We start from the raw sequence: 57,671 nt of genomic DNA, 5'->3' as shown, positions 1-57,671 counted from the left end.
AAAAACAATAAATAAATGTTGCGAAATTTAGTTACTATTTGTACTCTTCTTTTTTTAGTTTTTGTGCTTTTAGCAGGCACACCTGGTGGAGATATTCAAAACAAAGTTCGATTTTATTCTTTTTCTTATCAGGGAAAAGATTCCTTTTATACGGATAATCCATTGGATTCAAATGAATTTTACAATCCTATTTTGCCTGGTTTTTATCCCGATCCATCCATCTGTAAAAAGGGAGATGATTTCTATTTGGTGAATTCCAGTTTTTCCTTTTTTCCAGGCATTCCGGTTTTTCACAGCACCGATTTAAGCAATTGGGAACAGTTGGGCCATGTGTTGGATCGACCAAGTCAGCTGAATTTGGATGGTTTGGCGATTTCGGAGGGTGTTTTTGCTCCTGCGATTACCTACAACAAGTTTAACGACACCTTTTATGTAATTGGAACAATTGTGCAGGGAAGTTGGAATTTTATTGTAAAAGCAAAAGATCCTGCTGGACCTTGGAGTGAACCAATTTTTTTGCCTCAAATTGAGCAAATTGATCCTTCCTTGTTTATTGATGAGGATGGAAAGGCTTATATCGTTCATAACTCCGAACCCGATGGGGAGGCGCTTTACGATGGACACAGAACCATTCGAATGTGGCAGTACGATTTGGCTACCGATAAGGTAATTGGGGAAGGTAAAGTGATTGTAAATGGCGGTACTGATATCAGTAAAAAACCGATTTGGATTGAAGGGCCACACCTTTATAAAATAAAAGGATATTACTATTTGATGTGTGCCCAAGGAGGAACCGCTGAAGATCATTCCGAAGTAATTTTCCGAAGCGAAAACGTGAATGGTCCTTATATTTCCTACGAATACAATCCCATTTTATCGCAGCGTCAGTTGAGTTCCGATAGAGAATATCCGGTGACTTGTACTGGTCATGCCGATATTATTCAGGATAATAATAACAATTGGAGGGGCGTGTTTTTAGGCTGTAGGCCTTACGGCGATAATTATTTTAATACCGGACGAGAGACTTTTTTATTGCCTGTTAGTTGGAAAGATGGATGGCCGGTGTTTTTAGAATCAGATAAAGCTGTTGGTTTGATTCAAGAAAAAACTGGATTAGTTTCGACAATCGAAGAAGCTAATATTGTATCAAATGGGAATTTTACAAAAACAGATCATTTCGATTCGGACACTCTTGGTTTGGAGTGGAATTTTATTCGCACACCTCACACGAAATGGTATCGAATCAATCCCCAAGAAAAATTTTTAGAAATCGATTTGATCGAAACCAACATTTATGGAAAAGGCAATCCTGCTTTCATCGGTCGCAGACAGCAACATGCTAATTTCGAGGTGCAGGTTGAAATGGAATTTCATCCTGTTAAAGATAAAGAAGCTGCTGGTTTGGTTTGTTTTCAGAACGAATCACATCATTTTTTCTTTGGAAAGGTACAGGAAAAGGGCAAAACCTATCTTCATTTAGAAAAGGCCATTTCTGGAGGCAAAACCCCAGGCGAGCTGTTGATTAATCAATTGGAGTTGATTGATAATTCGAAAGTATCGCTAAAAATTGAGGGGAAAGGCAAATACTACAATTTTTACTATTCGTTTGATGCTGAAACCTGGATTTTATTTTCAGGAAATATTGACGCAAGTCTGTTGAGCACAAAAAACGCAGGCGGTTTTGTAGGTACTTATATCGGAATGTATGCTTCCTCAAATCATTAAGTAAGAGCTTAGGCCGTCAGCGGTTTTTTTACCCTGACGGTGCTTTTTTAATATTTATTCCGATGATTCGACATGGAGTCCAGAGATCGGGATCTGTGCGGATAAGGATGCGTAATTCGAATAAATAATCACCTTATTTTTCTACTTCATTTAATAACTAATTATAAAAAAATGAAAAACCACTTATTACTATTCTCTTTGGCTTTTTTACTTTTTGTCTCGTGTAAAAAACAGGGAGATAAAACGACTGTTAGTATTGTGAACGCTGAGTTTTACATGAATGGGAAACCCACTTTCGAAGGGAAGGTATGGCGAAATAATTCATTGCAGGGTTTGTTGCCCAATGTGAGAATGGTGCAAGGAATTTACGATGATTTAAACCCGGAAACAGTAAATCGTTGGGCCTATCCGGACACTAAAACTTGGGATGCTGACAGAAACACAAAAGAGTTTATTGAAGCAATGCCTTTGTGGAAGGAGAATGGTTTGTTGGCTTTCACCATTAATTTGCAAGGTGGGAGTCCCGAAGGATATTCGGAAACGCAGCCTTGGCACAACTCGGCAATTACCGAAAAAGGAGAATTACGCCCCGATTATATGAAACGCCTGAAGCTGATTTTAAACGAAGCCGATCATTTGGGAATGGTTGCTATTGTTGGGGTGTATTATTTTGGGCAGGAGAGAAGAATGGAAAGTGAAGAAGCCATAAAAACGGGTTTGATTAATGCTGTTGACTGGATTTTAGAAAACGATTTTCGAAATGTCTTGCTTGAAGTCTGCAACGAGAGTTCATTTCTATATTCTCATCCCATTCTTCAAGAAGAGCGGGTGCATGAGTTGATTCATTTGGCCAAATCGCGTCAAGTAAATGAAAGAAGATTATTGGTGGGAACCAGTTTTCTGGGAAATTATATTCCCACAGATAAAGTTGCTGCTGTTTCTGATTTTATTTTAATTCATGGCAATGCAGTAGAGAAATGGGAAGGTATTGTGGAGCAAATTGATAAAACCAAAGCTTTAAAAGGCTATAAAGGGCAACCAATTGTCTATAACGAAGATGATCATGAAGATTTTGATCAGCCAATGAATAATTTTGTAGCAGCTACAAGTCAGAAAGCATCCTGGGGCTATTTCGATTATCGCCGAAAAGGGGAATCATTTGAATGTGGATATCAGAATCCACCTGTTGATTGGGGAATCAATTCAGAACGTAAAAAGGCGTTTTTTAAAATATTAAGTGAGTGGAAATAAAAATTGAGCCCGTCAGTGGTTTTTTTATCCCTGACGGTGCTTCTTAAATTCCTAATCTAATGTTTCGGGTGAAAATATTACGGAGCTCTGCACCTCTGCTTTATTGTGATTTTGTGTTCTACAAATATCGTGGTGCTCTGCACCATTCCTCCATGGCGTGCTGTAAATTAAAGCAGCAGACTTGCGAAGCATTTGTAGTTTAGATAGATACAGAATAAACAAAAGGTGCAGCGCACCGAGGTAATGATTGATGAAAAGTTCATTCCTTAATTTAGGAAGAAAGAGGTGCAGAGCACCAATATATTTGTAGAATAGATAGTACGATCACGAATAAAAGGTGCGGCGCACCGTAATATGTATTGCACTATTTATCACTGATTACTGTTCCCTGTTCACTGTTTATCGAAATACTTACTCGGAGTCTTCCCATACAACTTCTTAAAGCAAGTACTAAAATACTTCGGATCATCAAATCCCGATAAGGTAGCCACTTCGTTGATGTTGTATTTGCCTTGCTGCAGCAATTCTACAGCACGCTTTAAACGAATCACCTTCACAAAGTCATTTGGTGTTTGTCCAATTAGAGCTTTCAATTTTTCGTAGAGCAAACTCTTGCTCACACCCATTTCCTGAGCAAAATCGGTAACGGCAAATTTGGGATTGTCCATTTGATTTCCGACCAATTGCATTGCTTTTTCGATGAACAATTTATCTTGTTCGTTGGCGTAAGTCGTATCTATTGCAATTGATTCGCTGGCATTCAGAAAGCGCTCTTTTGCGCGCATCCGGTTACGAATCAGATTATCGATTTTGGTTCGCAGAATCAGGATGTCAAAAGGTTTGGTGATGTAATCATCAACCCCGGTTTGCAGACCTTTCATGATATCTTCCTTCTCGTTCAATGCCGATAGTAAAATCACGGGTATGTGCGAAGTCTCAAAATTGGTTCTCACCTTATTACTCAATGTAATACCATCCATTTCAGGCATTTTTACATCCGAAATAAGTATGTCTGGTTTTACTTTTGTGATTTCGTCTAAAGCCACTTTCCCATTCTCGGCTACAAAAACTTTGTAGTGTTCGCTCAAACTGGTATACAGATAATTGCGTAACTCATCATTGTCTTCGACGATTAGAATTTTGGACATCGTTTTATGTTCTGAGTCGGGTTTCTGAACCGGATCAGTATCAATATCCATGTGCTCAACTTTAATCTCCTTAAGAGCTTTTGTTTCGATATAGCTAACCCCTTTCCCAAAATGAGTTTTGCCATGTTTCAAGACTATTTTGAATTCAGAGCCTTTGTCTTCTTCACTCTCGAATTGAATTTTTCCTTTGTGCAGAGCCACATAGTTTTTTACCAAAAGCAATCCTATTCCCGTTCCTGGTACCTTTGAATTAATTGCATTTTCGCCACGATAATATTCTTGAAATAAATTCCGTTGTGCCTTTTTCGAAATCCCAATACCCGAGTCTTTTACTGCAATCGACCATGTTTTTTTATCCGCGAGAAGCGAAACCTGTATTGTTCCGTTGTTGGGTGTATATTTTATTGCGTTGGAAAGAAGGTTTTCAATTACCTTATCCATTTTTGAGCTATCGATCCATTCTTCCAGTTTTTTTGTGTCAGAATAAAAACTTAGAGCAATATTTTTTCGTTCGGCAAGGGTTTTAAAGTTCAATACCTTTCGGTTCAGTAAATCAACCATTTCCACTTTGCTCAAAACCAACTGACTTTTATCCAAGTCTGATTTTTGAAAGTCGAGTAACTGACATACCAGAGCGTTTAGCTTGTCGAGGTTGTTTACCGATAAATTAAGGTAATATTTTCCTTTTTCCGACAAACCTTTTTCCATTTTTAGCTCATTAAGCGGTGCACTAACAAGCGTTAGCGGAGTTCTGATATCGTGTGCCGTATTGGTGAAGAAATTGATTTTATCTTCGGAATTTTTCTTTTTAATTCGAATTTGCAAATAAATAAAGATCCAGCGAGCAAGTAAGATCACTAAAAGGACATACAGTAATTTTGCCCAAATTGTATTATAGAAAGGAGGTTGTACAGTAATCTCAATAATTTTCTCATCCAAAACATCGTCGGTAGAGTAATTCAAAGCTTTTAAGTGAAGCGTATAATCTCCTGGTGATAGGTTCGTGTAGTTTATTGATTTTCCGAAAGAGGGGGAACTCCAGTTTTCATCCAGTCCGTTCAGCTTCCAGGTGTATTTTATTTCATCAGAATTAAAAAAACTGATGGATGTGTAGGCAATAAAAAAGGAGTGTTGGTAATGTTTTAACTCCATTTTTTTTGTGTTGTTTATCGATTTTATTAGAGGAGAACCTTCCTCGTTTGGAAAAACTACTTTGTTGAACAAGCCAAATTCTTCGAGATAGATACTGGCTTTTTTCTCGTGTGTTCTGATATCTGAAGGATAAAATCGGGTCACCCCATGATAGGATCCAAAAAGAATTTCGCCTGATTTACTTTTGAATCCTGCAGATTGATTAAAGGTTTTATCTGAAAGACCGTCTTCCGTCGAAAAATTTTTGAAACTTTCATTCTTGGTGTCAAAACGGGAGATTCCATTCTCGGTACTGAGCCACAAGTACTTCCCATCAGGAATGATAGAATAAATTTGATTTGAAGGCAATCCATTGTCGACCGTAAAACCTTTCGATTCTTTGGTATTTCTGCTGTATCGGAAAAACCCAGAACCTCGTGTTCCGTAGTATATATATTCCGTTTTGTCCGGATAAACACTGTAGATTTTATACCGTCGGGAAATTAGATTGAGCAGGTTCGTGTTTTTGTCGAATACGTAAAGTCCCTGAGTGCCACCAATGCATAATTCTTGCTTGTTGATTTCTTCAATCGAATTAATATTCAGTTTGTTGTATTGTATAAAAGATTTTGTTTCGTAATTGAACTGACAAAGTTTTCCATCCCGTCCGCCAATCCAAATATTCTTATCGGAGTCTAAAGTAATCTCGAAAATATAATTTGTACCAAGAGATTGATTATCGTCGGTATCGTGAGTGTAATGCTTACTGATTTTGAAATCGGGACTAATGACATAAGCCCCTATTGAATAGGAACCAGCCCAAATGTTACCATCTGCATCTTCGCAAAGGTCCAAAAACACGTTGGTTTGATTACTCGAACTCTTAAAAAAGTGTTGCCACTTCTTATTTCTTTTTTCCAACAAGCTTACTCCGTTGTTGGTTCCAAACCATAGATTTCCCTTTCGGTCTTCAATCACACTGTTCACAATGCTGTTGCCAAGCGATTGTTCATTGTTAATTTGATGACTGATAATTTTAAAATTTAAAGCCGAAGGATCAAGAATGTTTATACCTCCGGTATAGGTGCAAATCCATATTCGATTCTCTTTGTCTTTGTAAATATCGTATACACCATTGCCGTTCAGTGTGAACTGAGTATCTTCATCTTCCTGATAAACTTCCTTTATCTTGTGGCTTTTCTGATCGACCAGATAAACACCCATTCCATCGGAACCAATCAATATTTCGTCTGCATTTAGCAATTCAAATTTTCGAATGGGAACTTTAGGAAAGTTGGGGTTGATCTTTTTCAGATCCACAATCTCTTTGCTATCCATATGGTAGCAGTAAACACCATCGGAAAAAGTTCCGATCCATATTGTTTTCGTTTGATTGTTGAAGTATAAGCTGTTTATTCTTTGGTTGTCACCCAAATTGATGTCCAGATCCTGCATTACATTTTGCTCCGTATTGTACAGGAAAATTTTGTCGAAAGTAGAGCATAGTAAACTATCCTTACTAATGCTGTAAAGCGAAGTAATAAAGGCCTGTTTTAAAGGATATTTTGAGAATTGCTCGAGCTTTTTATTTTTTAAAAAGAAAAGACCATTATCTGTTCCTACCCAAAAAGTATTTTGAGAATCGAAGCAGGAAGCGTTGATCCACAACTCGGAATGATACTTGTTGCGGTGAAAATTATAAAATACTTCGAATTGGTCGTTCTGATAATTGAATCGATAAATCTGTCCGATGTCGCTATAGGCCCAAATTAATGAGTCTTTATCCAGCTTTAAATAGAAATTTTCAGGCGCATTATCACGTGGGGTAATTGGAAGCGTATAGTTTTTTATGGTTTTTCCATCGAAGCGGTCGACACCTGTCCTTGTCGAGATCCAAATAAATTCTTTTTTGTCCTGCAATACATTTACCGTTTGCCTACTGCTTAAACCTTGTTCCACATTAATGTGTCGAAACTGTTGAGCATTCAGAAAGTTGATTCCTGCAAAAAGGAAGATAAATAGTAGTGAGGTATGTAAAGTTTTGATTATCATTCCGCTAATTAAAGTGTTGCAAACAGAAATTCAGTATACGAATTTCCATTCTACAGAGTTTGGCAAAATGTTGGGGGTATCACAATTTTAGCTAAAAAATACGGGAATCACAAGGATAATAAGGAAGTGTGAGAGGCGAATTAATATTTTTATCAATTCTATTTATTAGGTTTTATTTTATTTATTCCCTTAATAACTACATTGCCGGTTCCGTATTTGTTACAAGGGTATTGAAATGCTCTTTTGCTCTTTTTTTTATCAGAAATGATATCGTAAAATTCATCTAAATATTTTAGCGTGCTTTTTATGTAGTCTTCTTCTAGCAGATGGCTGTTCTTGTATAAGTTGTAAATGTCTTCTTTAGCATCCTTGAAAACGGCAAAAGTAGATTCAAAATCCTCCATGTTTCGAAGACAATAGCCACGATATCTTCTTTGTCGAACCGAACGCATTTGCAACTCCTCGGCAGGTAAAGCATAAGGTGTATCTACAATACCCGAATGATCGAAATCGTAGGGAACAGGAATAAGTGCGGCGTTCTGCACACCACTAATTAACTTGATGTTGTGCAGATATTGGATGGACCAATCGGTATTTCCGATTAAAAATTGAAAGACTGCCATTTTTAAAAACATTTCGCGATCTGTTTTCTTAGGATTGAGATTAAGTCGTTTAACCAATCGGGATTGATTGCGTTCAGCCATGCAATTCTGATCTTCCAACAGAATTCCATACTTGGGATCGGTTGTTTTTCCTTTTTCGCTATCCTCAAAACAAATTGTAACCAATCTTACGCAGAAACTTTTCTCGCTAACTAGCTGGTAGATTTTATAAGCCAGGTATTCACGCAATACATATTTTTCATTTTGGCAGGCGGTTACCAGTTTTAGTTTATTTTGTTGGTAGAATAGTTTTCCCCCTGAATTGGGGAGGCTATCAAAATTGAGAAGAAGAGGAGGAATTCTGCAATTTTCCCTTAATTTACGAAAGTTCCCACGGGTTTTTACTCTGATATCTACCGATTGTGAAATCCCTTCGATGCCAAATGTAAATTGAAAAGGATGATACACCGCATTATCACCTCTGTCTTTAAATAATTTGCGAATATCGCCTTTCAGGCAAATTTCAAGAAGCTCATCACTTTCGAACAATGTATATTCATTGCAGGAGAGAGATGGAATAGAATCTTTTATTTGCCCTGCGCTTATCGTGCCAATAAAAATTGCAAGGAAGCATAAAATAGAGAATCGCATTTTATTAGTATTCTGCGGTTAAAAAGACATTGTGCAATGGGATTTATTCCCGAAGAGTGTATTCATCAATCAGCTCAAGAGTATCCGGATTTTTCACACGAACATGAATTTTAGCTCCATCAACATCAAATAAAACCAAAGCATTTTGAGTCGAAAAATTTCTTACATTGGCCGACCAAGGTGTTTTTTCCTGGGCGTAGTAAGGTGCACCTGCCGCTCCATTGTTTATTTGATAAAAGGTTCTTGATAGTTCCAATTTTTGGTGAGGGTAGTTGTCAGGATAACGCTTCATTTCATTATTGATGGTAAGCAGGTTGTAATTGTGCTCATCGCCGCTTAAAATGGCCACTGTTTTTTTGCTTTTGTTCACAATCAAATCCAATAATTCGTCTCTTCTTTCAATAATTCCCTTTTGGTAGGTAGTACCATTAACGACCGCCCGCCATCTGTTATCTCCATTGTACCACATATCATCTGCAACGTGGCCGCCATTGGGAAAAAACGGGGTGTGAATGGTCAGAAAAACATGATCGATATTCTTATTTTTTTCCAGTTGTTTTACTATTTTCTGCAGCCATTTCAGTTGATTATCCATAATGAAGGCATGCAGGTTGCCGCTGGTAATATTTAATCCGCTTGGCGAATAGAAATAATCAGAATTCAATGCCACCACAGCAACATTGCCGTAGGAATACCAATAAACAGATTCTTTGTAGGATGGAAAATCAATTTGGTCTGGATTTGGATCGTAGGCAGACTTATCCTCGCTTCGCGGACCGTTTTCAGGCAAAACAAAGTTATCCTGAAAAAGAGATTCTCCCGAGCTGTCCTCAAAAGGAAAGTGATCGATGAGGTACGAATTTCCAGTTACGGAATCGTTAAAAACATAGTTGTAGGCCTCATGATTTCCAAAACCAACAACAAAAGGAATGTGATGCCAGAAAGGTTCAACAGCGTGTTTCCAGTTGGCATATTGTAAATTCATTCGCTCACGGCTGGTATCGTATCCATTAATTAAATCGCCTGTAAACTGTACAAATTTTGCCTTTTCGGATTTTGCCAGAGCGGCAATTTTCTTCATGATATAAGCATTGGTGCCGAAAACATCGCGTTCGCCTCCGCCATTTCCGGCCCTGGAATCACTTCCATAGGCAAATGTAAAAGCTTTGCGACTACCTGGTTCAGGTGCCGTTTCGAAACCAAACTCATATTCAAAATCATTTACCAGTAAGGTGTATCGGTATTGAGTATTGGCTTTTAAATCATCAATTTTAATTTCATGATTTTCTACTGGTTTATTGTCTTTATAGATATTGTTCTGAATACGAATACTTGCCGCTACCGCACTAGATGTGGTGAACGAAATGGTGGCTCCTTTGGGAGTTAGTTTGTTAATAAACGGACCTTCAATTACCGTAGGCTCCGCTTTAAACAAATTATCTTTGTAGGTGAAGGCCACTTTCCCATCGTATAAAATACTTCCCTGATCACTAACAATTCTATAGCCCAAAATTCCTTTTCCGGTTTTCTCCCAAGCAATCATGTCGTATTTGCCCGATAGATAGCTTTTAATTGGGATACTGGTAATGCCAACTTTAATAGGAGAACTTTCCCGAAAATAGACCGGCTGAGGATAGCTGCCATCCTGGTAATTAATAAATCCATAGTACAAAGTTCCGGTAAGCTCAGGGAATTTAAAATTGAAACTTAAACCTACTCGAGTACCAATGGCTGCGGTATATAAATCCTTAAATAGAAACTGATCATTAGCTTCTGCTGCATAAATATTTTTGTTTTCTATTTGTAGGAACACTCCCTTTTCGTCGGAACCAATATTGCTGTAAACCGATGGAACTTCTTGAGAAAAGGCTACTGAGAGTAAGGCTGCCAGAAGAACCAGAGTAGTAAATATTTTCATGTTTTTTTTCTTTATTTAAAATCATTCTAATAAAGATACAACATGAATTGCACAGGCGCAGATATTTTTTGCTTTTTTAAAGATTTTTTCTCTGGTTTTTATTTTTAATAAAGTAGAATTCCATTGGGCTTTAAGACAAAACTATTGGTATTGACTTCTAGAACAATTTGTGACAGATTACCACACAGGCTTTGCTCCTTTGCAATGACAGATTAAATAAAGATTTGTGAAGAATTTTGAAACTCTATTTTCCAGGCTCATTAAAGGAAATACGGAAAGTCTGAAGTAATTTATTGTGATGTGCTTAAAAAATAAAATGCGCCCATATAATTATTAATGAAACAACGTTAATGGACGTATTTTAATGATTGCTACTGTAGTTTTTCAGCTCCCGAATATATTTCTTCGGCTGTTATAACTGCTGCTCCATGGCCGGGTAATTGTTTTGGATTCCATTCTTTCATATTCTCAAAAGCCTCTCCTTCTGTCATATATTCAATACTTCCTTTTATTTGATAGGCTTTAGGCTTCTCATCTTTTGTAATAAAAAGAATTGAGCCTTTGCTGCCCGATAAAATATTTTTCATTGTTTTATCAAAAAAGTTATTTGCAACGATAATTTTATTGCCATCAAAAAGGGAAGTGCAAGTTGCATAAATCGAATTGGAGATTGAATCTTCAGACACAGTAGTAAAAACTACTTCAGCTTTTTTGTTTTCCCATGCCGATTTTACGATTTCAGGTAATTTTTTATTCATTTTCATTGGTTTTAATTGAAATAGCATTTTAAGCACTTTCGAATTATCAATACATCAGTAAACTTTAGATAATAATTATCAAACCTATATGCATAATGGAGAGCAAATAATTTTTTATATATAAACAGTTTGAATTCAATGCTAATAGAAATTACTAAATCTGAAATTTTACAATGTGAGAACTGTAAGGACTTGTAAATCGATTTTGTACTTATAAAATATTTCGTAATGAGAATATTCTCAAAACAAATGTAGTGGGAATATTCTTATTATTCCATAACACTTCAATAATCTCATCTTTTTTTTACTATTCCATACATTTTGTAAGGGAAGTGAATGCGTTCAATTTACGGCATTTGCAGTTCCTTCTCATTTAGGAGAAAGCTTGGGTGGGGTTAGGCACAAAGGCACCAATGGGAACGAGGAGAATGCAGTTTTGAGTTGAGGGGGAATATTTGATGAATAGTACTTACGGACACAGCATGCTGATTTCACACGAATGGGGAAAATGAAAAGTCCCAACTCTAGGGGAGTTGGGATTGGTTCAATTGATATAGTTTAATAGTTTTCTATATCTGAATAATGAATTTTATTAAGATCAAGAATGTATTTATCATCTCCGAAATATGTTCGAGCTCCAAAGTATAATTCATTATTTTCTACGAAAGATATAAAATTAGAATGACCTCCTGTTGGAGGAAAAAGCTTTCTCCATATGTTTTCGTTTGGTGAGTACTCCCAAAATGTTCTATCATCTTGATAACCTCTTGCGAATAAATAAAATTTGTCGTTATAATATGATACTGTGGATTCTTCATATATTTTAGCAGGTATCTCTGCTAGCTGACTCCAGCTGTTGTTTAGAGAGTCATAAACCCAAAATTCATTATGCTCTGTGTAGCTAGAATTGCCTTGCATGTAGGTGTGAAAAGCCAAATAAGCTTTGCTTCCTATGGTGAAAACAATTGGGCTTTTAACATTATATTGTGTTGTTGGTAACTTAGTTTTTGATTCCCATAATTTAGTATTAAGATTATAGCACTCCATTTTTTTTGTATTCCCTACATAGAGCTTGTTGCTTATTATAAAAGAGAATTCTGGTACACCAATAGAAATCGTATCTGTTACTGATTCAGTCTTTGTTGATAGAGAGAAAGATTTCAGATGATATCCATGATTGCTATTATAGGTTGGAAAGTATAATGTGTTATTATACTGAAGCATATTATATGTCCAACTGTCTATAGTAATAGGTGCAATAACTTTCCAGTTGTTATTTCCCGAGTGTTGTTGAATGTATTTTTGACTGGTATTATCGCCTTTTGTAATGATTATTTCTCCATTGGGATGACTGGCATGAAGTCCATTATCTAGAGTTAAATCTGAACTTGGTATTATGTCCCAAGGTTCTATTAATTGTAATGGTTGATCAAATTGGACTTTTTGCCCTCCAATGCTTACTGAAACTAAAGGGTTTGGCTTAATTTTTCTTTCATAAGAAATTCTACCAGTAATAACATTCGAGGAACCTTTTGTTATACTACATCCACTATTGCCAACAGATAACGATACGATACCATTTAAATTTGCATTTTCAACAGTAACAGTAATTGCATCTCCTCTTTTAATTATTCTTGGTTGTACATCAAGTATTTTTATTTGTGGGATGGAAATGCTTGCTTCGGATTTAATTGTAGGATCAATTACTTTTGATGAGTATTTATATTTAAATGATGGATTGTACGTGCCAGAAGGAATTTCAGGGATGTAAACTTGAAGTTTGTTTTTACTTATGTAATAAGTTGTGGCCTTTGTTTCACCAAAATATACATCTAATCCATAGACAAAATGATCCCCATATAAATATACCATTTCGTTGTTTTTGGCATTGTCTACGCTGAAACTTGTACCTGAAGGTTGTTTCCAGATTATGCTATCAGCAGATTCAATTTGATTACCATTATAATATCCTCTAACTTTTCTAGAGGTAGGAACTTCATTAATTTTTAGAGTGGCTAGAGTGTCGGTTAGTGTTATTGGGTGATTGCCAGATATTAATCCAAGATAATTTATTTTTTTTAGGTGAGTACCTCTTACTGTAACTATACTATCTAGCCACAATTTCTTTGGGGTGAATGAATCTATTGTTGGTAAGATTGAAATAAAGGTATTTGGATAAGTTATAGAATCATTGAGAAATTTAAAGGAAATAGGAATCTTTCCAGCTGGTATGTATCCAGGAATTCTAAATGAGATAATAGAATCGACAGAATTTGACCTCCATGAAAATTCTTGAGCTACTCTATTCCCGACTAGAACTTCTGTTATTCCAGTAAAAAATTTACCATGGACACTGATGAAATCACCAGAAAGTATTTCTATACGGGAAATAGAATCAATTAACGGTGCTGCTATCGTTATACTATCTGAACTATATGTAGTTTTATCTCCTACAGTAATATTAATTGGACACCTTCTTTTACTGAGACCTATTGGAAAAATAACTTTCAAAATACTGTCATTATTAGAAATAATTGTCGCTTTCACTTCATTAAAATTCACATTATTGAAATGAGATTGAAAACTGAAATTATCTCCGGTTATTGTTACAGTTTCTCCATATCCAACAGTGTCAGGATAGAATGATTTAATAACAGGATGGCTTCCGCCCATGCTTTCAAATTCAATAGATTCACCGTATGTGGTGATCCCATTGCTAAAAACATAGGCTTTGGCTGTATAAGTTGTATCCTTTATCAGATTTCTAGTTAAGGTGGTTTCAAAAATTCCATCACCATTTTTACTGCCCAATGATTCTTTCTCAAAATAACTTTCAAAATGGGTATTCTCATCTGAATTTTCAGGCAGTGATGAAGATTTTATATTATATACAAAACCATGGTCTTCAATATTTAGCTTAGAAGCGTCGTAAATTTCTGCTGAAATGGCAACGCCATTTGCATTAATATTTTGAACTCCAAGTGTTCTGATTCGGGCATATGGTCTATCTGCTTCGTCTTTATCGCAGGCAAATAGGCTAATAAGAATAGAAAGGCTAATTAATATGTATTTTTTCATTTTCGGGCAGGTTAAAATTTCATAGCTAAACCAATAGTAATTGCAGAATTGTTTAACACAACCTCAGGTATTTCAGTTGAGCTGGCTCCACTTTCCATATAGTGTTCGTATTGAAGAGAAAGACTGAATTGTTGTTTGCCAAATTTCTTATCAATTAGAAAACCGGCAATAGGTGCTAAACCATCTTTTTTTGCAAGCTGCAGTTCTTGTTGTTCTGGCCGAACAATATTCTCTATTTTGTATTCTGTATTTAGAGTTCCGTTATCACCAATATTGAAATATATTTTAGCACCAGCTTTAGCATATATGTCGAAGTTGTTTAACGATGCAATTTTCATGTTAAAAGATAATGGAATAGCCACTTGAAGGAATTTCATCTCTGATTCATAATAATTATCACTATTGGCAAAACGTTTATGAATGTCTTCTTCCATACTGTATTTTAGTATACTAATGCCAATGCCAGCAAATGAGTTTTCCATAACTCGTGGTAAATAAATCCGACAGTTTGCAAATAAACGTGGTGAAATAATATTCACTCTAAATTGTTCAGTGTTTGATTTGTTAATATTTGCTTTAGAGACATTCAGGCCAATTCCAACTTCAACTTCAATTTTCATACTTGATTGACGTTTGTTGAAATAACTCCTGTACTTAATCTTTTCCTGCTTGTGGTATTCTTTTAATATCGTTTTGACTTTTTTAAATGGAAGTGATTTTGACTCTTTTAGAGCTTGTCCCCATCGTTTTTTAAGCTGATCGGGAAGTTGGAGAGATTCTAAATTTTGAGATTTACTAATATCCATTACCTGATTGTTAGTCTCTAGATAGTAATTATTATATCTCAAATACAGTTTTATTAATTCACTTTCAAAATGCAGTTGGGCCCAAACTTTTTCATTTGATTCTTCAACTTTTATTGAAGTATAAATAAGGTCATCCGAGAATACTGCTCGTCTATAATCAGAGGCGTATAGCTTGGTGGGCTGGCCATAACGATAAAATAAAATGGACTCGTAATTGCTTTTTTTGTATGGGTCGAGAAGATATACTTTTTTGCTGGCACCATCATTATCAATTAATTGACCCTTGAATTCTTGGGCTGTTAATGTAAGATAGGAAAGAGTTAGAAGAAGGATTAGGATGTGTTTAATCATACTAGGTTAAATTTATTTACGTTAAATATCAGATTTTTTTTAATCAGATAAACGATTTAACCTTTATTTATAATATGTAAAAATAACTTTCTTCTAAGAATGCTAATTGTGTTTCTACAATCCCCTCATCCACTCAAGTCTTAGCTGTGCGTTTTCCGGATCATCCAAAACACTATTAATGCGATTCAGCATTTCTTGCTTGTCTCGAGGAAAGTTACCTCGTAAAATTAAGTAATTGGAAGCATGGTCGCTTCTGAAAATAGACTGAGTCAATTCCAGGTTCTCGATAAAGACTTTCATTTCGGCGATTAATTCTATTGTATTGAGAGGAATAAACTCGCCATTGAATTTTTTAATAAAATGATCTTCACCATAAGGATAGCTAAGAACAAGCGTTGAAAGAAATTCGGGTTGTATTTTGTTGACTATTTTGGCTGAGTTAATGGCGTGTTGTTGGGAGAAGTTTTTGCCACCCAGGCCATTTAGTATCATCACCGAAAGTTTAATGCCTGCTTTTCGGGCACGTTGCAAGGCGTGGCTTGTGCTTTCAAAATTTTCTCCTTTGTCAATCGCCTTTAAAAGCTCATCATCTCCCGATTCTATGCCTACATAGAGTAGTTTCAGGCCTTTTTCAGCCAAAGTCCGTAGTTCCGTATCAGTTTTGGCTTCAATGTCTTTAGATATTGCGTAGGCCGAAACTCGAGTTAGTCGTGGAAAAGTTGCATTTAGTTGATCCAATATCCGTGAAAGCTTATCGAAAGAAAGTACCATGGCGTTTCCATCTGCCAAAAATACCTTGCGATACTGATTTGAATAGGGAGACATACTCTCGATATCAGCAAAAATATCTTCCTCTTTACGAGCTTGGAATTTTTTGCTGCTATACATTTCACAAAAAGCACACTTGTTCCATGCACAGCCTAATGTTGCCTGAATAATTAAGGAATGAGCCTCGCTAGGGGGGCGAAATAATGGTTCGTGATAATTGATCATGAGGCAAAAGTATCAAGATTCAGGGAAAAAGGAACAAGGATGCAAGGAGAAAGTAACAAGGTTCAAGGATAAAGTAAAAATCTCGAGCAAGATTTAAAACTTTTGATATGTAATTCTCCCTTTTTACTTAAGATGATAGGCAGAGATGTGTTTTAATTATTAATTTATAACTCTTAATTCATCATTTTAAAATTCTATCTTGTGAGGAAAATGCAACAATATGGACGGAAAATCGGTAAGTATACAAGTGTCGGGTAAGGTACAGAATGTAGGATATCGGTATCAAGCTAAAGAAGCAGCAGATCGTTTTGGTGTAAGAGGTTTTGTGAGGAATCAGCCGGATGGTACAGTTTATGTCGAAGCGGTTGGAACAAATTTAGCGGTTGAATTGTTTTGTGAGTGGTGCAGAAAAGGCCCGGATAGGGTTAAAGTGAAGGATATTTATATTTGTAATTTACCCGATCAGGATTTTGTTGGTTTTGTAATAAAATAAAAAAGCTTCTGATAAAATCAGAAGCTTGTGTTGTCCCACAAGGACTCGAACCTTGAATGCCTGTACCAAAAACAGGTGTGTTACCATTACACCATGGGACAATTACTTGTCTGTCATTTTTTGACTAAGACGTTGCAAATATAGTAGAAATATTTATTAGTCAAAACCAAAAAATGCAAAAAAATTGCAAGCTTTGCATTGTTGTTGTTGTAGTGTAATTGTAATTATTCTGATAGTCAATTTGAAAGGAAAAAAAAATGGAACAAAAAAAAATAGAATCATTAACAGGAAAGTGGATTTACGAGGAAGATTACGGCTATGGAAGTGCTAAAGGGGAGCTTTTATTGACTCAGAATGGAAAAAAATTGAGTGGAAAGATCATTTTTTCGGAAAATGTCGAGGATGATGAACCTTTTATGATTCAGGAAAAACTGGAAGGAGAGATAAATCTAAATAGAATTCAATTAAAGGCAATTGAGTATGATGTTATTCATTCCGATTTTGATATTCGTTACGAATTGGATTCCTGGGATGGGATGTTGATTAATGAAACTACAATAGAAGGAGATAGTTTGGATGATCAGGGAGTATCGGGCAGCTTTAAGTTTGAGAGAGTTGTCGAGAAATAAACATAAAGGATAGAATGAAAAAAAGCTTCGAAATATTTCGAAGCTTTTTTCTTGTTGTCCCATAAGGACTCGAACCTTAAATGCCTGTACCAAAAACAGGTGTGTTACCATTACACCATGGGACAATTATAATCGTTCTTTTTTCTAAGAACAGTGCAAATATAATACTTTTTTTATCTGCTCAAACAAAAAATGTAAAATTTTCAAATAGAATTCGGGGGAACTATTTAAATTGACTATTTTCGTTCCAAATATTATCCTACGTATCGAATATAATAAACAAAAATACACACAAGATGAAATCTAATTACAATGTGGTTAACAATGTGTTAGGCTGGGTAGCCTTTGCCATTGCCGCACTTACCTACTTGTTTACCATGGAACCTACAGCCAGTTTGTGGGATTGTGGCGAATTTATTACTACAGCATACGGATTAGAGGTTGGACACCCTCCAGGAGCACCTTTATTCATGATTATAGCGCGTTTTTTCTCTCTTTTTGCCCCAAGTCCGGCTCAGGTGGCTTTGATGGTAAATGCAATGTCGGCATTAGCATCTGCTTTTACGATCATGTTTTTGTTTTGGACAATTACACATCTTGCCAAAAAATTGGTTGCTGTAAAGGGGGAAATCTCAAAAGGAAATTTAATCGCGGTAATGGGCGCCGGAATGGTAGGAGCACTTGCTTATACTTTCTCAGACACTTTTTGGTTTTCGGCTGTTGAAGGAGAGGTGTATGCTTTGTCATCCTTGTTTACAGCAGTTGTTTTTTGGGCAATTCTGAAATGGGAAAATGTGGCAAATGAAAAGTATGCAAATCGTTGGATCATTCTAATTGCTTACTTAATGGGACTGTCAATTGGTGTTCACTTGCTGAATCTTTTGGCTATTCCTGCTATAATATTTGTTTACTATTTTAAAAAATACAAGCCTACCCGCAACGGAATAATAGCAGCATTTTCACTTTCGGTTCTTATTTTGGGAGTGATTATGTATGGTGTCATTCCAGGAGTAATTTCCATCGCATCATGGTTCGAGTTGTTGTTCGTAAATGAATTTGGTTTGCCTTATAACACTGGCGTGATGTTTTATGCGGCAGCACTTATCGCACTTGTAGTTTGGTTGATTAATTTCTCCATTAAGCGCGGAATGGTTGTTTTAAATACGATAGTAACCGCCTTTGTGGTGATCATGATTGGTTATTCTTCTTTTTCCATGATTGTGATTCGTTCTTCGGCAAATCCACCTATGGATGAAAATAATCCGGATAACGTATTTGCTTTACTTTCCTATCTGAATCGAGAGCAATATGGTGATCGTCCTTTGGTATATGGTGAGTATTACAATGCTCCTGCAGTTGATCTGGTGGAAACCAAGCCCGTTTATATTCAGAAAAAGGATAAAAATAATAAGGACAGGTATGTTGTTGCTTCTCACAAACAGCAATATAAATTTGATTCAAGATTTAATACCATATTTCCTCGAATGTACAGTTCCCGAGCAAATCATGTTCATGAATACGAATACTGGGGAGATGTAAAAAAGAACAATCCAATTCAGGTTGGCGATGGTGAAACGGTTTATAAACCAAGTTTTGGGTCAAACATCAAGTTCTTCCTATCCTATCAGGTGAACCATATGTACTGGCGTTATTTTATGTGGAATTTTGTGGGTCGGCAGAATGATATTCAGGGACATGGAGATATTTTGCATGGAAACTGGATTTCGGGTATTCCTTTTATCGATGAAATGAAAGTTGGAAATCAGGACAAATTGTATCCTGAAATGGCAAATAAGAAATCAAGAAATACTTACTTCTTCTTGCCTTTCTTATTGGGTCTGATCGGCTTACTCTATCATTATAAATCGAGTAAGGAAGGGAAACAAGACTTCTTTGTGGTGTTATTGCTTTTTATTTTTACAGGATTGGCAATTGTTGTTTACTTAAACCAGGCACCTTATCAACCCCGCGAACGTGATTATGCGTATGCAGGTTCGTTCTATGCATTTGCAATTTGGATTGGATTTGGGGTAATGGGCTTGTATCAATGGCTCAGTAAAAAAGGACCATCTGTTCTTACCGCAGGAGCAGTAACTGCTGTCTGTTTAGTTGCCGTTCCAGGTTTATTGGCTCAGCAAAATTCCGATGATCACGATCGATCAGGTAGATATGCTACTTTGGCTTACGCGACAAATTATTTGAATTCGTGTGACCCCGATGCTATTTTGTTTACCTATGGCGATAACGATACCTTCCCGCTTTGGTATGCGCAGGAGGTAGAAGGAATCCGAAGAGATATAAGGATCGTTAACTTGAGTTTGTTGGCTGGCGATTGGTACATCAATCAGATGAGGACCAAGGCTTACGATTCCGATCTAATTCCGATGTCGCTTACCGCGGATAAGGTAGAGCCAGGTATTCGCGATCAGGTTCCTATTGTGGAACGATTAAAAGGGCAAGAGCTTTTGAGTGAGATGATAAAATTCGTGGGAAGTGATAATGATGCTACAATGGTAGAAACCCAATCGGGTAAAAAGCTGAATTATTTCCCTGGTAGAGATGTTTATGTTCCTGTTGATTCGCTTAAAGTGCTTGCCAATGGAACGGTTCAGCCCGAAGATGCTGATTTAATTGTTGACAAGTTAGAGTGGAAGATCAAGAGAAGTTACCTGTATAAAAATGACATCATGGTTTACGATATCATTGCAAATAACAATTGGGATCGTCCTATTTACTTCTCGGTTGGAATGGGTGTTGATAGTTTCCTTGGTTTGGAGAAATATTTCCAGTTGGAAGGAGCCGCTTATCGTTTGGTACCTATTGAAACGAAACCCGAGCGAAATGAATATGGTCATATAAACACAGAGTTACTGTATGATAACTACATGAATAAATTCACTTTCGGTGGAATAAAAGATCCTGATGTGTATGTCGATCAATTTCATATTTTGACGGTGAATATCATGTCGTTTAGATCAAATTACTGTCGTTTGGCCAGTGCTTTAAACGATCAAGGAAAAAGAGAAAAAGCCATTGATATTCTGGATAGATGCATGGAAGAACTGCCAACCAATAAAATACCATTCGATAATACACTAATCGGATTTATTCAGGAATATTACCGTGCAAATGCAACTGATAAAGCAAATGCCTTGTTGTCGGATATGGCACAGCAATCTTACGATAAAATGAATTACTTCTTAAGTTTGGATGCTCAACGTGCAAACGCATTTAAATCTGAGCAGGAACGTGAAGTACGAGTTGTACAGATGCTTTTGGGCTTAGCTGATATGGGTGAACAAACTAAGCTGAGGGAAGATTTGCAATTAAAATTTGAATTGCTTTTTACGGCTGCTTCTGGGGAGTAAAAGATTTAAAATACAATTAGGATGGCTGTCTTTGTGTAAAGGCAGTCATTTTTTTTGTGCTGTTTTCCGTATTGATAAATCAAACTAATATTGGTTTCCACAAACTATTGCAATGCATTCGTCTGTAAAAAAAGAATATTGCTTCTCTTAATTAGTCGCAGGACTGATTGTTTGTTAAGTTTTTTTCACATAATACAAATCAATTCTTTTTGGCAAAAGTGGTAACTTCGCTGTCTGTACCAAAAAAAGCTAACCTTATATTTTGATAACAAATGAGTAAGTACCAAAAAACAAATATTATTGTCGGATGGATAGCCTTTGCAATAGCTGCTGTTGTCTATTTTTTAACCCTTGAACCTACTGTTAGTTTTTGGGATTGTGGAGAATTTATTACTTCCGCATATAAATTAGAAATTGGACACGCTCCGGGAGCACCGTTTTTTATGCTAATGGCCCGTTTTTTCTCCCTGTTTGCTTCAGGAACCGAAAATGTTGCTTTACTAGTAAATTCCATGTCTGGATTAGCCAGTGCTTTTACAATTCTGTTTTTATTTTGGACAATCACCCATTTGGCTAAGAAACTTGTTGTTACTGGTGAAGAAATATCTGGATCTCAGATATGGACAATTGTAGGAACCGGATTTATTGGAGCCATGGCTTACGCTTTTTCTGATACGTTTTGGTTTTCAGCCGTTGAAGGAGAAGTTTATGCTACATCTTCGCTGTTTACAGCAGTTGTTTTCTGGTGCATCTTAAAATGGGAAAACGAAGAAGGCAAGGCTTATGCAAACAGATGGTTAATTCTGATTGCTTACTTAATGGGCTTGTCAATTGGAGTTCACCTTCTAAATTTGTTGGCAATTCCGGCCATTGTAATGGTATACTATTTTAAGAAGCACGAACCAAGCAGGATTGGAGTTTTAAAGGCATTGGGCGTTGCTTTACTTCTTTTGGGTGGTGCAATGTATATTATCATTCCAGGTGTGGTAAAAGTGGCTTTTGCTTTCGATTTATTCTTCGTGAATGTAATGGGTCTGCCTTTTAATTCAGGGGCCTATATTTTTATTCTTTTACTGATTTCGGCTCTTGTTTGGGGCATTCGATATACTATTTCGCATGGCAAAGTAGTCCTGAATACTTTACTTACTGCACTAACAGTTGTCCTAATTGGATATTCGTCCTATTCATTAATAATGATTCGATCGGCAGCTAATCCTGGTTTAGATCAGAACAATCCCGAGGATCTATATTCTTTACTTTACTATCTGAACAGAGAACAGTATGGCGATAATCCTTTGGTGTATGGGGAATATTTTAATGCTCCGTATGATGAAAAAGAGAATTACGTAGACGGCAAAGATGTTTACATTAAAAAGGACGGGAAATATGTAGTTTCTTACACGCCAAGGAAACCAAACTATAGTAGTTCCCACAAAACGGTGTTCCCAAGAATGTACACCAAGGGGATGACGGGTAAAAATCCCGAAGAGTATGCCAAATGGACTGGTCTAAAGGCTGATCAGAAAACAAAACCAAGCTTTGCACAGAATCTGGATTTCTTTTTTAGCTATCAGGTCAATTACATGTACCTCCGCTATTTTATGTGGAATTTTGCGGGCCGTCAGTCCGATCGACAATCCTATAGCGGCGTTATTGAAGGCAACTGGATTTCAGGAATTCCATTCATAGATAATTATCGATTAGGTGATCAGAGCCTTAGGCCTGAGCACATGACTAAAAATAAAGGAAACAATACATACTACTTTTTACCGCTTTTGTTGGGCTTGGCCGGATTACTTTATCAGTACAAAAAAAGTACGAACGGGAAGAAGGATTTTTTCGTGGTTTTTTTGCTGTTTATATTAACAGGATTAGCCATTGTAGTGTACCTAAATCAGCCTCCCTTGCAGCCACGCGAGCGTGATTATGCTTACGCAGGATCATTTTACGCTTTTACTATTTGGATCGGCTTAGGATTCCTTGCAGTGGTTCAGATTTCTAAAAAAGTACTTCGGAAGGATACACTTGCCATTCCTGTCGCATTCACTCTTTGCTTTTTGGCAGTTCCAGCATTGTTTGCACAACAAAATTGGGACGATCATGACCGATCGGATCGATATGTAGCAAGAGATTTAGCCTACGATTATCTGAATTCCTGTGAGCCAAATGCAATCCTATTTACCATGGGCGATAATGATACTTTCCCCTTATGGTATCTGCAAGAGGTGGAAGGAGTCAGAACAGATGTTCGTGTTTGTAATCTAAGTTATCTTTCTACCGATTGGTACATTGACCAGATGAAGCGAAAGAATTACGATTCAGATCCTTTGCCGATATCTCTTGGTCAGGATAAATACCTGATGGGAAACCGCGATGTGGTTTATGTTCTTGATGATCCTCGCTTAAAGGCCTATGTTGAAAAAAATGGAGGATTGGATTTGAAAGATGCGGTTGAATATGTTGCGAGCGACAAGGAAAGTACAAAAAAAATATACGGATACGACGAGCGAATTGATCATTTCCCGGCAAATAAATTTCGCCTTCTAATTGATAAGGAGCAAGTCCTAAAGACCAATACTCTTTTAGAAAAGGATTCTGTTAAAATTGTGAATCAAATGGAATGGGAAGTGAAAACAAACTACATCGATAAAGGCGGTTTGATTCTTTACGATATGTTGGTTCAGAACAATTGGAAACGACCTGTCTATTTTTCCATAACTGTGCCTTCGAGCGGATATTACGGCTTAGAAGATTATTTTAGGTTGGAGGGTTTTGCCTATCGACTGGTACCGATCAAATATGAAAATGAAGAGATGCAGATAGGTGGTGTAAATACAGATGTAATGTATACCAATCTGATGAATAAATTCAGATGGGGAAATATGAACCATCCGGATGTGTATATCGATGAAACCACTTCCCGTTTGTGTACCAATATGAGAAATAATTTTCTGCGACTAGCAGAAAGCTTATTGGATGAGGGGAAAAGAGATTCTGCGGTGCTGGTTATAGATAAATGTGTTGAATTGGTGCCTAATGAGAAAGTGCCTTTCGATTATTTGTCCATTCTTTTGGCTCAGTCCTACTATCGTGCTGCGGAGTATGAGAAGGGCAATCAGATGATTCAAACCATATCGCAGCGATTAGTACAGGAATTGGATTATTACATGACTCTAACTCCGGTTTCTACTTCCCAATTCCCTCGGTTAAAGAGTAGGAATTTGGCTTTATTGCAGGAGTTGTATCGCATTACAGACAGATACGATCAGAAGGAATTGAATAAAAAGATTGAATTGGAATTTAAGAGATTATTAGAAAGCTATAAAGGATGATGAAGTTGAGATGGATGAGAGCTCCGGGGATATTCAAAATCTTATTTCCGGACTTTATATGGCGATACAATTCTGGAGCAAAAAAGGTATATCTGACATTTGATGATGGACCCATTCCAGAATCTACTTTGTGGACATTGAATCTGCTTAAGGAGAAGAATGTAAAAGCTACTTTCTTTTGCGTAGGCGAGAATGTGCATAAATATCCAGAATTATTTCAAAAAATTCTGGATGCTGGTCATGCCGTAGGTAACCATACTTATAATCATTTAAAAGGCTGGTCTGTTAATACACAACGTTATATCGAGAATGTAATTATGGCCTCAGATGTAATAGATTCCAAATTATTTCGGCCACCTTACGGGCAAATAAAAAGATCTCAGGCAAAACACTTACTTTCAGAGTATAAGATTATTATGTGGGATGTTTTGAGTGGCGATTACCGGAAAGATATTACTCCTGAAGAGTGTTTGAAGGATGTTCTTAAAACGGTTCGTCCCGGATCCATTATATCATTCCACAATCATCAGAAAACGGAGGTGAATATGCGTTTTGCAGTACCTCGCTTGATTGATGAATTGAAGCTTCAGGGTTATGAGTTTGACGTTTGTAAATAAGAAATCAGAAAAACATTTCTTTTCCATCAGGTAAACTGCATTTGAATACGTAAATTTGCTCTCGATCAAACTATTAATACCATTTTATAACCAAAACCATTTGAAAATTCTCGTTTTGCTTACTTCTTTACAGCAAAGTGGGATTGGTTGCTAATTAATACTATTAGATGAAAGTACTTCTTTTGGGTTCCGGAGGCCGTGAACATGCTTTTGCATGGAAATTTGTTCAAAGTGAAAAATTGGAAAAATTATATGTTGCTCCGGGAAATGCCGGAACTGCTGCAATTGCAGAAAACATAGATATTAATCCTAACGATTTTGCAAAAATAAAAGATTTTGTTCTTGAAAAAGGAATTAATATGGTCGTTGTTGGCCCGGAAGATCCGTTGGTAAATGGAATTCATGATTTTTTTCTTGCCGATGAGGCTATCAAAAGTATTCCCGTAATTGGTCCTGAAAAATTAGGTGCTCAATTAGAGGGAAGTAAAGACTTTTCGAAGGAATTTATGTTCCGACATGATATTCCTACCGCAAAATATAAAAGTATCACATCTGAAAATTTAGAGGAGGGTTTTACTTTTCTGGAAAGCCTAAAAGCTCCTTATGTGTTAAAAGCAGACGGTCTTGCAGCAGGTAAAGGTGTTCTAATCATTTCTGATTTAAACGAGGCGAAACAATCCCTTAAAGAGATGATCGAAGGAATGTTTGGCGATGCAAGCAGTACTGTTGTGATTGAAGAGTTTTTGGCAGGTATCGAGTTGTCGGTGTTTGTATTAACTGATGGTAAAAACTACAAGACGCTCGCCGAGGCAAAGGATTATAAACGAATTGGCCTAGGAGATACTGGTTTGAACACCGGTGGTATGGGAGCAATTTCACCGGTTCCTTTTGCAACTGCTGATTTCATGCAAAAAGTAGAAGATCGTGTAATCGTTCCAACAATTGAAGGTCTTCAGAAAGATAATATTCCTTACAAAGGTTTTATTTTTATTGGTTTGATGAACATTGGCGGAGATCCTTATGTGATCGAATACAATGTGCGAATGGGCGATCCGGAAACGGAGGTAATCATTCCAAGAATCAAATCAGATTTACTGGAATTGATGGAAGCTGTTTCGAAACAAGAATTGGATAAAGTACATTTCGAAATGGATGACAGAACGGTAACTACAGTGATGTTGGTTGCAGGAGGTTATCCCGAAGCATACGAAAAAGGCAAAGCCATTACCAAATTAGATGAGGTGGAAGGTAGTATTGTATTTCATGCAGGAACAAGCTTCTCGGGTGATGATATTGTAACTAATGGAGGTCGTGTTATTTCTGTAAGTTCATATGGCGATACCATGCAGTCTGCTTTGGATAAATCTTTTAAAAATGCTGAGTTGATAAACTTCGAAGGAAAATATTACAGAAAAGATATTGGATTCGATTTAAAATAATTGTTTGTATACTAACTATCACTTCATTTTATTTGAAATTTGAGTGGTAGTTATTACTTTGTTTAGCAATATGCTAAAAGATAAAATCCATGCTCTTAAAAACACTTAAAGGCCGCCATTCTGTTCTACTGATACTAGTCCCGATTATTATTGTATCGCTATGGATGGGTGCGTTTCTTCACCCTGAATCCTTAACGGCAGGACAAGATCAAATGCCATTGTATGAATTGTTGAGATTCCTTACAGCGGGTAATGATTTCATTTTAAATCTCATTGCTTGTCTTCTTCTTGTATTGATGGCTTATGGAATGGTTCGGTTGAATGAACAGTATATTTTTATACGGCAGCGAACCGATTTGCCAGCCTTTGTATTTGCTTTTATTGCCACAGGAACAATTGCCTTGGGAGGAATGCATCCGTCATTATTTGCTGCTTTTGTACTGTTTCTTTCCGTTGATAGAGTATTTAAAATTTACCAAGGTACAGCAACCCTTTCCAACTCTTTTGACGTTGGTTTCTTAATTGGATTGGCAAGTCTGTTTTATTTGTTTGCAGGTGTATATATTCTATGGTTTTTGATGACACTTGCAGTATTCGGTTATTTCCGGAGTAAGGAAATTCTGGCTGGTTTAATGGGTTTTATTGTTCCAATATTTTTGATGTTTGCCTGGTGTTTTTGGAATGAAAACCTTCCGGAATTCTTACATACAATCAGTAAGCTTTTCTCATTTCATAACCATTTAGGGGCTGTGTCTGTATTCCAATATTCCTACTGGGGAATTCTTGGATTTCTGGTTGTTCTGTCTTCTTTGTATATGTTGAATGTTTACGAGGAGAAAAAGATTAGTTCACGTAAATACTTTATTGTTTTGTTGACTTTTTTCCTCGTTTCAGCTCTTAGTTTTCTGTTTTTTAAAGGGGCAGGTGTTGAGCAATACTTTATCAGTATTATTCCGGTTACCTATATTACCAGTCACTATTTCGTATTACAAAAACATTCTTGGATTGGTGAGGTTCTGTTTTACATTCTTGTGATCTCAAGTATTCTTATCCGCTTTATTGGATAAAAAAAAGTGCCATTTCCTAAGAAATGGCACTCCATATAGAAAGTTTAATTTTATTTTTCCACAATATTTGTTAGGTCAAAAGCTGTTGCTACATTAGCATCATCCTCGTTATCATTCACTGTGAAAATAATGTCGTTAAAATCTTTGTCACCAGAAGGTAACTGAACATCTTCGAAACACAATACGATATCCAAGCAGTTTTTTTCTTTGAACATTACATGTTGTTGTTCTCCATTGTTCCATGCAATATTGGTGTAATGACGATAAATACCTTCAACAGTAGCACCATTTTTCCATCCGTTTACGATTAAGCAAAATCCGATTACTGTGTTTTGTGCAAAAGGAGCATCACCTAACTGAACACGATCTCCAGCTTTAAGGCCTCCTCCTGATTCTTCTTTGGAAGCATTAGGGAAAAGCATGTGAAGCTCTATTTCGTCAGCACTTGCAGGAGGATTCTCTGCATCGTAAGTGTAGTATGCCAATGAATTTTTGTAGCCTGCATTCTCCTCAATGAAAGTTAAATATACAGGAGATTCTTTGATTAATTTCAGAATTAATTTATTGTCATCAGAAAATAAATCATCGTTAGCACTACGATTATCTTTTCTTTCAGGAAACATTTCAATAATGTTATCTACTAAAGTTTCACAAGGTTTAGTTGGAATTACAATTTCTGGCTCACCTTCGTCCAGTTCGATGGTAAGAATTTTTAATCCACCAGTACCGGCAGCAACAAAAATATAGTTTCCTCTTGACTCAACAAAGTTTACCGATGTACCAAAATCCATACTTCCTAACAGACTAACATTATTCTCATTCTCAGGAATCATGGCACCAACATAAACACCAGCACCACCATTACCAATTAGTAATAATTCTTCATTTAAGCATACCGAGTTGGTTACATAGTTCTCGTCAAGACCATTTGTAGGCGTTGCCGGACGATTGAAATGCTCTTTTAGACTTCCATCTAAATTACGAATATCTAATCCTGATACATTTAAAGCAGCAAGAATATATTCATCAGTTACATCAATTTCAGTTTTTGAATCGATTGTTACTGAGCCTGTAACTTGAATATCAGTTAATGGTGTAAAATCAGTTTTCGTAAATGTACGAATTTGTTGAGGAGCACTTAAAGTATAAATGTTATCAGCATTACTACTTAAAGATCTGGCGTCGTTAATATCAATGTCTTTTACCAAAGAATAATCACTACGCTTAAGAATAGTAAGTTTTCCATCCGATCCACTAGTTGCATAAATGTAATTTTCGTCGATTTCAACATCGGTACCAACATAAGAAGGTAGATCAACTAATGCAGTAGTAGATATGATCTTTTTAGAATTGCTTAATTCCAAAGCCAATAATATTGCTGGTGATTCAAGAGTATAACCTTCACTTTTTTCATCCAAAGCACCAACAAGGTAAATTACACCATCGTAATAATCAACTGCACTAACGTCAATATCTGAAAGTAAGACTTGAGCTTGTAATATGGGATTGTCTTCATCCGAAATATCAAATAGATCAACACCGCCGCTATATTCAATTCCTTTAGTATTATAGGAAACAAATGCCATGTCGTCAATAATTTTAACATGAGTGGCTTGAACTGCTTTACCTTTTACTTTAGGAGCTTCAACTTCGGCTTTTAATTTAAAAGCGTAGTTTTTGGTATAATCAATTTCAATTCCTTCATTCCCAGATTTAGTTCCTGTTGGAAGATTGTTGATTTGAACCAATTTATTCATAGTAGACACTCTGCTGGAAAGATCCGCAGGATCGTTGTTGATTGAAATGCCTTCTTCAATTGTTTTCTTTTGATCGATTTGTTGATTGTTATCATTATCCTCCGAACAAGAAGAAACAATTATGAAAAGACCAATCATTAATAGTAGATATTTCCTCATAACTATTTGTTGTTATTAATTTAATCTGATTTTTGTGTTATAAGCTGCAAGTTACATTGTTTGTGTTAAATGTAAAGTCTTATTATGGTTAAACACTTAAAAGTTTTGATGAAACTATCTTTTTTACTGACGAATACTCGCTAAGACTTGTTGGTAACTCTGCTAAAAGTATTGACTACTACATCTTTAAAAGCGTTCTTTTAATGTCTAGAATAGTCTCTCACCTTCATAAATCATTGGTATTTCACCTGTTTTATTGAAACGATAGTGCATTGTATACGTGAGTGGATAGTATATTGTTATGTGAGCTTTTAAATATTTGTTTATTGATTGAGATATTGCAAAATAATTGCTGAAGAGTTAGTTTGAGTTTATTTTCTAAAATGTTTCTTGATCCATTTAGGAAGGATAAAGACTCCAATTAAGAGATAAGGGTAGTATGAAATGAGTCGCCAAATTAATGCCATAGTTGCTGCAACTCCTGCGGATGGAAGAAAATCGCCCAAATATTTTGTAAAAACCCATTCCGAAAATCCACTTCCTCCAGGGGTCGGACTAACCAGCATCATGATCCACATTACCAGTTGTCTTGCAAATATCATAACATGTTCTGTAATACTATATCCTTGAAATATGAAAGCAAGAAGAATTACATTTACAACCCAGTATCTGGCAGTCCACGACCAAAAAGTTGCCATGAATGCTTTCAGCCAGAACCAAAAAGGTTTTCTCCGCAGTTCTTTCGAACTTTCTATGATGTCGGTGCCTGCTTGGTTTGCTCCCTGTTTCCACTTTCTAAGAATCGGGAGTTTAAATATCCAAAGTAAAAGCCACTTCAATCCTCTTGGATTCCAAAATAAGCCATAGGTTAAAACAATAAAATAACCTGCTTTTACAAGATACCCGATAAGAGCAAAATATAAAAGAGATTCCAGCCATAAAGAATGTCCTGGAGCATCTGTCATGAATAGTTGGTTGACATCTAAAAACAATATCAGTAAAGGAAACATGAGGATGAAATACAGCTCATCTAGAAATGAAGTAGACATTACGATGGCCGAACTTTTACCTACTTTTAAGCCCTCTTTGTTAAGGTATAGTATTGCTACTGATGTTCCACCAATTGCCGAAGGGGTTATTGCTGATGTGAATTCCCAAAGCATGATTATCCGAAAGGATTTGCTCCATGTGAATGTTCCATCTGTTAAAATACGTAATCGAGCCATATAGCCTAAATCACGAATTACCATCATGATTAGTGCTACACAAATCCAAAAAAGTGAATGCCATGAAAACTCAATAAGAGAAAGAGTTGTGCCATCAACCTCTTTTACCAACATATAAACAACAACAGCGATTCCAATAAGAATAGGATATACAATTCTACTTGGACGAACACCGTTAAGCAGTTTATTTTGACTAGCTGGTTGGTTTATGCTCATTTTTTAATCTTTATGGATACCAAACTTACGGAATTTAAGAGTTTGGATTACAAATTGTTAATGAAGTAAATGTTAAAATACTCTAAAATAGAGGATGCTATTATTTATAAGGATAATTAAATTTAAAGAACCTTCTCTTAAAATAATCAAAACTATTTTCGGTGATAATTTTTCTAAGCAACCAAATTAGTTTAGCATGTGTGGGTACGATGTATCTGATTCGTGGATTTCTTGATTCGCTTGCATTCACAATCACTTCTGCAACTTTCTCTGTTTTTACTTGAATTTTCCTTGATTTTAGAAGAAGGTTCTCAAGCCGTTCAGTCATGGTTCCATAAGCGGTGTTCTTTGAATATTCAATTGCTTTGGATAAGGCAATATCTGCCCATTCAGATTCGATTGCACCAGGATTAATTAGAATTACTTTCACTCCAAATGATCTAAGCTCTTGTCGGAGGCAATCCGAAATTCCTTCCAATGCATATTTTGATGCGTGATACCATCCACCCATGGGAAGTGTCATTCTTCCAAGTATAGAGCTGATATTAATAATTCTTCCGTTACAATTCACTCTCATTTTGGGTAGAATCATTTGAGTAAGTTGCATTAAACCAAAAAGGTTGACCTCGAATTGCTGTCGTGCATCAGCCATAGGAACATCTTCAATTGCGCCGTATAGGCCAAAGCCTGCATTGTTTACTAAGATGTCTACGCGTTCTGATTTTTTATAAATATGATTTACAACTTGCCTGCAATTTTCAGCATTAGTGATATCTAGTTGCAGAATTCGTGCACCTTTAGCCTCCAGATCCATCATTGCATTGGTCGATGGAGCTGTTGCATATACGGTGTATCCTTTTTTTAGAAAAAGCAGAGCTGAGGCTTTGCCAATTCCAGAGGAAGCTCCCGTGATTAAAACAATTTTTTCTTTCATGTAATAGTGAATCGTAAGCCTATTGCAGATTTTAATGCATTCTTCATTTTCAATAAATTATCAGAAGATACACAGAATATGAGTTTATTTCAACCGCATTGTGGTGATAATTTTTAAGACCTTCGTGTTATTTCGTAGATCAGTCAATTGTACACATTATTAATGGTGAATTTTTGTTATTTTTAATAAACAAATTTTCACACTTAAAGTCTATGCCCACAAATTCTTCTTCTCACAAATTTGGAACTGCTCCGGTCTTTTTTACGGCTATTTCGACCATATTAGGTGCGATTTTATTTCTTCGTTTTGGATTTGCCGTTGGAACTCTTGGTTTTTGGGGCGTAATCTTAGTTGTTCTTCTTGGTCATTTGGTAACAATTCCAACGGCTCTGGCTATTTCGGAGCTGGCAACAAATAAACGCGTTGAAGGAGGTGGAGAATATTTTATAATTTCCCGTTCGTTTGGTCTAAATATTGGTGCGACAATAGGAATCGCCTTGTTTTTTTCGCAGGCAATAAGTGTTGCTTTTTATGTAATTGCTTTCACAGAAGCTTTTGAACCTGTATTTAACTGGGCTTTTAACACATTCGGGTATGCATTGCCACGACAGGTGATAAGTGTTCCCGCCATGTTTTTCTTGTCGATACTAATTCTGAAAAAAGGAGCCAATCTAGGTGTGAAAGCTTTGTATTTTGTGATTGCCATATTAATGGTTTCACTCTTGCTATTTTTCTTGGGAACAACAGATCATGCTTCTGTTTCCGAATTTAATTTGATGAATGCGGACTTTAGGAATACGGATAGCTTTTTTGTTGTATTTGCGATTATATTTCCCGCATTTACAGGGATGACTGCCGGAGTTGGTTTATCAGGAGATTTGAAAAATCCATCCAAATCAATTCCTTTGGGAACAACCTCGGCTACTTTAATTGGAATGGTTATTTACTTTTTTGTGGTGTATAAGTTGGCATTTTCTGTTAGTAGTGCCGATTTAATAGGAGAGCAGTTGATAATGGCAAAAATTGCCATAGGCGGAAGTTTGGTAATTCCATTAGGTTTGGCCGCATCAACAATATCATCAGCATTAGGCTCAGTAATGGTTGCACCACGCACACTTCAAGCACTATCAATCGATCGTTCTTTTCCTTCTAAACCATTGAATAAATGGTTGGCAAAAGGTAGAGAATCAGATAATGAACCCATAAATGCATCATTAATTACCTGCGTAATTGCAATGGTATTTGTGGTTTTAGGCGATGTGAATGCAGTTGCTCAAATTATTTCTATGTTTTTTATGGTGACTTATGGTTCCTTGTGTTTAATATCTGTTTTAAATCATTTTGGATCATCGCCAAGTTACCGACCTTCTTTTAAATCGAAGTGGGTGTTGTCTTTGATCGGCTTTATAACATCAGTATGGGTGATGTTCAAGATTAACTTTTTGTATGCATTAGCAGCGGTATCAGTAATGATATTACTTTATTTGTTTATTAATCGATATCATAAAAATAGAAATGGACTGGAATCAATATTTTTAAATTCTCTTTATCAGCTAAATAGAAATATGCAGGTTTTTTTACAGAAAACAAGAAAGAGAAAAACCCGGGAATGGAGACCAAGTGCTATTTGTATATCGAAAGAATCTTTTGAGAGGGACACAGCCTTTGAGCTTCTCAATTGGATATCGTACAAATATGGGTTTGGAACTTATTTGCATCGAATTGAGGGATATTACTCGAAAGCTACCTATCGGCAGTCGCAGCAAGAATTGGATCGATTAATTAAAAGTTTCGATAAAATAGAGAATCATGTTTACGTCGATACCATTATTTCGCCATCTTATACTTCAGCGATAGCGCAAGCAATTCAGCTTCCTGGTGTGGCGGGAATGGAAAATAATATGGTGATTTTCGAGTTTAATAAAGAAAATCCTGATCGCTTGAATTTAATCATTGATAATTATTCATTAGCCCGTGCAGGTAATTTTGATTTCTGTATTCTGGGCAGTTCTTCACGGAGGATTAATTTTAAAAACAATATCCATGTCTGGATTAAATCTTCGGATACCGACAATGCGAATCTGATGATTCTACTTAGTTTTATTATTGCGGGTCATTCTGATTGGAAAAAGGCGGACATTAAGATATTCAATATCTGCAAAAAGGAACAGGCCAATGAAACCAGAAAGCAATTGGATGAACTGGTCGTTTCGGGCCGACTGCCTATAACAACTTCGAATATCGAAATTATTCATGAACAGGAAAATGTTGCGGCCAAAGAGGTAATCAATAAGCGTTCGGCTGATGCCGGATTAACGATTGTTGGATTTAGAGGTGAAGCGCTGAAGCATGAAAAAGAGGAACTTTTTAAAGGATATGATTCTTTAGGCAATGTATTGTTTATCAATGCGAATAGCCAGAAAACAATAGAGTAGGTTGGCTTTTGTCGTAAGCCTTGGATAGCTGTAAATGAAAAAGTCCGGGAACCACCCCGGACTTCAATCTAACCCATTTTAATCTATGAAAACCTAATCCTCTCGGAAAGGATGATACAAATTTATGAAAACTATCTGGATTGAAAGCACTAAAAAATGTTAATTAAGGTTAAACAGAGTGTGATGTGATTGTTAACTCCTGAGAATCTCTTATCGGTAAGATTATTTGTAGGGACAATTAATTAAATTCCTGAGTAACTCTCCTAATCAAGTTCTACTGACTGGCGGAGATTCATGTTCGGATACCATATTTGAGATGGTATTTATACCCGAAAGGGCATTGTAGAGTACCGAAGCTTCTTTTTATATCCGGTAAGGTATAAAATTGAATGAAAAATAGAAATAAATGAATTGCAATTTGAAGTCACGAAAGAGTCGTATTCTTACGTATTCGTGATTTTTTTGAGTCTTTCCCATAGTGTTTCTTTTTGTGTAACGTCATAGTAGGACAAAACAGTGCAAAAAAAAAGCGCCAAGGGTGGAAGCCCCTAAACGCCTTATCTTTAATGTGGAGAATATCGGAATCGAACCGATGACCTTTTGACTGCCAGTCAAACGCTCTAGCCAACTGAGCTAATCCCCCAACTTTGATTAAAAAGAGAATGTTTAATGCTCTTGGCTCCCGATAGGTATCGGGATGAGCTAAATCTCAATTCGATTGCAAATATAGATGAAAATTACACATCTCAAAACATATGTAAGATGATTTTTTCCAAAAGTCAAACATTTTTAAATTGTATACGTAAAGATAAAAGAGTGAAGAATCTATTTTAGTTCGAAAATTGTTTGTCAATAGACAATTGATTGGTAGCAATGTATAGTGTGTGTATAGGTAGGATGAGTCCGAACACAATAGATTCTTCACTCTACTTTTTTGATATTTATAATTTAGATTGGCTATAAAGAAAAAACCGACTAAGTTTATAGTTCATTTATACACAGAGGTTTTATCCTACTTTAAATTACTGCAAACTTCCTATCTTAAATGTGATTTCTCAATCGTTTACTGACTGAGAATCAAATTTATTGCTTCGGAAAATCGGTTTGCTTTTATTTTTTATATCTTTATGGCTCGAAATCGTTTTCTAATTGAAAAGGATTTTGATTATAAAATTGAATTACCTAGTTTTAAGCGCTGAAATTAAAAGAAAATAAAAAGAAGATTATGGAAGTTAAGAAGTCACCAAAAGCAGATCTTGAAAATAAGAGAGGTCTTTTTCTTGAGATTGGTCTGGCTCTTACTCTTGCCTTTGTACTTCTTGCATTTGAATGGACTGTAGATTCTAGCGAAGCTACTGGCCTGCAAGATCAACAAGAGATGGAGGCAGAGGAGGAAATGATTCCTGTTACTAGACAAGAACCTGTTAAGCCACCACCACCACCACCACCAGCTCCTAAAATTGCTGATGTTTTGAACATCGTTGACAATGAAGAGGAGATTGAGGATGAACTAGAGATTGAAGATTCTGACGCTGACATGGATACTGAAGTTGAAATTCAGGTTGTAGCCGAAGAAGAAGAAGAAGATGAAGCTCAGGTTTTTGTGATTGTAGAAGATATGCCTGAATTTCCAGGAGGAACTTTGGAATTACAGAAATGGATTGCTAAATCTGTTAAATATCCTGTAATTGCACAGGAAAATGGTATTACCGGTCGTGTTTTTGTTACTTTCGTTGTAAACAAAGTTGGGCAGGTTGAGCAGATTCGTGTAGTACGTGGAGTTGATCCATCATTGGACAAGGAAGCTATTCGCGTAATTGGTGAAATGCCTAAATGGAAGCCAGGTAAGCAGCGAGGTAAAGCGGTAAAAGTATCTTATACTGTACCTATTAACTTCCAATTGCAATAAACTGAATCTATCGTTATTCTAGATATTTGAGGCTCTGATTTTTCAGAGCCTCTTTTTTTATGCCTTAATCGCAGATGCTTTGTTGAATATTGTTTATTTTTGCCCAATAATTTCCGTACTTTGTTAATTGTATTTGTTTTTAGATAGGCTTTGCTGTCTGTCTTTAAATTAGGAAAGAGTTTTATGCAAAGGCAATTAAGCCTTTGTTTTTTGCAAATTGATTAAATGGGAGAGAAGCTGATATTAGATAAAGAAGTAGAAAAAGCGATTTTGATTGGTGTTATTGACAAATCAAAAAATATGACAGAAGGTTTGGTTAAGGAGTATCTTGACGAACTGGATTTCCTAGCCTTAACTGCTGGGGCAGAAACGGTTAAGCGTTTCACTCAAAAAATGGATTATCCTCATCCAAAAACATTTGTTGGAACGGGTAAACTTGAGGAAATTCTTGATTATCTGGAAAAGAATAAGGACATTAAATTGGTAATATTCGATGATGAACTTTCACCGTCACAGCTAAGGAATATCGAGCGCGCATTGGAACGTAAAATTTTGGACAGAACAAATTTGATTCTCGATATATTTGCCAGTCGTGCTCAAACAGCAAATGCTAAGACTCAAGTGGAGTTGGCTCAGTATCAATATTTACTTCCACGATTAACAAGAATGTGGACTCACCTTGAGCGTCAGCGTGGGGGAATAGGTATGCGTGGTCCTGGAGAAACACAGATTGAGACTGACCGAAGAATAATTCTTGATAAAATATCCAAGCTTAAGGAAGATTTAATAAAAATTGATAAGCAAAAAGCAACTCAGCGTAAAAATCGCGGGAAAATGGTTCGTGTTGCTTTGGTTGGTTACACCAACGTGGGCAAGTCGACTTTAATGAACATGATTAGTAAATCTGAAGTGTTTGCTGAGAATAAGCTTTTTGCAACATTAGATACTACTGTTCGTAAAGTAGTTATTCAGAATGTGCCATTTTTATTGGCCGATACTGTTGGATTCATAAGAAAATTGCCTCATAATTTGGTCGAATCATTTAAATCAACCTTGGATGAGGTTCGTGAAGCAGATGTAATTTTACATGTCGTTGATATTTCTCACCCTAATTTCGAAGATCAAATTAAGGTTGTTAATGAAACAATGCTCGAAATAGATAAGCGTGAAAAACCAACATTCTTAGTTTTTAATAAAATTGATGCTTTCACTTACGTGAAAAAAGATGAGGACGATCTTTTACCGAAAACCAAAGAGAATTATAGTTTAGAGGAATTAAAGCAGATGTGGATTGCAAAAGGAGATACTCCTTGTTTGTTCATTTCGGCAATTCATAAGCAAAATATTGAGGAATTTCGCGAGGTAGTTTATGATGTAGTAAAGGAAATTCATTCAGCTCGATTTCCGTATAATAGTTTTTTATATCAGGATTATTCTAATTTGATGGATTAATCCTTAGGGAATATAACTAGTTTTTAGTTAGTGTACGAATGGGTTTCGTACGTGTGAAGTTAGTGCTATTCGCAAATAATACAAAGGCCAATGAAATTGTTTTCATTGGCCTTATTTATAGTGTTATACAAGATTGTTTTTCCCAAGGAACTCTGCGATTTGAACCGCATTTGTAGCTGCTCCTTTTCTAAGATTGTCTGAGACAATCCAGAGGTTTAAAGTGTTTGGATTTGAGAAATCTCTACGAATTCTGCCAACAAAAACTTCATCTTTTCCATGTGCGTATTTTGCCATTGGATATTCGTTATTGTCCAAATTATCTTGAACAATTACGCCATCGGTTTCCGAAAGAATTTTTCGGACTTCATCCAAATCAAAATCATTTGCAAATTCGATATTTACCGATTCAGAATGTCCGCCAACTACAGGTACTCGTACCGCAGTAGCAGTTACTCTGATGCTATCATCTTTTAAGATTTTCTTGGTTTCATTAGCCAGTTTCATCTCTTCTTTGGTGTAGCCATTTTCAGTGAATACATCACAATGAGGAATACAATTCTTGTCGATTTCGTATGGATATGCCATTTCGCCTTGAATACCATTTCTCTCATTTTCAAACTGCGTAACGGCTTTAACACCAGTTCCGGTAATTGATTGATAAGTTGAGATAACTAAGCGTTCCATTTTGTATCGCTTATGCAAAGGTGCAAGAGCAACAACCAACTGTATGGTTGAGCAATTTGGATTTGCAATAATTTTGTCTTCTGTGGTTAAATCGACAGCATTGATTTCCGGAACAACTAATTTTTTATTCTTATCCATTCGCCATGCCGACGAGTTATCAACAACAGTCGTACCTACTTTTGCGAATTCAGGAGCCCATTTTAAAGAGGTGTCCCCACCAGCTGAAAAGATTGCAATTTGTGGTTTTAATTCAATTGCACTTGCCATACTGATTACTTTGTATTTTTTTCCATTAAATACAACTTCCTTTCCTACAGATTTTTCACTGGCTACAGGATATAATTCACTAATCTGAAAATTTCTTTCTTCCAGAACTTCCAGTATTTTCTGACCAACCAGACCTGTGGCGCCAACAACTGCAATTCTCATAACATAATTCGATTTAAATAATTGATTATAAATTTGATTATAGTTAAATTAGCTTCTAATTCAAAAAGCAACTCAAATTTAAAAGGAATTTTCCATGAAAAAAACTCTTTGCCTTAAATTGTTTTCATTGCTGTTTCTATTGAACAGTAATTGTTTGTACGCTGATGATATCTGGGAAATAAATTTTGCCAATGATATTGGAAAAGGTTATTGGAGTAGTTCTTCAGATATAGTAGGAATTACTGATTGGTCTTTGGATGTTTCTAACTGCACTCTCTCTGATGACGACGATTACGTGATGGTTGTAGGAACGGGTGGTGGGAGGTTTGAAGCCAAGGATTGTGATGGAGAAGCGGTTTGGAGGAGTAAGTTGGTTGACATTTCTGGCTACACAGAGATTTCAATTTCTATGTTATTAGCAGAAACGGGAAGTTCTACAAATTCAAGTAAATATGCAAAAGCATACTATGTAATTGATGGCTCAGAGGAGATTATTTTTGAATTGAATGGTCAGAATATTGGTAATTGGGGGAGTGTAAATGCAACTCAATCTGGTTTAAACGGATCCAGTTTGGAAATAATTGTCCGGTTGAATAATCCAAATGCAGGCGATTTGGTCTATTTTGATAATGTTGTAGTAAACGGAACTGCAATTGTACCAGAAAGTGATAATCTAACTCAAATTCTGGCTTCTGATAATTTCGTTGAATCGGTTCAGTTCAACACAAATAATAATACTTATAAAGAACTGGCTTTGCCGTGTTTCCGATTTATTATTGATGAAACAGTGGAAGCAACAGATGGCTTACCAACTAAACTTGCGAAAATGACTTTCTATAATTCTATTCCTGACAATGGAATGAATTGGAAAGATTGTTTTGGGGGCTTGTCTTTATATTCAAATGATGAAGAAATAATTCCGGAAAGCATTTTTATTGAAGAGGATTCTATTGTCATGGATTTTGCAGAAAATCAAATTACCATTCCAGATACAGAAAAGATCGAATTTGAATTGCGTTGTTATTTAAATTCCGATCATCCTTTAACAGATGGGGAAACATTTCAATTTCATTGTAAAGAATCAGCCCGAGGATTTATCACTTATAGCTCGGGATCTGGTTTTAATTTAGCAAATGAAATGCTTTCTTCTGCAACTCATCGAATTGATGTTGAGGCTACGCGAATGATATTCTCTGAGTGTCCCGATTCTCTTATTCGGAATCAGTATTTTTCTGTTTTGATTAATGCCGTGGATGACTTTAATAATAAGGATTTAGATGCAAATCAATCGGTTAGTTTGTTGTTGGAAGATGGATCGGCCGAGTTGGAGTCAGTTAACGGATTTCAGGATTTATTTGAAAAGGGGGAAACTCGCTTTGATTCATTGAAATATTCTATTCCGGGGTTCATTAAATTGGCCGTAACTAACGATGTGTTGCCCAAAACGGTTTCTAGCAATATATTGATTGAGAATACACATGAATCATCTGTAAATGTTGATGATTCATATTTCTCTGATTCAATCATATCTTCTCTTTTGATTAAGGAAACAGATGCTTTTGAAGTCTTTAGATTTTCGGTGACGGATTCGGGGAATGATGATTCTTCAACGCTCTTGGAACAGATTAAATTGGTTGGTTCGAAGAAAAATCAAGTGAATTGGGAAAAAACCATTGAAAAGTTCATATTAAAAGTTGATGGAAAGGTAATAGATATTGAGACTTCCATTGATGATGATCAATTGGATATTCAATTCTTTGAATCTGAGCTTAACAGAGAAATTCCGGATGAAGGTACTGTTGTGTATTCTGTTCTGGCTTTTTTAAAAGAGGGAAAGACTATTGATGAAGAATTATTTCAAATGGAAATAGACTCTTTGCATCCAAGCTGGTTAATTTCCGAAAGCGGCAGTGGTTTGAGTTCTAAATTTACTGGTAATTTGACAGGTCCAGAGTTTATTCTGGAAGTAAAGGCAAAGGAAATGCTATTTCAAACTATTCCTGAATCAGTAAATTATCAGGAACAATTCACAATCGTTGTTCAGCTTGCTGATAGTTTGGGAAACATTGATACAAACTCTGAGTTTGACATAGAACTTTCTCTGGCTTCTGGGAATGGTGAACTTTCATCAGAAAATTTAAAACTTACAAGTGCGGATGGATATTTTCGATGGGAGGATTTAATTTATAGTGAAGCGGAAAATTTCACAATTCAGGCCGAATGCGATCATTTCCCAACGATATTGAGTGATTATATATCCGGTGTTGATAAAACCTCTGTAATCGGCTTGGATAGTCCTGTATTAGCGAAACCTCTTAGTTCTTTGGCAATAACTCAAGATGAAGCCATATCTATTCTTAATTTTAAAATATCAGATGTTGCAACTCACGATCAGTTGCCAACAACGATTTCAAATTTGAAATTTTATAATGCATATCCTGAGCATTCATTTTCATGGTCAAAACATATTTCAGGGGCAGTCTTACTTTTAAATGCTGAAGTTATAGCTACAACATCTGATATTAGTGACGGCGAAATTGAGTTTAATTCATCTAAAGGAGTATTGGAGCTTTCTAACAATTCAGAAATAAGCTTATCTCTGGCTATCTTTTTTCGGAAAGGTCAGCTTCCGGATAATGCAAATATTCAGGTTGAAATACCAAAGTATCATCAGTGGAAATGTTTGGAAAGTGGTTCCAATATAGAGGAGTTGTTATCTGAAGATATTCGATCCAATATTCATTTCATTAATACAGAAGCAAGTAAACTCTCTTTTTCTTCGTACCCTTTTGGGATTAATGATTCAAATGAGAAATTCTCTTTGAAAATTACTGCATGTGATAATTTTGATAACGTCGATAAAGACGTAATTGGAGCAGTTCAACTCAGTTTGCTTGAAGGGGATGGGGAATTAATTGTTGCAGGAAATAATCTCCAATTTAAAAATGGAGGCGTTGATTTTGATTCTATTCAATACAATGGAACAGAAGATTTTGGTTTGAAGGTTGAATCGAATCTTAAATCTGATTCAATCAATATTCTTTTGGGAAAAGATGAATTAGATATTGATGAAAATTTCGAATCAAAAAGTCTTGAAAAATGGATAAATAGTGGAGACTGGATTGCTTCTTCATACCTTCCAATTGCTGGTGGATATTCATTGAAACACAACTTATCAGCTGAGTTTGGAGAAAGTTATATTTCTAAAGATTTATTGGGATTCGATCCAAAATCGAGTGCAATTAATTGGAGTTTTATAATTAGAAATGGCGATTGGGATCCATCTTCGGGAAATAAATTTGTCTTTCATTTATTAATGGATAATTCTGATCCGAATGTGGCGGTTACCAAATATTCTGTTGGAGTAAATCAAAGTGGATCAAGTGATATTTTGAGTTTGTGGAGTTTGGATAAAGATCAGAATTTGAATGTTTTATTGGAATCAGGATTCAACTGGAATGAAAATGAAGCGGTAGCAATTCAATTAACTTATAATCCGAATGGCGTGTGGGAAATGGAATATAACCGATTGGGAAATAAAGAGAATTGGATTACTGCAGGAGCGATTGAGTCTGAAGTGAGTTTAGATGCAGAGGAATGGTTTTCTGGTTTGGAGTTTACTTTCGAAACAGCTTCAAGAGCCGGAAATCTTTGGTTTGATAATTTAGAAATAGAATCCATTAACACGGCTCCATTTTTAAAATCTTATGAGATTGTTGGACAAGACTCGTTGCTTTTGGAATATTCCGAAGATTTGGATCTTTTGGCATCTTCCAAAATTGAAAACTTTAAATTGGGAATAGAGGGAGGAGAGTCTTGTGAATTTGATGTGTTAGCTGGCAATGCAGATAGTAATTTATTATTGGTATTGAATAATGATCTTAAAACGGGTGATTATCAACTTGAGATTTCAAATATAACTGATTCTAAAGGAGCGACGCGGAAATATGAAACAATTAAATTTGGATATTTTGCTCCTGCACAGGTTTCCGATATCGTGATAAACGAAATCATGGCAGATGAAATTCCTTCTGTTGGGCTGCCGGAATATGAATTTATTGAACTGTATAATGCCAGTGAATATCCTATATCCATTGATAATTGGATTGTAAAGGTAGGAGAGAAAGAGACTATTTTAGGTGAGTTTTGCATTGCATCAAATGCTTATTTGATACTCTGTTCTACAATTGCTGTGGATCAATTTTTAGAATTTGGAGATGTGTTAGGAGTTAGCGCTTTTCCTGGATTAACAAATTCAGGAAAAACAATTGAAATTCAATCTGCTGAGAAGGTTGTTATTGATCAGGTTTCCTATTCGGATTCATGGTACCGGTCTGATGAAAAATCGGACGGAGGCTGGTCTTTGGAGCGAATCGATCCTTTGAATACTTGCAGTACGATGAGCAATTGGTCCGGGTCAAAGAGAGAAACTGGAGGAACACCTGGAAAAGAAAATTCCATTCATGGGAATAATATCGACAATTTTCCTCCAGTAGTTTCTCATTTAAGGGTTTTGTCTAAAAATCACCTTTCAGTGGAGTTGAGTGAACAAATCGACACATTATCCTTGCTTAGTCTCCAGAATTATTTGTTGAATAATAATCCTGCGTCAACAATTACAGTGGAAACGCCGATGACTGTTCGCCTTGAGTTTGACAATTCTTTTGAAGATGGTCAGGAGCAACAACTAACTATTTCCGGCTTGCAGGATGAGTGTGGTAATGTGCTGGATACAGTTTTGAATTTTATTTGGCATGAGGTTCATTCCAACGATATTGTAATAAACGAAATCATGGCAGATGAAACTCCTCCTGTTGGGCTACCTGAATATGAATTTATTGAATTGTACAATACCAGTGAACATCCTATATCCATCAACAATTGGGTTTTAAAAGTAGGAGAGAAAGAGACTGTTTTAGGTGAGTTTCGCATTGCATCAAATGCTTATTTGATACTCTGTGCTACAATTGCTGCGGATCAATTTTTAGAATTTGGAGATGTGTTAGGAGTTAGCGCTTTTCCTGGATTAACAAATTCAGGAAAAACAATTGAAATTCAATCCGAAGAGAAGGTTGTTATTGATAAGGTTTCCTATTCGGATTCATGGTACCGGTCTGATGAAAAATCGGACGGAGGCTGGTCTTTGGAGCGAATCGATCCTTTGAATACTTGCAGTACGATGAGCAATTGGTCCGGGTCAAAGAGAGAAACTGGAGGAACACCTGGAAAAGAAAATTCCATTCATGGGAATAATATCGACAATTTTGCTCCAGTAGTTTCTCATTTAAGAGTATTGTCTAAAACCCATTTATCTATAGAGTTGAGTGAACAAATAGACAAATTATCCTTGCTTAGTCTCCAGAATTATTCGTTGAATAATAATCCTGCGTCAACAATTACAGTGGTAACGCCAATGACTGTTCACCTTGAGTTTGCCAATTCTTTTGAAGATGGTCAGGAGCAACAACTAACTATTTCCAGCTTGCAGGATGAGTGTGGAAATGTACTGGATACAGTTTTGAATTTTATTTGGCATGAGGTTCATTCCAACGATATCGTGATAAACGAAATCATGGCAGATGAAACTCCTTCTGCCGGGCTGCCGGAATACGAATTTATTGAATTGTACAATGCCAGTGAATATCCCATATCCATTGAGAATTGGATTTTAAAAGTTGGTGAGAAGGAAACACTTTTAGATTTGGATACAATTGCAGCCAAAGCTTATTTGGTTTTGTGTTCAAAATCTGCGGCAGAAGAATTTAGTTCGTTTGCAGATGTCCTGGGAGTAAGTAGTTTCCCCGGATTAACAAATTCAGGAGGAGCAATTGAAATTTTATCCGCCGAGAATTTAATTATTGATCAGATATATTATTCAGATTCATGGTATCAGTCGGATGAAAAATCGGACGGAGGCTGGTCTTTGGAACGACTTGATCCTAAAAATACGTCATGGCAGGAAAATAATTGGAAGGCTTCGGTAAATGAATTGGGAGGAACTCCAGGCAAGTTAAATTCAATTTATGCTGAAAATCAGGATTTTATTGCACCAAGTCTTGAATATTGCCACTCTGTTTCTGGTAATTGTTTACAACTTGTTTTTAGTGAGCCAATTGATAGTTCCGGAGTATTTAAATTGTCAAATTTCACACTATCATCTGAGGTAATTCATCCAAATGAAGTAATTCAATCGGATATCATAGGTAAAGAATTCCAGTTGTATTTTCAGGATGATTTTGTAAAAAACAGTCAATATCAACTTGTATTATCAAACAATATTAAGGATTTAGCTGGGAATTCGATTCTTACTAAAGAATATGAGTTTTGGATACCGGGAATCATTTCAGAAGGTGATTTGGTGATAAATGAAGTTTTATTTAATCCTTATCCCGATGGATCGGATTATGTAGAGATTGTGAATGTATCCGATAAAGTAATTGATTTAGCACAAGTGGAATTGGCTGGCAGAACGGACAATTTTGAATTGTTTGGGGAAGTTTCAATTTCAGATAAATACCTTCATCCCAAAGAATATATATTGGTGACTAAGGATACTCTCAATGTTCAGCAAAATTATTTTACATCTAATCCTGATGTTTTCTGTCGAATAAAATCTTTACCCTCTTTTTCTGACGATGCCGGAAGGGTTGTTATTACTTCTAATAATATAATCATTGATGATTTTGCATACAATGAGGATATGCATTTCGGATTATTGGCTTCGGTAGAAGGAGTTTCTTTAGAAAGAATAAATCCAATCGAAGAGACAAATCGTGAATCTAATTGGCAATCGGCAGCTCAGAATATTGGATTTGGAACTCCGGGTCTTCAAAATTCAGTTTATAGTGATGTCGATCTTGCTGAGTCTGAAATAAGTTTATCCTCTCAGGTATTCACCCCCGATAATGATGGTATTGATGATCGTCTTTTGATTAACTTCAAAATGGAAGAGGATGGTTTTTTGACTTCAATTCGTATTTATAATTCAATGGGAATTGAAATTAGAAAATTGGCAAGTAATGTGAACTTGGCAAATGAGGATTCTGTGTTTTGGGATGGACTAACTTCAAAAAGGGAGAGAGCGTCAATTGGTATTTATCTGGTATACATCGAATTGTTCAGTCCAAATGGTGAAGTTCGAACCTATAAGAAAACCTGTGTTTTGGGAGGTAAATTCAATTAAATGGCATTTTTTTTTGAGGTAATTGAGTTTTTAAATAAAAAGAAAATTAACTATTGATTATTTGTAGTAGTTTTTGTAACTTGATGATGCTTAGGGTATTTGGGTTGAATTGTCGTAAACCGGAATGTCTCTCAAACCGCTTTAAGCAATAGCTGTTAATTAATGTAGTGGTTAATTTAATGGTAGAGTAAAGGGGAGTCAATTCGATTTCCCTTTCATTTTTATATTGAATCGGTTTTGATGTTGTGCAGATTGCTTGAGCGTTTATTTTTGCTTACATAGTTCATAATCTGAACGTCAAACTTTGATTTATCCTCATTTAAAAATTTTATCCGTAAAGGAATGTAGAATAAATGCTCTTTAATCGATTCTTGATTAATTTCCATATCGAAAAACCGTGTGGCATCTTTTTCTGTGGTAACGATAATTTTATTTTCGCCTTCTAATTTTTCAAATTTTGATTGGATGAGATTAAGATCCTTTATTTGAAATGAGTAATGATCGGAGAATTGGACTTCTTCAACAACATCAGAAAAGTTTTCAAGATATTCCTTAAGAGGTTTAGGATTGGCGATACCTGTCACTAAAAGAATAGAAAAATTCTCTTTTGCCCAATCTTCATTAATTATATTGATCGCATCATTTTTAAAAACAGGTTCCAAATTTCCGTAATCAAGCGTAGTAAAATATAAAGATTGAAACGGGAGAAGATCTAATTCTTTGACAATTATTCTACGATCAATAGGTGTCATATTTCTCGGCGATTTGCTTACAATAATAATGTTAGCACGGTCTTTTTCGCTTGCGCTCTCTCTAAGCCTGCCATAGGGCATAATATAATCTCGGGTAATGGGTCGGTTGTAATCTATTAATAGAATTGATAAACCGGCTTTTATTGATCTGTGTTGGAAGGCATCGTCAAGCAATACTGCATCCAAATCATTACCATGTTCCGATTTTAGCAGATTCTTTACTCCATTTACTCTTTTATTATCAACAGAAACTAAAATATCAGGGAACTTTCTTTTGATTTGCATTGGCTCATCACCAATCTGATTTGATGTTGATGTTTCATCGGCAAGTAAATAACCTTTTGATTTTCTCTTATATCCTCTACTTAGCGTAGCTATTTTGTAATCATCATTAAGTAAGGTGATAAGGTATTCGATATGAGGCGTTTTTCCAGTTCCGCCAACAGTAATGTTACCAACAGATATGATTGGGATTTTAAATTCGGTGATGGGTAAAATATTAAAATCGAAGAGGATATTACGTACAGATACAACCATCCCATATAGTAAACTAAAAGGAAAAAGCAGACTTTTCAGTATGGGGGATAGTTTTTTCATTCGATCATAGATTTGAAAAAGGAATTGATTCTTTTTCCAAAGTTGTTCATCTTTGGTTCGTGTTATATACTGTCTAAAATTACAGAAATAATTCACAGGGTAATAATTTTCTTGCTTCTGAAAATGAAAAACATTCTTACTACAAGTTTAATATAGGTAATCAACGAACTAATTAATAATTTAATGCGATGTTTTTCTGAAATATATCGATTTGTAGATTAAAAAAAAGATCCTCAAAATAATGAGGATCTTCAATTTTCAGTAGAGTATTTTCTAATGTAGGTCAATCTCATAAGGAATACGAGCTTGTATTCCTCCAAGTTGAATTAGATCTTGTGTTTTTTCGTAGGTGTTGTAGAAGCTTCCCAATTCATTTTTCAGAATTTTTGCGGTAGTTTTTCCTGTAAAATCTTCTATTAATGCTTCTATAGGATCTTTTAGTTTTGGAAGAGAAACAATTCTATAATCTTCAATCCCAGCTTTTTCTTTAGCTATTTGAATTGCTGTTTCCAATCCTCCTAAAACGTCAACCAAACCATTTTTTTGTGCATCCATTGCATTCCAAACTCTGCCTTGAGCAACTTCATTCACCTGCTCAACAGTCATGTGTCGTCCTTCGGCAACTCTACTTAAGAAGGTGTCGTAGCCGTTGTTGATAATGTTTTGAACAATTTCTTTTTCTGTTGGGGTGAATTTTCTGGTTGAAATAGGTAATAGTAGAGGAAAACTACCTCCAAAAGCAGCATGTTCATTAGTTCCATAAGAATCTGTAGTCAAGCCAAATTTTTCTTTTATTAACTCTTCACCCGAAAAGAACAAACCATAAATTCCAATCGAACCAGTAATTGTATTCTTATCTGCAACAATAGTATCAGCAGGACAGGCAATGTAATATCCGCCCGAAGCAGCAACATTTCCCATTGATGCAATTACAGGTTTTGCATCGGATGCTAATTTCACTTCTCTCCAGATAAAATCAGATACATTTGCATATCCTCCTGGAGAGTTAACTCTTAATACAATTGCTTTAATTGTGGAGTCAAGACGAGCCTTACGAATAGTTTGAACTAATTCTGGACCAATAGAACTTTCATTTTGTTCTAATCCTATGGCGCCACTAGCATAAATAACAGCAATTTTATTTTTAGAAAATTTAAGATCTACTCCTGGTGCATTTTCATAATCCGATGTACTTACCAATCTTAGTTTTTTATTTTCTTTAATGTCAGATAGTTTTCTAAGTATATCTTGCATTTCATCTTCGTAAATAACTCCATCAATTAAACCATACTTTTCTGCATCGGCAGCTTTTCGAATTGCTACTTCATCAATTAGTTTGTTTAATTTTTCAATTGAAATATTCCTTTCTTCTGATATTCCTTCAAGAAGCTGATTCCACATGGCTCCAACATAAGACATGGTTTGTTCGCGACTTTCGTCACTCATATCATCACGAAAGTATTGTTCGGTTGCCGATTTGTATTTCCCAACTCTAATTACCTGAGCTTCAACTCCAATTTTCTCTAGGAATTTTCTGTAGAAGGTTCTTTCACCACCCATTCCTAAAAGAAATAAACCTGCTTCAGGGTTAAGGTATATACTGTCAGAAATGGAAGTTAAGTAATATGCCTTTTGAGAATGCCCAAAATTATTGTAGCTAACGATGAATTTTCCTGTAGTTTTGAATTCCTTTAGTTTATTTCTGATTTCTTCAATAGACGCCAGACCTCCAAAATTGGCAGGTATATCGGTTATATTAAGGTAAATTCCTTTTATTTTTTCATCTGTTTTTGCTTTCTCAATATTTTCAAGAATTGTATTTAATCCAATATTGGAATTAGGACTCATTGATAAAAAATCGAAGTCGGCTAATGGATTGTCTGAACCGCGATCCACCAACTGCTTATTTAATTTTATCTCTAGAATACTTTTGTCTTTAACGGTAGTGGGTTGATCGCCACTTGCTACGATTCCTGCAATAATCATTATTCCGAGAACCAGCAATATAAAACCGCCAATAATAACTCCTAAGATAGAAGCAAAGGTAAATTTGAAAAAACTCTTCATGTTCTATATGTTTTATGGATAATCATTTAATTACGAATAATTCTAAATTTATGTAAATTTAGATACAAACAAATATATTTAATTTAGTCGAGATAGGTTTAGTGTAGCATGGTATTTTCGATATACATTTTGATATAGGGGTTTTCTTTGTTTATTTTACCGATAAAAAGAGCATTTTACATGGCGAGAGTATATTTTTTATTGGGAGGCAACCTGGATAATAGAGAAAGAATCCTTTCTGAAGCAATTTTAAAGATGAAATTGGAAATAGGTGAGTTGATTAGTACTTCTTCTTTGTATGAAACAGAACCTTGGGGTTTTGAGCACGAACAGAATTTTCTGAATCAAGTTGTCGTGTTTGAGTCGGAATTATCAGCAATTGAAATATTGGATAGTACGCAACAAATTGAAAAAGATTTGGGGCGGGTTCGTAAGAAAAATCAGTACAGCGAAAGAACTATTGATATTGATATTCTTTTTTATGAGGATCAAATTATCTCCACCGATCGTTTGGTTGTACCGCATCCTAGAATTCAGGAAAGATTATTTGCTTTGGTACCACTCCTCGATGTCGCTCCAGAATTAATTCATCCAATTGAATTGAAAAGTGTAAAGGAATTGCACGCCAAGTGTCCGGATAAATTGGAAGTAAAAAAGTTTAAGCAATAAAAAAGGGTTGCTTCTAAAAGCAACCCTTTCCTGATAAATATTTTATTTATCCAAGTTTAGCACCATATGCAAGATCACCTGCATCGCCACATCCCGGAACAATATATGATTTCGAATTTAGATCTTTATCAACAGCACCCATCCAAATAGTAATGTTTTCATTCGGTAGTTTATTCTTAATATATTCAACGCCTTCTTCACTACCAATAACAGCAACAATGTGAACGTGTTTAGGAGTTCCTTTTGTTAGCATTGCATTGTATGCCAATTCCATTGAAGAACCTGTCGCTAGCATTGGATCAGCAAGAATAACAACCTTACCATCTACAGATGGAGATGAAATGTATTCAAAATTGATTTTGAACTCACCATCATCTGAATATTTTCGATAAGCAGAAATAAAGGCATTTTCTGATCTGTCGAAGTAATTTAAAAGACCAGTGTGCAGAGGTAAACCTGCTCTAAGAATTGAAGCTACTACTATCTCGCAAGAAGGGAGGTTTGTAAGTGATTCTCCAAGAGGAGTTTGTATTGAGCTTTCACTGAAATCTAATTCCTTACTAATTTCGTAAGCAAAAATTTCTCCGACTCTCTCCAGATTTCTTCTAAAGCGAAGAGGATCTTTTTGAATATTTATATCTCTAATTTCAGCTATGAATTGATTAAAAAGAGAGTTTTTATCTCCTAAAGTATTGACCACCATGTTTATTTATTTAAAATTTAGCTGAGCGCAAATATAGCTATATTTCAAAAATATTAAACAAAGAATTGCATTAAAAAATGCTAAGTCTAATTCATTCTAAATTAGGCCTTCGTCAGCAAAGCTAAAGAATTGATTATCTGCTATTATTAGGTGATCCACTACTGAAATACTCATTAATTTGCCCGCTTCTCTGGCTTTTGAGGTTACATCTTTATCAGCATTGGACGGTTGTAGGTTGCCTGATGGATGGTTGTGACAGAGAATTAAGTTGGTTGCTTCCAAAAGAAGTGCATCTTTAAATACCAATCTTACATCAAAAACAGTTCCCGTGATGCCGCCGGATGAAACGTTTTTGATTTCGACGATTTTATTGGCTTGATTAAGAAATATGACCCAAAACTCTTCATGCCCTAAATTTTCCACATACGGAGATATGATTTCAAAAGCATCCTGACTGCAGGTTATTTTCTGCTTTTGCTTAGAGGGGAAGGCTTTTTGTCGCCGACCTAATTCTAAAGCCGAAATGATTCCAATGGCCTTTGCTTCGCCAATTCCTGGAATTTTAATTAAATCTTGAATGTTTTTTTTTGCGAGCAGATTGAGATCATTGTCGCATTGAGAAAGAATCGATTTTGATAATTCGACTGCAGATTGCCTGCGATTACCACTTCCAATAATAATTGCCAACAGTTCGGCGGAAGATAAACTTTTCACGCCTTTATACATTAATTTTTCTCTTGGGCGATCTTCAACCGCCCAGTCTTTAATGCTTAATTTTTTGTATTCATCCATTTTGTCACATATTACAACTTAATTAAAGTTATGAAAATATGTGAGATTATCAAAATGAGAATTCACTCAACAACAAAAAGGGTCCTCAATGAGAACCCTCTATTATAGAGTTGTAATTTTTTACTTACAGTTGTTAACGTGCAAAGCTAATTTAGATTTTAAGTTAGCCGCTTTGTTTTTATGAATTACATTGATTTTTGCAAGTTTATCTAACATTGCAGTAACCGTTGGCAATAATTCGTTAGCAGCTTCTTTATCAGTAGTAGCACGTAACTTTCTTACAGCATTTCTTGTAGTCTTAGCGTAAAACTTATTGTGTCCGCGTTTTGCTTCAGACTGTCTTATTCTTTTAATTGCAGATTGATGATTTGCCATCTCTTAAAATTATCTAAATTTATTTATCTTGGTAGTCCGTAGGGGAATCGAACCCCTGTTACCAGGATGAAAACCTGGCGTCCTAACCCCTAGACGAACGGACCATTATCTTTATTTTGCGTAGCAAAGGTAAGTTAAAATAAACTTGCTACAAACTTCTGTAGTCCGTAGGGGAATCGAACCCCTGTTACCAGGATGAAAACCTGGCGTCCTAACCCCTAGACGAACGGACCGTTTATTTTAAAGAGATGCAAAGATAAATCAAAAATTCAATTTTGCAAATACATTTCTGTATTTTTTCTTTTTAAAAGTTAAAGAAGAAATAGCAATAATGGTGACCACTATTTTTTTCTTTAGCGATGCAAAGAAAGAGATAATTCTTTAAACTGACAATACTTTTTTTGAAAAAAAGAATACTTTTTTTGTTGGGATTTACTAACTGCTTCTTTTTTAGAATAAAGAGTGATTAACGCCACTCAACAATTGTTCCTCTATTACTATTTAAAAGGTCTTTTGGGATGATGTTTTGAATGCTTTTAGCCAGTAGATCGAGTAATTTATTTTTTGAGTAATGACGAGAATAAACTAAACTGACCTCTCTTAAGGGATGTAAATTTGTGAATCTTTTAACTTGATTCAATTTTTCTTTTGGTAAATATTGGGTGGCTAATTCAGGAATCAAAGTAAATCCACCTTCTTTATCCACAATTTTCATCAAAGTTTCTAAAGAATTACTCTCAAATTCGAAAGGCAATTCCTGATGTTGCAAATCGTGCATTTCACAAAGATTGATTACCTGATTTCGAAAACAGTGTCCATCACTAAGCATCCATATTTCCGGAGTGGCAATATCTTTCACCTCAATGATCTTCTTTTTAAGAAGATCATGATCTTTGTGTGCATAAATCATCATCTCTTCGTAAAACAGAGGGATTTCCTTTATTTTATCTTCTTTCGATGGAGTCACAAATATGCCAACATCTATTTTATCCTTTTTTAAACTCTTTATTATCTCTTCCGATACCATTTCTTCAACGTCTACTTTAATTCCAGGATAGTTGCGAATGTAGTCCCCTATGAACATTGGCAGCAGGAAAGGAGCTAGGGTTGGTATGATGCCTATTTTTAAACTACCTTCTATTGTGTTTTTGTGATCTTTGATGATATCGTCTATCTTCTTGGTATTCCCTAAAATAATTCTTGCCTGCTCGATTATTGTAGTGCCAACATCAGTTGGGATAATTGGTTGTTTGCTGCGATCAAATATGGTGATGTCTAAAAATTCTTCTAGCTTTTTAATCTGCATACTAAGCGTAGGCTGTGTAATAAAGCACTTATCTGCCGCTGTGGCAAAATGGCGGTAAGTATCTACAGCTACGATATATTCCAACTGGGTTATTGTAATCATGAATATTGATTTTTGATTTAAGGCCAAATATAAAAAATATCTATCACATTATAAACATTATTGATTTGATAGATGATGAAAAGTGTGCTACATTTGATGAAGTAATATAAGATTAACGATTATTTTTTATTTCGATGGAGGTTATAATAAGCTAAAGTAGCATACTTGACGAAATAATAGGGTTACAAAAAAAATAATAGTTTGATAGTTTTTGTTATTTAAGTTTTATTAGATGTTTGGGTTTTGTAGCCGGGGATTTTTTCCCGGCTTCTTTTGTGGTGTAATTTATCGAATAACGCTTTTTATTAGGGAATAGACTGCAAGTGTAAATGATATTTTAAATACCATTTAGGAGGTTCTGAAATATCCTGGATTATTTAAAAATATGGAAATCGCAAAAGCTTAGTTATGAACTCGTAATGCGGATATGTTTTGTAGCAGTCATGCTGAATAGCAGTAATTGAAGCCAAAAAATATACTACTTTAGTCGGCGATTTAGAAAATATTTAAAACCATATAAAAACCGAATAAAAAGATGCACAAAGAGATCAAAATAGTTTCTTTTGAGGAAGCGGCGAAGGTGATTAAATCAGGTGACAGAGTGCACCTACACTCAGTTGCACTAGCGCCACACAAGTTCATTAAAGCAATGTGTGACCGAGGTCGTAATGGTGAAATTTACGATGTAGCAATACAACATCTTCATACAGAAGGACCAGCTCCTTATGCTGACACTGAATTTGAAGGTATTTTTAATTTAGAATCCCTATTTGTGGGTGCTAATGTTAGAAAACAAACACAAGCAGGTTATGCAGATTATATTCCTGTATTTTTGAGTGAAACTCAAAAAATGATTCGTCAAGGTGTTCTTGACGTTAATGTAGCTGTTGTACAAGTAAGTCCTCCAGACAAGCATGGTTATGTATCTTTAGGAACGTCAATAGATTGTTCTCTTGCTGCTGTTGAAACTGCTGATACAGTTGTAGCAATCATCAATACAAACGTACCTCGTTCTTTTGGTGATGCAATGATACCAATGAGTATGTGTGATGTGTTCTGTGAAGATAATTCTCCACTTGTTGAACATCACAATGCTCCTCTTTGTGATATCGAAATTGCTATTGGTAAGAATGTAGCAAACATTATTCCTGATGGAGCTTGTCTTCAAATGGGTATTGGTGGTATTCCTAATGCTGTATTAGCTCAGCTTGGTAACCACAAGAATCTTGGTATTCATACTGAGATGTTTGCGGACGGTCTTCTTCCTTTGGTTTATAGCGGTGTTGTAAATGGAATGAACAAGAAACTTGATCAAGGTAAAATTGTTGCTAGTTTCTTAATGGGAACTAAAACACTTTACGATTTTGTTGATGATAATCCAGGAGTACTCATGATGGATGTTGGTTACACTAATGGTGTAGAAATTATCAGACAAAATCCAAAAGTGTGTGCTATTAACTCTGCTTTATCAATTGATATTACCGGTCAGGTTTGTGCTGATTCAATCGGAACAAGACATTATTCTGGGGTAGGTGGACAGATTGACTTTACTCGTGGTGCTGCTGCATCAGAAGGTGGTGTGCCAGTTATCGCTATGCCTTCAGTAACTGGGAAAGGTGTTTCTAAAATTGCACCAACTCTATTACAAGGATCTGGTGTTGTAACAACTCGTAATAACATGCATTGGTTTGCTACTGAATATGGATGTGTTAATCTTTACGGTAAAACATTACAGCAAAGAGCTAAGGCAATTATTTCTGTTGCTCATCCTAATTTCAGAGAAGAATTAGATCAGGCTGCTTTCGAAAGATTCGGTAGTCACTATCATTTTGTTGCTAAAAAATACTAATATAGTTCAGAAATTCTGATCAAAAAAAAAGAGGCCGATGAGGCCTCTTTTTTTATGTCTGATAATATTGTTTTTACTAACTTTCTATTTTTGGAACAGAGCCCATTAATTTATCCGATTTAGGAATTGTAATATAAAAACTACTTCCTTTTCCTTCTTCACTATCGGCCCAAATTTTACCGCCATTTTTCTCAACATATTCTTTGCAAAGAAGCAGGCCAATTCCAGCGCCTTTTTCCTGTGCTGTACCTAATGCAAGGTAATCATTATCCAAACGGAATATTTTGTGGAGATTTGTTTTACTCATTCCCACCCCTTCGTCAGAAATTTCCAATTCAATCCAATACTTCTTTTCTCTGGCAGATATGGTAATTTTCCCTTCAGGGTAAGAGAATTTTATTGCATTGGATAATAGATTTTTAAATACTTCACAGGTTGCTGATGTATCAGAATAAGCTTTTGAAGTGCGATCTAAATTAAAAACTATTTTAACATTTTTCTCAACAAGCTGTTCCGAAAGTTTGGTTAAACTATGATCTAAAAGCTCTTTGACATTAAAAAAGCGTGGTGAAAATTTCGTTTTTCCAGATTGCGAAGCAGACCAGAGTAATATGTTTTCAACAAGGTTGTAAGTATGAAAAGACAAGTCTCTGATATTTTTGGATAAATCCTTTTGGACTTCAATTTCAGCTTGGTCAAAACTCTCCAGTAACTCCGAGCTCATTATCTTCATATCAATAAAAGGGGTTCGTAAATCGTTCGAAATAATATTAAATATTTTATCCTTGGTTAGATTTAAATCTCGAAGTGTCATTTCCGTTTCTTTTAATCTGGAGTTGATTTCTTCCAATTGATTATTCTTTTCTGTTAAGGCTTGGGTAGCTTCCTTTCTTATTTTAATGTTCTTCCTAGCGATATAACCGATTATCCCGGCAAGTATTATTATGGCTATAAAAAGGTATATTGCAATGGATTGTTGGCGAGTGTAAGCTTTCAGACTTTTAATTTCATCGTTATTTTTTGAAATCTGATAATTGGCCTCAAATTCTGTAATTTTATCTTTCCCTATCTGATCTATGATGCTATCGTATTGGGTGCTTGAGTATTCACGATAATATTCAAGAGCTTTTTTATAATCTCCCAGATTCGAGAAATACTCAAATAAATTTTCAGATGCAATTTTTTGCAAGCCTCTATCTTTGCATTGATTAGCATGATCGAATGCTGATAGCAAGTAATCCTTAGCTTTCTCGTTCTGGTAATATTTCATTAAGATTTCGCCTATGCTGTTCGAAGAATAAGCGACACCTTTTATGTTACCGATTTTGTTATGAAGATTAAGAGCGATTTTGTGATATTCGAGACTTTTGTCGAAGTTGTTGTAGCTTTCGTAAAGCTTACCAATTAAAGAAAAAACATTCGCCTGTTCCTTCTGATCATTAATTTCATCATAAATCTTTAAAGCATCATTGTAGTTTTTTAACGAATAATCCAGTTCGTTTAAATCCTTATAAACGGTTCCGATATTTTTTAGTGTTGCAGCAATGTATAGTTTATTACCAATTTCTTTTCTTATTTTGAGTGATTGATTGTAATAAGATAGTGACTCATTGAAATTATTTAATCTCCAGTATATTCCTCCAATATCATTTAACGAAAATGCAATTAGATTTTTATCACCAATTTCTTCTCTAATTTGAAGAGCTTTAGAATAATAGTCGAGAGCTTTGTTTGGTTTGTTTAGGTTTTTGTACACATTCCCAAGATTATTTAGAGAAGATGATATGTCCGTTTTGTCACCTAGATTTGACCTTATTTCCAAAGATTTAAGATAGAATCCTAATGAATTGGCATAATCTTTTTTAAGCCAATAAACACTTCCAATATTGTTTAAGGTATAGGCAACTTCTTTTTGAGTCCCGTTTTTTTCTCTAATTTCTAACGATCGATTAAGGTGAGCTAAGGCTTCGTCATATTTATTAAGAATTTTATAGATCTCGCCAATGTTATTTAAAGAACTGGCAATTCCTTTTAAATCATTTATCGTTTCTCGTATTTTAAGGGCCTGATTTTGACAGTCGAGAGCTAGTCTGTAATTATTTACCCGGCGATATAGGTTGCCTAAATGGTATAATGAAGCCGATTTTTCAATAGGATTTTCAGAGCTTAGAATGACAATTTCTTTTGCGTAGTTAATGCTTTTTTCAGGATCTTTATCAACATTTAAGCGGGAAAGTTCTTTAAGCAATGCGATTCTTTCACCTCCTTTAGTATCTTTTAATAATTCTTCTGCCTTCTGGATTTGATCCTGAGTTTCTCCAAATACAGTAGTAATTGGAGAAAGAAGAAGAATTATTAAAATACATGTGAACTTATAAAGCATAATACTCCTGAGTTTAGGGTTCTGTATGCCATGAAAGTAGTGTTAATTTAATTTATGGCAATACAAATATAATTGAAATACTGTAACTTAGATCATTTAGTGTTTACTATAATGTTTTGGGCTAATTGGGGGAGGTTTACACCCGTAAAATTCCCCGAACTCATAAGTAAAACATTTGTGTTGTTAAAGTTCATTGAAAGCAGATCTGATATTAGTAGATCTGAATCGGTGTATACCTTAAGGTTACTTCCTCCAAAAGCCTCCGCAACCTGCTTGCTTGTAA

35 protein-coding genes and 5 tRNA genes (2 of these 40 only partly in view) are annotated in these 57,671 nt (G+C 35.6%); 16 read left to right on the top strand and 24 right to left on the bottom strand.

What is annotated here, in order from left to right; translation table 11 throughout:
• The 3 genes from ALGA_RS07410 to ALGA_RS07400 all read left to right on the top strand — a co-directional run.
• Window positions 1-11: the end of a sugar phosphate isomerase/epimerase family protein gene (locus ALGA_RS07410; protein WP_162845398.1), read on the top strand. The gene continues 1,300 nt to the left of window position 1, outside the view; the window shows 11 of its 1,311 coding nt (coding positions 1,301-1,311); the start codon falls outside the window, past its left edge; it ends in the stop codon at window positions 9-11.
• 4 nt (window positions 12-15) lie between these two features.
• Window positions 16-1,725: a glycoside hydrolase family 43 protein gene (locus tag ALGA_RS07405; RefSeq protein ID WP_096428720.1), complete on the top strand. Its 1,710-nt coding sequence runs from the start codon at window positions 16-18 to the stop codon at window positions 1,723-1,725.
• Between the two features lie 171 nt (window positions 1,726-1,896).
• The gene (locus tag ALGA_RS07400) at window positions 1,897-2,976 is read left to right on the top strand and encodes a hypothetical protein (RefSeq protein ID WP_096428719.1); all 1,080 of its coding nucleotides are present in this window, start codon (window positions 1,897-1,899) and stop codon (window positions 2,974-2,976) included.
• A 392-nt stretch (window positions 2,977-3,368) separates the two neighbouring features.
• Here the strand turns inward: ALGA_RS07400 and ALGA_RS07395 are convergent, their stop codons facing one another.
• The 7 genes from ALGA_RS07395 to ALGA_RS07365 all read right to left on the bottom strand — a co-directional run bounded on the left by ALGA_RS07395 (window position 3,369) and on the right by ALGA_RS07365 (window position 16,464).
• Window positions 3,369-7,307: a hybrid sensor histidine kinase/response regulator transcription factor gene (locus ALGA_RS07395; protein WP_096428718.1), complete on the bottom strand. Its 3,939-nt coding sequence runs from the start codon at window positions 7,305-7,307 to the stop codon at window positions 3,369-3,371.
• 158 nt (window positions 7,308-7,465) lie between these two features.
• Window positions 7,466-8,560, bottom strand: a complete 1,095-nt coding sequence (locus ALGA_RS07390) for a hypothetical protein (protein WP_096428717.1) — start codon at window positions 8,558-8,560, stop codon at window positions 7,466-7,468.
• A gap of 43 nt (window positions 8,561-8,603) precedes the next feature.
• Window positions 8,604-10,478, bottom strand: coding sequence for a metallophosphoesterase family protein (locus ALGA_RS07385; RefSeq protein ID WP_096428716.1), 1,875 nt, complete (start codon window positions 10,476-10,478; stop codon window positions 8,604-8,606).
• A 371-nt stretch (window positions 10,479-10,849) separates the two neighbouring features.
• Window positions 10,850-11,236 carry a pyridoxamine 5'-phosphate oxidase family protein gene (locus ALGA_RS07380; protein ID WP_096433490.1) on the bottom strand — a complete coding sequence of 129 codons (387 nt, stop codon included), beginning with the start codon at window positions 11,234-11,236 and terminating at the stop codon, window positions 10,850-10,852.
• 558 nt (window positions 11,237-11,794) lie between these two features.
• Window positions 11,795-14,314 (bottom strand): IPT/TIG domain-containing protein, encoded by a 2,520-nt coding sequence (locus ALGA_RS07375; RefSeq protein WP_096428715.1) that lies wholly within the window; start codon window positions 14,312-14,314, stop codon window positions 11,795-11,797.
• An 11-nt stretch (window positions 14,315-14,325) separates the two neighbouring features.
• Window positions 14,326-15,471: an outer membrane beta-barrel protein gene (locus ALGA_RS07370; RefSeq protein WP_096428714.1), complete on the bottom strand. Its 1,146-nt coding sequence runs from the start codon at window positions 15,469-15,471 to the stop codon at window positions 14,326-14,328.
• Between the two features lie 114 nt (window positions 15,472-15,585).
• Window positions 15,586-16,464, bottom strand: coding sequence for a radical SAM protein (locus ALGA_RS07365; protein WP_096428713.1), 879 nt, complete (start codon window positions 16,462-16,464; stop codon window positions 15,586-15,588).
• Window positions 16,465-16,684: 220 nt separating this feature from the next.
• On the opposite strand from ALGA_RS07365, the gene ALGA_RS07360 reads away from it, so the two are divergent.
• A complete protein-coding gene (locus tag ALGA_RS07360; RefSeq protein ID WP_096428712.1) occupies window positions 16,685-16,957 on the top strand; it encodes an acylphosphatase in 273 nt (90 codons plus the stop codon).
• A gap of 30 nt (window positions 16,958-16,987) precedes the next feature.
• Here the strand turns inward: ALGA_RS07360 and ALGA_RS07355 are convergent.
• A tRNA-Gln gene (locus ALGA_RS07355) sits at window positions 16,988-17,058 on the bottom strand.
• Between the two features lie 156 nt (window positions 17,059-17,214).
• On the opposite strand from ALGA_RS07355, the gene ALGA_RS07350 reads away from it, so the two are divergent.
• Window positions 17,215-17,586 (top strand): hypothetical protein, encoded by a 372-nt coding sequence (locus tag ALGA_RS07350; protein ID WP_096428711.1) that lies wholly within the window; start codon window positions 17,215-17,217, stop codon window positions 17,584-17,586.
• A 54-nt stretch (window positions 17,587-17,640) separates the two neighbouring features.
• Here the strand turns inward: ALGA_RS07350 and ALGA_RS07345 are convergent.
• Window positions 17,641-17,711 (bottom strand) — tRNA-Gln (locus ALGA_RS07345).
• 171 nt (window positions 17,712-17,882) lie between these two features.
• On the opposite strand from ALGA_RS07345, the gene ALGA_RS07340 reads away from it, so the two are divergent.
• From ALGA_RS07340 to ALGA_RS07320, 5 genes are all read left to right on the top strand, one after another.
• Window positions 17,883-20,954 carry a glycosyltransferase family 117 protein gene (locus ALGA_RS07340; RefSeq protein WP_096428710.1) on the top strand — a complete coding sequence of 1,024 codons (3,072 nt, stop codon included), beginning with the start codon at window positions 17,883-17,885 and terminating at the stop codon, window positions 20,952-20,954.
• 272 nt (window positions 20,955-21,226) lie between these two features.
• Window positions 21,227-24,286, top strand: a complete 3,060-nt coding sequence (locus ALGA_RS07335) for a glycosyltransferase family 117 protein (RefSeq protein WP_096428709.1) — start codon at window positions 21,227-21,229, stop codon at window positions 24,284-24,286.
• Complete coding sequence (locus ALGA_RS07330) at window positions 24,283-24,903, top strand: polysaccharide deacetylase family protein (protein ID WP_197705721.1); 621 nt, start codon at window positions 24,283-24,285, stop codon at window positions 24,901-24,903. The genes ALGA_RS07335 and ALGA_RS07330 overlap by 4 nt, the downstream gene beginning before the upstream one ends.
• Before the next feature lie 167 nt (window positions 24,904-25,070).
• Window positions 25,071-26,342, top strand: a complete 1,272-nt coding sequence (purD, locus tag ALGA_RS07325) for a phosphoribosylamine--glycine ligase (protein WP_096428708.1) — start codon at window positions 25,071-25,073, stop codon at window positions 26,340-26,342.
• A gap of 89 nt (window positions 26,343-26,431) precedes the next feature.
• Window positions 26,432-27,409 (top strand): DUF6427 family protein, encoded by a 978-nt coding sequence (locus ALGA_RS07320; RefSeq protein WP_096428707.1) that lies wholly within the window; start codon window positions 26,432-26,434, stop codon window positions 27,407-27,409.
• A 50-nt stretch (window positions 27,410-27,459) separates the two neighbouring features.
• On the opposite strand, the gene ALGA_RS07315 is transcribed toward ALGA_RS07320, so the two are convergent.
• The 3 genes from ALGA_RS07315 to ALGA_RS07305 form a co-directional block, all read right to left on the bottom strand.
• On the bottom strand, window positions 27,460-29,325 hold the full coding sequence (locus ALGA_RS07315; protein ID WP_096428706.1) for a DUF4114 domain-containing protein: 1,866 nt from the start codon (window positions 29,323-29,325) through the stop codon (window positions 27,460-27,462).
• Between the two features lie 371 nt (window positions 29,326-29,696).
• Window positions 29,697-30,767, bottom strand: coding sequence for a lysylphosphatidylglycerol synthase transmembrane domain-containing protein (locus ALGA_RS07310; protein WP_096428705.1), 1,071 nt, complete (start codon window positions 30,765-30,767; stop codon window positions 29,697-29,699).
• A gap of 100 nt (window positions 30,768-30,867) precedes the next feature.
• Window positions 30,868-31,701, bottom strand: coding sequence for an oxidoreductase (locus ALGA_RS07305; RefSeq protein ID WP_096428704.1), 834 nt, complete (start codon window positions 31,699-31,701; stop codon window positions 30,868-30,870).
• A 212-nt stretch (window positions 31,702-31,913) separates the two neighbouring features.
• Here ALGA_RS07305 and ALGA_RS07300 point away from each other — a divergent pair, with 212 nt between their 5' ends.
• Window positions 31,914-34,136 carry an APC family permease gene (locus tag ALGA_RS07300; protein ID WP_096428703.1) on the top strand — a complete coding sequence of 741 codons (2,223 nt, stop codon included), beginning with the start codon at window positions 31,914-31,916 and terminating at the stop codon, window positions 34,134-34,136.
• A 569-nt stretch (window positions 34,137-34,705) separates the two neighbouring features.
• Here the strand turns inward: ALGA_RS07300 and ALGA_RS07295 are convergent.
• Window positions 34,706-34,779, bottom strand: a tRNA-Ala gene (locus ALGA_RS07295).
• A gap of 582 nt (window positions 34,780-35,361) precedes the next feature.
• On the opposite strand from ALGA_RS07295, the gene ALGA_RS07290 reads away from it, so the two are divergent.
• Window positions 35,362-36,045 (top strand): energy transducer TonB, encoded by a 684-nt coding sequence (locus ALGA_RS07290; protein ID WP_096428702.1) that lies wholly within the window; start codon window positions 35,362-35,364, stop codon window positions 36,043-36,045.
• A 225-nt stretch (window positions 36,046-36,270) separates the two neighbouring features.
• Window positions 36,271-37,497, top strand: a complete 1,227-nt coding sequence (gene hflX / locus ALGA_RS07285; protein ID WP_096428701.1) for a GTPase HflX — start codon at window positions 36,271-36,273, stop codon at window positions 37,495-37,497.
• A 123-nt stretch (window positions 37,498-37,620) separates the two neighbouring features.
• Here the strand turns inward: hflX and ALGA_RS07280 are convergent, their stop codons facing one another.
• A complete protein-coding gene (locus tag ALGA_RS07280) occupies window positions 37,621-38,610 on the bottom strand; it encodes an aspartate-semialdehyde dehydrogenase (RefSeq protein ID WP_096428700.1) in 990 nt (329 codons plus the stop codon).
• A gap of 94 nt (window positions 38,611-38,704) precedes the next feature.
• Between ALGA_RS07280 and ALGA_RS07275 the strand changes: the two genes are divergently transcribed.
• Complete coding sequence (locus ALGA_RS07275) at window positions 38,705-45,793, top strand: lamin tail domain-containing protein (protein ID WP_096428699.1); 7,089 nt, start codon at window positions 38,705-38,707, stop codon at window positions 45,791-45,793.
• Window positions 45,794-46,014: 221 nt separating this feature from the next.
• Here ALGA_RS07275 and lpxK read toward each other — a convergent pair whose 3' ends face one another.
• Together lpxK and sppA are read right to left on the bottom strand one after the other, a co-directional pair.
• Window positions 46,015-47,142 carry a tetraacyldisaccharide 4'-kinase gene (lpxK, locus tag ALGA_RS07270; protein WP_096428698.1) on the bottom strand — a complete coding sequence of 376 codons (1,128 nt, stop codon included), beginning with the start codon at window positions 47,140-47,142 and terminating at the stop codon, window positions 46,015-46,017.
• 273 nt (window positions 47,143-47,415) lie between these two features.
• Window positions 47,416-49,209 carry a signal peptide peptidase SppA gene (sppA, locus tag ALGA_RS07265; RefSeq protein WP_096428697.1) on the bottom strand — a complete coding sequence of 598 codons (1,794 nt, stop codon included), beginning with the start codon at window positions 49,207-49,209 and terminating at the stop codon, window positions 47,416-47,418.
• A gap of 180 nt (window positions 49,210-49,389) precedes the next feature.
• Between sppA and folK the strand changes: the two genes are divergently transcribed.
• Window positions 49,390-49,878: a 2-amino-4-hydroxy-6-hydroxymethyldihydropteridine diphosphokinase gene (folK, locus tag ALGA_RS07260; RefSeq protein WP_096428696.1), complete on the top strand. Its 489-nt coding sequence runs from the start codon at window positions 49,390-49,392 to the stop codon at window positions 49,876-49,878.
• A 46-nt stretch (window positions 49,879-49,924) separates the two neighbouring features.
• Here folK and upp read toward each other — a convergent pair whose 3' ends face one another.
• The 6 genes from upp to ALGA_RS07230 all read right to left on the bottom strand — a co-directional run bounded on the left by upp (window position 49,925) and on the right by ALGA_RS07230 (window position 53,156).
• Window positions 49,925-50,581, bottom strand: coding sequence for a uracil phosphoribosyltransferase (upp, locus tag ALGA_RS07255; protein ID WP_096428695.1), 657 nt, complete (start codon window positions 50,579-50,581; stop codon window positions 49,925-49,927).
• A 96-nt stretch (window positions 50,582-50,677) separates the two neighbouring features.
• Complete coding sequence (radC, locus tag ALGA_RS07250; protein WP_096428694.1) at window positions 50,678-51,373, bottom strand: RadC family protein; 696 nt, start codon at window positions 51,371-51,373, stop codon at window positions 50,678-50,680.
• Between the two features lie 120 nt (window positions 51,374-51,493).
• On the bottom strand, window positions 51,494-51,748 hold the full coding sequence (rpsT, locus tag ALGA_RS07245) for a 30S ribosomal protein S20 (protein ID WP_096428693.1): 255 nt from the start codon (window positions 51,746-51,748) through the stop codon (window positions 51,494-51,496).
• A gap of 29 nt (window positions 51,749-51,777) precedes the next feature.
• Window positions 51,778-51,852, bottom strand: a tRNA-Glu gene (locus ALGA_RS07240).
• 57 nt (window positions 51,853-51,909) lie between these two features.
• Window positions 51,910-51,981 (bottom strand) — tRNA-Glu (locus tag ALGA_RS07235).
• A 233-nt stretch (window positions 51,982-52,214) separates the two neighbouring features.
• Entirely contained in the window at window positions 52,215-53,156 is a 942-nt protein-coding gene (locus ALGA_RS07230; protein ID WP_096428692.1) for a hydrogen peroxide-inducible genes activator, read from the bottom strand.
• Window positions 53,157-53,691: 535 nt separating this feature from the next.
• Between ALGA_RS07230 and ALGA_RS07225 the strand changes: the two genes are divergently transcribed.
• Window positions 53,692-55,005, top strand: a complete 1,314-nt coding sequence (locus ALGA_RS07225; RefSeq protein WP_096428691.1) for an acetyl-CoA hydrolase/transferase family protein — start codon at window positions 53,692-53,694, stop codon at window positions 55,003-55,005.
• A gap of 76 nt (window positions 55,006-55,081) precedes the next feature.
• Here the strand turns inward: ALGA_RS07225 and ALGA_RS07220 are convergent, their stop codons facing one another.
• Together ALGA_RS07220 and ALGA_RS07215 are read right to left on the bottom strand one after the other, a co-directional pair.
• The gene (locus ALGA_RS07220) at window positions 55,082-57,388 is read right to left on the bottom strand and encodes a tetratricopeptide repeat-containing sensor histidine kinase (protein ID WP_096428690.1); all 2,307 of its coding nucleotides are present in this window, start codon (window positions 57,386-57,388) and stop codon (window positions 55,082-55,084) included.
• A gap of 92 nt (window positions 57,389-57,480) precedes the next feature.
• On the bottom strand, window positions 57,481-57,671 hold the end of the coding sequence (locus ALGA_RS07215; protein WP_096428689.1) for a UDP-N-acetylmuramate--L-alanine ligase. The gene runs 1,177 nt beyond the window's last position; 191 of the gene's 1,368 nt are visible here — the last part of the coding sequence; its start codon lies off the right edge, out of view; the stop codon is at window positions 57,481-57,483.

The organism is Labilibaculum antarcticum (genome assembly GCF_002356295.1).
GTDB lineage: Bacteria > Bacteroidota > Bacteroidia > Bacteroidales > Marinifilaceae > Labilibaculum > Labilibaculum antarcticum.
Note: the sequence above shows the minus strand (reverse complement) of the source record. Positions and strands in the feature narration are given on the sequence as shown.

Coding starts and splice junctions, on each gene's coding strand:
- purD (WP_096428708.1), top strand. CDS start 25,071: ATGAAAGTACTTCTTTTGGGTTCCGGAGGCCGTGAACATGCTTTTGCA.
- ALGA_RS07340 (WP_096428710.1), top strand. CDS start 17,883: ATGAAATCTAATTACAATGTGGTTAACAATGTGTTAGGCTGGGTAGCC.
- ALGA_RS07320 (WP_096428707.1), top strand. CDS start 26,432: ATGCTCTTAAAAACACTTAAAGGCCGCCATTCTGTTCTACTGATACTA.
- ALGA_RS07300 (WP_096428703.1), top strand. CDS start 31,914: ATGCCCACAAATTCTTCTTCTCACAAATTTGGAACTGCTCCGGTCTTT.
- ALGA_RS07280 (WP_096428700.1), bottom strand. CDS start 38,610: ATGAGAATTGCAGTTGTTGGCGCCACAGGTCTGGTTGGTCAGAAAATA.
- ALGA_RS07305 (WP_096428704.1), bottom strand. CDS start 31,701: ATGAAAGAAAAAATTGTTTTAATCACGGGAGCTTCCTCTGGAATTGGC.
- ALGA_RS07365 (WP_096428713.1), bottom strand. CDS start 16,464: ATGATCAATTATCACGAACCATTATTTCGCCCCCCTAGCGAGGCTCAT.
- ALGA_RS07275 (WP_096428699.1), top strand. CDS start 38,705: ATGAAAAAAACTCTTTGCCTTAAATTGTTTTCATTGCTGTTTCTATTG.
- ALGA_RS07330 (WP_197705721.1), top strand. CDS start 24,283: ATGATGAAGTTGAGATGGATGAGAGCTCCGGGGATATTCAAAATCTTA.
- ALGA_RS07335 (WP_096428709.1), top strand. CDS start 21,227: ATGAGTAAGTACCAAAAAACAAATATTATTGTCGGATGGATAGCCTTT.
- folK (WP_096428696.1), top strand. CDS start 49,390: ATGGCGAGAGTATATTTTTTATTGGGAGGCAACCTGGATAATAGAGAA.
- rpsT (WP_096428693.1), bottom strand. CDS start 51,748: ATGGCAAATCATCAATCTGCAATTAAAAGAATAAGACAGTCTGAAGCA.
- ALGA_RS07380 (WP_096433490.1), bottom strand. CDS start 11,236: ATGAATAAAAAATTACCTGAAATCGTAAAATCGGCATGGGAAAACAAA.
- ALGA_RS07220 (WP_096428690.1), bottom strand. CDS start 57,388: ATGCTTTATAAGTTCACATGTATTTTAATAATTCTTCTTCTTTCTCCA.
- radC (WP_096428694.1), bottom strand. CDS start 51,373: ATGGATGAATACAAAAAATTAAGCATTAAAGACTGGGCGGTTGAAGAT.
- ALGA_RS07385 (WP_096428716.1), bottom strand. CDS start 10,478: ATGAAAATATTTACTACTCTGGTTCTTCTGGCAGCCTTACTCTCAGTA.
- ALGA_RS07400 (WP_096428719.1), top strand. CDS start 1,897: ATGAAAAACCACTTATTACTATTCTCTTTGGCTTTTTTACTTTTTGTC.
- ALGA_RS07315 (WP_096428706.1), bottom strand. CDS start 29,325: ATGAGGAAATATCTACTATTAATGATTGGTCTTTTCATAATTGTTTCT.
- ALGA_RS07310 (WP_096428705.1), bottom strand. CDS start 30,767: ATGAGCATAAACCAACCAGCTAGTCAAAATAAACTGCTTAACGGTGTT.
- ALGA_RS07405 (WP_096428720.1), top strand. CDS start 16: ATGTTGCGAAATTTAGTTACTATTTGTACTCTTCTTTTTTTAGTTTTT.
- ALGA_RS07230 (WP_096428692.1), bottom strand. CDS start 53,156: ATGATTACAATAACCCAGTTGGAATATATCGTAGCTGTAGATACTTAC.
- ALGA_RS07390 (WP_096428717.1), bottom strand. CDS start 8,560: ATGCGATTCTCTATTTTATGCTTCCTTGCAATTTTTATTGGCACGATA.
- ALGA_RS07395 (WP_096428718.1), bottom strand. CDS start 7,307: ATGATAATCAAAACTTTACATACCTCACTACTATTTATCTTCCTTTTT.
- ALGA_RS07350 (WP_096428711.1), top strand. CDS start 17,215: ATGGAACAAAAAAAAATAGAATCATTAACAGGAAAGTGGATTTACGAG.
- sppA (WP_096428697.1), bottom strand. CDS start 49,209: ATGAAGAGTTTTTTCAAATTTACCTTTGCTTCTATCTTAGGAGTTATT.
- hflX (WP_096428701.1), top strand. CDS start 36,271: ATGGGAGAGAAGCTGATATTAGATAAAGAAGTAGAAAAAGCGATTTTG.
- ALGA_RS07225 (WP_096428691.1), top strand. CDS start 53,692: ATGCACAAAGAGATCAAAATAGTTTCTTTTGAGGAAGCGGCGAAGGTG.
- upp (WP_096428695.1), bottom strand. CDS start 50,581: ATGGTGGTCAATACTTTAGGAGATAAAAACTCTCTTTTTAATCAATTC.
- ALGA_RS07290 (WP_096428702.1), top strand. CDS start 35,362: ATGGAAGTTAAGAAGTCACCAAAAGCAGATCTTGAAAATAAGAGAGGT.
- ALGA_RS07360 (WP_096428712.1), top strand. CDS start 16,685: ATGGACGGAAAATCGGTAAGTATACAAGTGTCGGGTAAGGTACAGAAT.
- lpxK (WP_096428698.1), bottom strand. CDS start 47,142: ATGAAAAAACTATCCCCCATACTGAAAAGTCTGCTTTTTCCTTTTAGT.
- ALGA_RS07370 (WP_096428714.1), bottom strand. CDS start 15,471: ATGATTAAACACATCCTAATCCTTCTTCTAACTCTTTCCTATCTTACA.
- ALGA_RS07375 (WP_096428715.1), bottom strand. CDS start 14,314: ATGAAAAAATACATATTAATTAGCCTTTCTATTCTTATTAGCCTATTT.